Origin of the sequence: Pseudomonas sp. GD04015 (assembly GCF_029837675.1) — a bacterium.
GTDB lineage: Bacteria > Pseudomonadota > Gammaproteobacteria > Pseudomonadales > Pseudomonadaceae > Aquipseudomonas > Aquipseudomonas paralcaligenes.
On record NZ_JAOEEE010000008.1, the window covers coordinates 166,202 to 210,407 of the forward strand.

Below are 44,206 nucleotides of genomic sequence, written 5' to 3' on the forward strand. Positions count from 1 at the left end.
CGGGACAGGTCGATCTGGGTCCGGCTGAGGGTCGCCTGGCCGGCGGCCACATCGGCCCGGCTGGCGGCGATCAGGCTGCCCTGCTGGTCCAGCCGGCTCTGCGCCTGGGCCAGTTCGGCCTCGCGGGTGGCCAGGGCGGCGCGGGCGCGCTCCAGCTCCAGGCGGAAGTCGGCGGCCTCCAGGGTGAGCAGCAGCTGGCCCTTTTCCACCTGCTGGTTGTCGGTCACCAGCACCTTCTCGATACGGGCGCCCAACTGGCTGGAGACCCGGGTGATCTCGCCCTGGACGTAGGCGTTGTCGGTGCTCTCGTGGAAGCGTCCGACCAGCAGCCAGTGCCCGAACAGCCCCAGGGCTATCAGCACGAGCACGATGGCGAAGATGGATAGGCGGCGTTGCAACTGGGCAGGCATGGCAGGGGCTCGAACAGCGGGCGAAAAATGTAAGCGAATTTAACAATGTTGCCGCCAAAGCTGTAGCCGGTAGAATTCGCAAACTTTGTTGCGCCTGAGGAACAGTCATGGGGCTCGATGACGCGTTGATCTTCACACGGGTGGTGGAGTGCCACAGCTTCACCCAGGCCGCGCAGAGCCTGAGCATGCAGAAGTCCACGGTCAGCCGGCGCATCGCCCTGCTGGAGGAGAGACTCGGCGTGCGCCTGCTCAACCGGACGACGCGCAAACTGCGCCTGACCGAGGTCGGCCAGGCCTACTACGAGCGCTGCCGGCAGATCATGCTGGACTTCGCCGAGGCCGAGCAGGCGGTGATGCAGCTGCAGCAGGCGCCCTCGGGGCTGCTGCGCATCACCGCGCCCATCGAGTTCGGCCAGTTCTTCCTCGGCAGCGTGCTGGGCCACTTCATGCGCCAGTACCCGCAGATCAGCGCGGAGGTGGAGCTGACCTCGCGGGACGTGGACCCGCTGGAGGAGGGCATCGACATCGCCATCCAGGTCGGCCAGCCGCGCGATTCCACCCTGATCGCCCGCAAACTGTTCGAGAGCCGCCGTTGCCTGTGCGCCAGCCCCGAGTACCTGGCCCAGCACGGGGCGCCGCGTACCATCCACGAACTGGCCGGCCACCGGGCGATCCTCCTGCCCCAGGATTCGCCGCGCTACTGGCCGTTGCTCGGTGAGCAGGTGCCGTGCCAGCGCGTGCTGTCGTGCAACAACATCACCCTGGCGCGCGAAGCGGCGCTGGCCGGCGCCGGCGTCGCCGGGCTGCCGGTGATGATCTCCGAGGAGGCGCTGGGCAACGGCCGTCTGGTGGAGCTGTTGCCGGATGCGCGCCTGCCGGTGGGGGAGCTGTATGCCGTCTACCCGTCCCGGCGCTTCCAGGCGATGAAGGTCAAGACCTTCCTCGACTTCCTCATGTCCAGCCTGCGCCAGACCGCGCTGCTGGAGCCGGCAGTGGCCGGCCTGATAACATCGCGCCCTTAGCCAACCCTTCTGTTCCCGAGACTTGTCATGACCAAAGTCCGCACCCGCATTGCGCCGTCGCCGACCGGCGACCCGCACGTCGGTACTGCCTACATCGCCCTGTTCAACCTGTGTTTCGCCCGCCAGCACGGCGGCGAATTCATCCTGCGTATCGAGGACACCGACCAGCTGCGCTCGACCCGCGAGTCCGAGCAGCAGATCTTCGACGCCCTGCGCTGGCTGGGCATCGAATGGAACGAGGGGCCGGACGTCGGCGGTCCGCACGGCCCGTACCGGCAGAGCGAGCGCGGCGCGATCTACAAGAAGTACTCGGACGAACTGGTCGCCAAGGGCCACGCGTTCCCGTGCTTCTGCTCTGCCGAGCGCCTGGACCAGGTGCGCGCCGAGCAGATGGCGAAGAAGGAAACCCCGCGCTACGACGGCCACTGCATGCATCTCGCCCCCGAGGACGCGCAGAAGCGCATCGCCGCCGGCGAGTCCCACGTGGTGCGCATGAAGGTGCCGAGCGAGGGCGTGTGCGTGGTGCCGGACATGCTCCGCGGCGACGTGGAAATCCCGTGGGATCGCATGGACATGCAGGTGCTGATGAAGGCCGACGGCCTGCCCACCTACTTCTTGGCCAACGTAGTCGACGACCACCTGATGGAGATCAGCCACGTCCTGCGCGGCGAGGAGTGGCTGCCGTCGGCGCCCAAGCTGATCAAGCTGTACGAGTACTTCGGCTGGGAGCAGCCCAAGCTCTGCTACATGCCGCTGCTGCGCAATCCGGACAAATCCAAGCTGTCCAAGCGCAAGAACCCCACCTGCATCACCTTCTACGAGCGCATGGGCTTCATGCCCGAGGCGCTGCTCAACTACCTGGGCCGCATGGGCTGGTCGATGCCGGACGAGCGCGAGAAGTTCTCCCTGGTCGAGATGATCGAGCACTTCGACCTGTCGCGGGTCTCCCTGGGCGGGCCGATCTTCGATATCGAGAAGCTGTCCTGGCTCAACGGCCAGTGGCTGCGCGAGTTGCCGGTGGAACAGTTCGCCCAGCGTGTGCAGGAGTGGGCCTTCAATACCCAGTATCTGATGCAGATCGCGCCCCATGTGCAGCAGCGGGTCGAGACCTTCAGCGATATCGCGCCGCTCTCCAGCTTCTTCTTCAGCGGCGGCGTGCAGCTGGACCCCGCGCTGCTGGTGCACAAGAAGCTGTCGCCGGACCAGGTACGCCAGGCCCTGCAGCTGGTGCTGTGGGAGCTGGAAGCGCTGCGCCAGTGGGACAAGGAGAAGATCACCGCCTGCATCCAGTTCGTCTGTGAGGGCCTCGGTCTCAAGCTGCGCGACCTGATGCCGCTGATCTTCCCGGCCATCACCGGCAAGGCCAGTTCGGTTTCGGTGTTGGACGCGATGGAAATCCTCGGTGCCGACCTGTCGCGCTTCCGCCTGCGCCAGGCCATCGAACTGCTCGGCGGCGTCAGCAACGGCGAGACCAAGGAGTGGAAGAAGCTGCTGGAGGGTTTCCGCGGCTGAGCGGGGAGGGCGCCGGTCATCGCCTCGCGAAGGCGTGACTTGGCCAGCCTCTCGGGGTAAGTGATTGTTCTGCCTCCAGAATTTTTTCGGGTCCGACAAAAAATTGTGTTGACAGGCAAATACCTCACCCCTAATATGCGCCCCGTCCAAGCGACGGGGCTATAGCTCAGCTGGGAGAGCGCTTGCATGGCATGCAAGAGGTCGACGGTTCGATCCCGTCTAGCTCCACCAAATTGCCACCGAACGAATTCCAGCGCGTTCGAGTGAATGAAGGTTTCGTCCCCTTCGTCTAGTGGCCTAGGACACCGCCCTTTCACGGCGGTAACAGGGGTTCGAGTCCCCTAGGGGACGCCACTTCACGCAGTGCTCGCACTGCACGTCGAGAGACGCAAAATCCGGGGCTATAGCTCAGCTGGGAGAGCGCTTGCATGGCATGCAAGAGGTCGACGGTTCGATCCCGTCTAGCTCCACCAAACACTGACAGGGCCAGCCGCGTGCTGGCCTTGTTCTTCGAAGGTTCTGTCCCCTTCGTCTAGTGGCCTAGGACACCGCCCTTTCACGGCGGTAACAGGGGTTCGAGTCCCCTAGGGGACGCCACTTTCTTTCCGCGTTTTGCGGACTTCAAGGGTCATTCTTCGGAATGGCCCTTTTGTTTTTCTGCGGTCTGCTTCCGTAGCCCGGATGCAATCCGGGAGGGCGATCCCGAATCCATCCGGGCCGCTTCCACGCGGAACACGAGGCGCTGCCGGTTGTTCTAAACCGCTACACTCCCTCTCCATTGTTCTCGGCGGGCCGGAGTTGTGCTCCGGTCCGGCTCGGCGCCGTCATAGCTGCCTATGCCGTTTGGTGTCGGAATCTCGATGAGGGGGAAATGACATGAGCCTGACGATGGAAGCGGTGCTGCAACGGGCGCGCCCGGTGTTGCCGGTGCTGGTGATCGAGGATTGCGAGCTGGCGGTGGACATGGCCCGCGCGCTGCACGCCGGCGGCGTCAGCGTGCTCGAGGTGACCCTGCGCACGCCTCGCGCCCTGGATGCCCTGTCGGCGATTCGCAAGGCCCTGCCGGAGCTGCTGGTCGGCGCCGGCACGGTGATCCACGCCGAGCAGTTCCAGGAGGCCCGCGATGCCGGCGCCCAGTTCGCCGTCAGTCCCGGTTGCACCGAGCGCCTGGCCGCCGCCGCGGAGGATTCCGGGTTGCCCTACCTGCCGGCGGTGATGACGCCGTCCGAGGTGCTGCTGGCGCTGGAGTACGGCTATCGTTCGCTCAAGCTGTTCCCGGCCAACGGCGCGACCAGCGTGAAGATGCTCAAGAGCTTCAAGGGGCCCTTCACCGGCATCCGCTTCTGCCCGACCGGGGGCATCACCGCGGACAACCTGCTGAGCTTCCTGCGCCTGCCCAACGTCGCCTGCGTCGGCGGCACCTGGATCGCGCCGGACAACCTGATCCGCGCCCGTGCCTGGGACCAGATCACCCAGCTGGCCAGCGAAGCCCGCGCGCTCGCCGCCAGCCTGGAGGTCAAGCAGTGAGCTGGGACCTGCCGCAACCCTTCGTCATCGATCTGCAAGTGGTCGCCGAGGACATCGACGGCCTGGGCCACGCCAACAACGCGGTCTACGTCAGCTGGCTGGAGCGCTGCGCCTGGCGGCATTCCCAGAGCCTTGGGCTGGACCTGGCCGAGTACCGTCGCCTGGATCGCGCCATGGCGGTGGTGCGCCACGAGGTCGACTACCTGGCCAGCGCCTACGAAGGCGAGGAATTGCAGATGGCCACCTGGATCGTCGAGTCGGACCACAAGCTGAAGATGAGCCGCCACTTCCAGCTGTGGCGTCCGGCCGACGCCTGCACCCTGCTGCGGGCGCGCACCACCTTCGTCTGCATCGAGCTGTCCACGGGCAAGCCCCGGCGCATGCCGCCGGAGTTCATCGAGGGCTACGGCCAGGCCTTGCTGGAGTCCTGACCTTCGTCCAGCAGCGGAGCGAGGAACACCTGGTCCGGCTCCACCTTCACCGCGAACTGCCTGGCCTCGCCCGGAAGCAGCAGCACCGACTGCTCCGTCTCCGGCCCCTGCCCGCCGCAATAGCCGGCGGAAGAGATGGCCACCGCCAGGCTGAGCTGGCCGCTGGGCAGGTCGAGGCTGGTGCGGTCGCCCGGCCCCAATGTCGCCACGATCTCCCGGTTCACGTAAAGCTCCACGTCGCAGGCGTTCGGCGCGTCCTTGTCGCGGCTGACGATCAGGCGTCCCGGCGCGTCCGGCGCCGGGGCAGGTGGTTGGTGCTGTACGCCGAAGGGCAGGGTGTCGGCTGCCTGGGCGAGGCCGCCGACCAGGCAGATGGCGAGTAGCGAGCGACGCAGCATGAGGGTTCTCCCTTTCGTCTCCAGGAGTGTTGACCATCTTGCGCCGCGGGAGTGTCCCCTTAAACTGTGCGCCCCGTTTCCCCGGACCGTTCCATGCAAATCGCCCTGGCCCCCATGGAGGGACTGGTCGACGAGATCCTGCGCGATGTGCTGACCCGTGTCGGCAGCATCGACTGGTGCGTCACCGAATTCATCCGCGTCAGCGACCGGCTGCTGTCTGAGTCTGCCTACCACAAGCTCGCCCCCGAGTTGGCGGACGGTGCGCGCACCCGCGCCGGCACGCCGATGCGTGTGCAACTGCTCGGTTCCGACCCGGCCTGCCTGGCGGACAATGCGGCCTTCGCCTGCACCCTGGGCGCGCCAGTGATCGACCTCAACTTCGGCTGCCCGGCCAAGACGGTGAACAAGTCGCGCGGCGGCGCGGTGCTGCTCAAGGAGCCGGAACTGCTGCACGCCATCGTCCGCGAAGTGCGCCGCGCGGTGCCGGCAGAGGTCCCGGTGACCGCCAAGATGCGCCTGGGCTTCGACAGCCCGGACGGCGCCCTGGACTGCGCCCGCGCCCTGGCCGAGGGCGGTGCCGCTCAGTTGGTGGTGCATGCGCGGACCAAGGTCGACGGCTACAAGCCGCCGGCCCACTGGGAGTGGGTGGCGCGGGTGCAGGAGGCGGTCGCCGTGCCGGTGTACGCCAACGGCGAGATATGGACGGTCGGCGACTGGCGGCGCTGTCGCGAGGTCAGTGGCGCCGAGGACATCATGCTCGGCCGTGGCCTGGTCTCGCGGCCCGACCTGGCCCGGCAGATCGCCGCCGCCCGCGCTGGCGCCGAGGTGCTGCCCATGACTTGGGACGAGCTGCTGCCGCTGCTCCGCGACTTCTGGCGACAGGCCCGGCGCAAGCTGGCGCCGCGCTACGCGCCGGGGCGCCTCAAGCAGTGGCTGGCCATGCTCACCCGCAGCTACCCGGAGGCGGTGGTGCTGTTCGCCGAGGTGCGCCGGGAGAACGACTGCGAACGCATCGATTGCCTGCTGGGCGCGTCACGGGCAGCGCTGGCAGAAAGCGTCTAGCGGCCGGCGGAGAGTCGTTTTCGGTGCGTGCGTCGCACCTGTCTGTGGGGTGGCTGGAAATAATCGTCATTCCCGCGTAGGCGGGAACCCAGACACTCCGCAGCACCTGGGCTCCCGCCTGCGCGGGAGTGACGGTGAGGGTTTTCAGCGTTTACTTAGCCTGGCCGGGCCGGATATTCGGCCTCGGCGCCGGGCTTCACCGGACGCTGGTGATCGGCATGATCCGGTTCATCGCGAATGTCTCCCCTTGAAATCGAAACCAGGGCTCCCATCTATGGGTTGCGGGATGCCGAAGTCGGGTCTCGCGGTGAAACACTTGCTGATTATTCAGGAGACGCAACATGAGCAACGTACTTTCCCTGGCCCCCCTGTTCCGCCAGTCCGTCGGTTTCGACCGTTTCAACGACCTGTTCGAATCGGCGCTGCGCAGCAGCGAGAGCGGCAGTTCCTACCCTCCCTACAACGTCGAGAAGCATGGCGACGACCAGTACCGCATCGTGGTCGCGGCCGCCGGCTTCCGTGAGGAAGACCTCGAGCTGCAGGTCGAGCGTGGCGTGCTCACCGTCACCGGCGGTCGTCGCGAGCGCGAGCCGGGTGCGGGCGAAGTCACCTTCCTGCACCAGGGCATCGCCCAGCGCGGCTTCAAGCTGTCCTTCCGCCTGGCCGACCATATCGAGGTCAGGGCCGCTGCACTGGCCCACGGTCTGCTGAACATCGACCTGGTGCGCATCGTGCCGGAAGAGGCCAAGCCCAAGCGCATCCCCATCGGCGGCGAGAAGCCGGCGCTGGAAGGCTGATGGCACGGTAGTGGAGGAAGAGAAGGGCACCTGCGGGTGCCCTTCTTCGTTTCAGGCGCGGCGGCTGGTCATCAGCAGTTGGTGGAACTCCTGCAGGGGCACCGGCCGGCTGAACAGGTAGCCCTGGTACTGGTGGCAGCCCTGTTGCAGGAGGAAGTCCAGCTGCTCCTGCTGTTCCACGCCCTCGGCGATCACCTCGAGGTTGAGGCTCCTGGCCATGGCGACGATGGCGCGCACGATCTCCGCGTCGTTGGGGTCGCTGGTGGCGTCGCGGACGAACGACTGGTCGATCTTCAGTACGTCCACCGGCAGCCGCTTGAGGTAGGTCAGCGAGCTGTAGCCCGTGCCGAAGTCGTCCATGGCGAAGCTCAGGCCGAGCTTCTTCAGGCGGCGCATCTTGGCGATGGTGTCGTCCAGGTTGTGGATGACGATGCCTTCGGTGATTTCCAGCTTGAGCATGCTGGCCGGCAGTTGGCTCTGCGCCAGGCAGCGTTCCACCCGTTCGACGAAATCGTTCTGGCGGAATTGCCGCGGGCTGATGTTGACGCACAGCTGGAAGGCGTCGCGGCCGACCAGGCCGTCGCGCATCATGCGGGCACTGGCGTGGCAGGCCTCGCTCAGCACCCAGGCGCCGACTTCGAGGATCAGGCCGCTCTCTTCCAGGACCTGGATGAACTGCGCCGGCGACTGCGGGCCGAGGGTCGGGTGGCTCCAGCGCAGCAGCGCCTCGCTGCCGATCACGCTGCCGTCGCGAGCATCCACCTGGGGCTGGAAGTACAGCTCGAACTCACCACGGGCCAGGGCCAGACGCAGGTCGCTTTCCAGGCGCAGGCGCTCGCTGGCGGCTTCCTGCATGGAGCGACGGAAGACCTGGATGGTGTTGCGCCCGGAATCCTTGGCCCGGTACAGGGCGATGTCCGCGCGCTTGAGCAGGTCGGTAGGGTTGTCGCCGTGGGCCGGCACCAGGGCGATGCCGATGCTGGGCGTGACCTGCAGGCGATGGCCGTCCAGCAGCATCGGCTCGGCCAGCAGGCCGCGCAGTTTCTCCGCCACCTGGCGAACCTGGCGATTGACCTCGGTGCGGCTGCCCTCCAGGCCGGAGATCAGCACCACGAATTCGTCGCCGCCCAGGCGGGCCACGGTGTCCTCCAGGCGCACGCTGGCCTCCAGGCGTGCGGTGACCATCTTCAGCACCGCATCGCCTACCGGGTGGCCGAGCGAGTCGTTGATGTGCTTGAAGTGGTCCAGGTCGAGGAACAGCAGGGCGCCGTGCAGGTTGTGGCGCTTGAGCAGGGCGATCTGCTGGGTCAGGCGGTCCATCAGCAGAGCGCGGTTGGGCAGGTTGGTCAGCGGGTCGTGGTAGGCCAGATGGCGCACCTGGGCCTGGGCTTCCTTGAGCTCGCTGATGTCGCGGGCGTTGAGCAGCAGGCAGGGGGTGTCGTTGAGCTCGATGGGCTCCACCGATACCTCCACCAGGCGGATGCTGCCGTCGCGGTGCTGGCCGTGCATTTCCAGGTGGTAGGCGCGGCCTTCGCTGCGGACCAGTTCGACCATGCGCTCGCGCTCTTCCGGGTAGGTCCAGACGTTCAGTTCGAGGGAGTTGCGGCCTATGACCTCTTCCGGGCGGTAGCCGGTGAGCCGGCAGAAGCCTTCGTTGACCTCGATGTAGCGGCCGCTGTCGAGCTCGCTGATGGTGATGGCGTCGGGGCTGGAGTGGAACGCCTTGGCGAACTTCTCCTGGCTGGCCTTGAGCGCCGCCTCGGCGGCCTGGCGCTCGGTGATGTCGCGGAAGGTGGTGGTGATGCACAGCTGGCGGTCGACGCGGATGAAGCGGCTGGAGACGACGCAGCTCAGCTCGCGGCCTTCCCTGGTGCGGAAGCGTGCGATTTCGTTGCTCAGGCTCTGGTCCTCGGCGAGCTTGGCGAACAGCTGGAGGCGCTGGCTCTCGTCGACCCAGAAGCCGAGGTCCGGCGCGCTGTGGCCGACGATTTCCTGGGGTTGCCAGCCGAAGGTCTGGCAGAAGCTCGGGTTGACCTCGATGAACATGCCGTCGCGGACCCGGGAGACGCAGATGGGCTCAGGGCTGGCCTGGAACAGGGTGACGAACTTCTCCTCGGAGGAGGCCAGGCGCTGCTCGCGCTGGACCCGCTCGGTGATGTCCATGAGGATGCCGGTCATGCGCAGCGGCTCGCCCTGGCTGTCGCGGTACAGCTTGGCGGTGCTTTCCAGGTAGCGCATCTCGCCGTTGCCCAGGCGGGTACGGTAGGTCACTTGGTACTGGCGCTGGACGCCCTCCACCGCGTCGCGGTAGGCCTTGCGCATGATGCTGCGGTCGGCCTCGGGCACGTGCTGGAAGAAGTGGGCGAACTCGCCGTGGTAGGGCTCGGGCGGCAGGCCATGGAGGCTGGCGGCACGCTCCGAGCCGTAGAGCATGTTGCTCGGGATGTGCCAGTCCCAGGTGCCCAGGTTGGCCGATTCCAGCGCGAGGGTCAGGCGTTCCTGGCTGTCGCGCAGGGCCTGTTCCTGCTCCTGCTGCTGGGTGATGTCGCGGATCACCCCGAACACCTGGGGATGGCCGTGTTCGTCGAGCTGCGGCCGGCCGCTGATCTCCAGCCAGCGCAGGCTGCCGTCCGGCCAGCGAATGCGGTGGCGCATGGCTTCCGGAATCGGCTTGCCCTCCAGTACCCGCTGGAACAGGCGCTGGACCATGACCCGGTCTTCCTCGGGGATCAGCTCGATGTAGTCGACCCGCTGCTCCAGCGGTTGCCTGGGGTCAAGGCCGAACAGGGCCTGGGCGCCGCGCGACCAACTGACCTTGCCGCTGCCGATGTCCCAGTACCAGGCGCCCAGGTGCGCGCCAGTGAGCGCGGCGAGTAGGCGTGGGGCATCCTGCCAGGTCTTTTCGAACTCGGCGGGGTCCATGGCCGGGATGTAAGGGAAGGGCGGCTGCTTGGGAGGTCTGGACATCGCGTTTCTCGTCCGGCGCTCGGCACGACACGGCCGCCTGGTGGGAAGAGGCGTGATAGAGGCGTGCAAGCGGCTTTTTCTTATCGTTATGCCCCCACGTTAGCCGCTGATCACGCCTCAAGGCAAGCGACGGCTTTCGTCGAGCAGGGCCATGAAGGCTTTGGCCGCGTTGGACAGGGTACGTTCCTTGTGCAGGATGTAACCGAGCCGCCGCTGCAACTGGATGCCCGGCAGGGGCAGGCGTACCACCTGGTCGTCGAGCATGGTGCGTGGCAGCACGCTCCAGGCCAGGCCGATGGAGACCATCATCTTGATCGTCTCCAGGTAGTTGGTGCTCATGCCGATGTTCGGCGTCAGGCCCTGGGCGGCGAACAGGTTGTTGACGATGTGGTGGGTGAAGGTGTTGCCGCCGGGGAACACCGCCGGGTGCGGCGCCACGTCGGCCAGGGTCACGGCGCCGTTGCGCGCCAGCGGGTGTTCGGGGGCGGCGACGAAGTCCAGTGGATCGTCCCACACCGGCACCGCGTGCACCGGCTCGCGGGTCTCCGGGGCCAGGGTGATCACCGCCAGCTCGGCGCGGCCGTGGAGGATTTCCTCGTAGGCCACCTCGGAATCGAGGAACTGGATGTCCAGCGCCACCTGCGGATAGGCGCGGGTGAAGGTGCGCAGCAGGGGCGGCAGGCGGTGCAGGCCGATGTGGTGGCTGGTGGCCAGGGTCAGGCGGCCGCTGATCTCACCGTTGAGGTTGGTCAAGGCGCGGCGGGTGTCGTCCAGTACGTTGAGTATCTGGTAGGCCCGTGGCAGCAGGGCGCGGCCGGCCTCGGTCAGGCTCACTTCGCGGCCCAGGCGGTCGAACAGGCGTACACCGAGCTGCTGCTCCAGGCCGGCGATGCGCTTGCTCACGGCTGGCTGGGTCAGGTGCAGGCGCTCGGCGGCCTCGGAAAAGCTGCCGGCCTCGGCGATGGCGATGAAGGCGCTCAGGTTGGCCAGGTCCATTTCGAATTCCAATTGGTTATGCAATGGATGAAAAATATGAATTTGAGTTATTCAAAGCAAATCCTTAGCATCTCCACATCGGTAGAAGGGCTATAGATCCTTCACCTCCCGCACCGCTGATGAGGACCCTTTCGATGGCCGGCAAGACGCTCTACGACAAGCTCTGGGACATGCACGAGGTGAAGCGCCGCGACGATGGCTCGTCGCTGATCTACATCGATCGTCACATTCTCCACGAAGTGACCTCGCCCCAGGCCTTCGAGGGGCTGCGCCTGGCCGGGCGCCAGCCGTGGCGCATCGATGCCAACATCGCCACCCCGGACCACAATGTGCCGACCACCCGCGCCGAGCGCCAGGGCGGTCTGGAAGCCATCGTCGACGAGGTGTCGCGCATCCAGGTGCAGACCCTCGACGAGAACTGCGACGACTTCGGCATCCTCGAATTCAAGATGAACGACGTGCGCCAGGGCATCGTCCACGTGGTCGGCCCGGAGCAGGGCGCCACCCTGCCGGGCATGACCGTGGTCTGCGGCGACTCGCACACCTCCACCCATGGCGCCTTCGGTGCGCTGGCCCACGGCATCGGTACTTCCGAGGTCGAGCATGTGCTCGCCACCCAGTGCCTGGTGGCCAAGAAGATGAAGAACATGCAGGTGCGCGTCGAGGGCAAGCTGCCGTTCGGCGTCACCGCCAAGGACATCGTCCTCGCCGTGATCGGCAAGATCGGCACCGCCGGCGGCAACGGCCATGCCCTGGAGTTCGCCGGCAGCGCGATCCGCGACCTGTCGCTGGAAGGCCGCATGACCATCTGCAACATGTCGATCGAGGCCGGTGCCCGCGTGGGCATGGTGGCGGTGGACGAGAAGACCATCGAGTACGTCAAGGGCCGTCCATTCTCGCCGCAGGGCGAGCAGTGGGAGCAGGCCGTGGCACAGTGGCGCGAGCTGGTGTCGGATGCCGATGCGCATTTCGATACCGTGGTCGAGCTGCGGGCCGAGGACATCAAGCCGCAGGTCAGCTGGGGCACCTCGCCGGAGATGGTCCTGGCCGTCGACCAGAACGTGCCGGACCCGGCCGTCGAGGCCGATCCGGTCAAGCGCGACTCCATCGTCCGTGCTCTCAGGTACATGGGCCTGCAGGCCAACCAGCCGATCACCGATATCCAGCTGGACCGCGTATTCATCGGCTCCTGCACCAACTCGCGGATCGAGGACCTGCGCGCCGCCGCCGAAGTGGCCAAGGGCCGCAAGGTCGCTGCCACCGTCAAGCAGGCGATGGTCGTGCCGGGCTCCGGCCTGGTCAAGGCGCAGGCCGAACAGGAAGGTCTGGACAAGATCTTCATCGAGGCCGGCTTCGAATGGCGTGAGCCGGGCTGCTCCATGTGCCTGGCGATGAACCCGGACAAGCTGGGCAGCGGCGAGCATTGCGCCTCGACCTCCAACCGCAACTTCGAGGGTCGCCAGGGCGCCGGTGGGCGTACCCACCTGGTCAGCCCGGCCATGGCCGCGGCTGCGGCGGTGACCGGTCGCTTCGTCGACGTGCGCGAACTGATCCAGGCCTGAGGAGTTAGAGAGATGAAAGCCTTCACCCAACACACCGGCCTGGTCTGCCCGCTCGATCGTGCCAACGTCGACACCGATCAGATCATTCCCAAGCAGTTCCTCAAGTCGATCAAGCGCAGCGGCTTCGGCCCCAACCTGTTCGACGAGTGGCGCTACCTGGACGTGGGGCAGCCCAACCAGGACAACTCCAAGCGCCCGGTGAACCAGGACTTCGTCCTGAACTTCCCGCGCTACCAGGGCGCCAGCGTGCTGCTGGCCCGCGAGAACTTCGGCTGCGGCTCCTCCCGCGAGCACGCGCCCTGGGCGCTGGAAGAGTACGGCTTCCGTACCATCATCGCGCCGAGCTACGCCGACATCTTCTTCAACAACAGCTTCAAGAACGGCCTGCTGCCGATCATCCTGACCGACGCGGAAGTCGATGAGCTGTTCCAGCAGGCCGAGGCCACCGAGGGCTACCAGCTGACCGTCGACTTGGCGGCGCAGACCGTGACCCGTCCGGACGGCAAGCAGTACGGCTTCGAGGTCGACGCCTTCCGCAAGCACTGCCTGCTCAACGGCCTGGACGACATCGGCCTGACCCTGCAGGACCAGGAAGCGATCAAGGCCTTCGAAGGCAAACACCAGCAGAGCAGCCCGTGGCTGTTCGGCGCGATCAAATAAACGCAGCTGTAAGCCGCAAGCTTCAAGCCGCAAGCTAGGAGCGGCTTTTACTTGTGGCTTGCAGCTTGAAGCTTGTAGCTATTTCCGAAGGAAATCTTATGAAACAGATTCTGGTTCTCCCCGGCGACGGCATCGGCCCGGAAATCATGGCCGAGGCGGTCAAGGTCCTGAACCTGGCCAATGACAAGTACAGCCTGGGCTTCGAGCTGTCCTTCGACGATCTGGGCGGCGCCGCCGTGGACAAGTACGGCGTGCCGCTGGCCGACGAGACCCTGGATCGCGCCCGCGCCGCCGATGCGGTGCTGCTCGGTGCCGTCGGCGGACCGAAGTGGGACAAGATCGACCCGGCCATCCGCCCCGAGCGCGGCCTGCTGAAGATCCGCTCGCAGCTCGGCCTGTTCGGCAACCTGCGTCCGGCCATCCTCTACCCGCAGCTGGCCGAGGCTTCCAGCCTCAAGCCGGAAGTGGTCGCCGGTCTGGACATCCTCATCGTCCGCGAGCTGACCGGTGGCATCTACTTCGGCCAGCCGCGCGAGAGCAAGGTGCTGGATAACGGCGAGCGCATGGCCTACGACACCCTGCCGTACAGCGAGAGCGAGATCCGCCGCATCGCCAAGGTCGGCTTCGACATGGCCCGCGTGCGCGGCAAGAAGCTGTGCTCGGTGGACAAGGCCAACGTGCTGGCCTCCAGCCAGCTGTGGCGCGCCGTGGTCGAGGAAGTGGCCAAGGACTACCCGGACGTCGAGCTGTCGCACATGTACGTCGACAACGCCGCCATGCAGCTGGTGCGCGCGCCCAAACAGTTCGACGTGATCGTCACCGACAACATGTTCGGCGACATCCTGTCGGACGAGGCTTCCATGCTCACCGGCTCCATCGGCATGCTGCCGTCCGCTTCGCTGGACGCCAACAACAAGGGCATGTACGAGCCGTGCCACGGCTCCGCGCCGGACATCGCCGGCCAGGGCATCGCCAACCCGCTGGCGACCATCCTCTCGGTGTCGATGATGCTGCGCTACAGCTTCGGCCAGGCCGCGGCGGCCGACGCCATCGAGCTGGCCGTGAGCAAGGTGCTGGACCAGGGTCTGCGCACCGGCGACATCTGGTCCGAGGGCAAGACCCGGGTCGGTACCGCCGCCATGGGCGACGCGGTAGTCGAAGCGCTGCGTAATCTGTAATCTGTCGGGCCCGCTGCGAGCAGCGGCCCCACTTCTTCATAGGGTGTAGTCGTTATGAAACGCGTAGGTCTGATCGGTTGGCGCGGTATGGTTGGTTCCGTGCTCATGCAGCGCATGCTGGAAGAGCGCGACTTCGACCTGATCGAGCCGGTGTTCTTCACCACCTCCAATGTCGGCGGCCAGGGGCCGGCGATTGGCAAGGACGTCGCCCCGCTGAAGGATGCCTACAGCATCGACGAGCTGAAGACCCTCGACGTGATCCTGACCTGTCAGGGCGGCGACTACACCAGCGAAGTCTTCCCCAAGCTGCGCGAAGCCGGCTGGAACGGCTACTGGATCGACGCGGCCTCCAGCCTGCGCATGGCCGACGACTCGGTGATCGTGCTCGACCCGGTCAACCGCCGGGTGATCGACCAGTCGCTGGACGCCGGCACCAAGAACTACATCGGCGGCAACTGCACCGTCAGCCTGATGCTGATGGCCCTGGGCGGCCTGTACGAAGCCGGCCTGGTCGAGTGGATGAGCGCCATGACCTACCAGGCGGCCTCCGGCGCCGGCGCGCAGAACATGCGCGAGCTGATCAGGCAGATGGGCGCGATCAATGCCTCCGTGGCCGATGACCTGGCCGACCCGGCCAGCGCCATCCTTGACATCGACCGCAAGGTCGCCGAGACCATGCGCGGCGAGGCCTTCCCGGTGGACAACTTCGGCGTGCCGCTGGCTGGCAGCCTGATCCCCTACATCGACAAGGAGCTGCCCAACGGCCAGAGCCGCGAAGAGTGGAAGGGCCAGGCGGAGACCAACAAGATCCTCGGTCGCTTCAAGAACCCGATCCCGGTGGACGGCCTGTGCGTGCGCATCGGCGCCATGCGCTGCCACAGCCAGGCGCTGACCATCAAGCTGAACAAGGATGTGCCGATGGGCGACATCGAAGGCCTGATCAGCCAGCACAACCCCTGGGTCAAGCTGGTGCCGAACACCCGCGAAGCCAGCATCCGCGACCTCGGCCCGACCGCCGTCACCGGCACCCTGAGCGTTCCGGTCGGTCGTCTGCGCAAGCTCAACATGGGCTCGCAGTACCTCGGCGCCTTCACCGTCGGCGACCAACTGCTGTGGGGAGCGGCCGAGCCGCTGCGCCGCATGCTGCGCATCCTGCTGGAGCGCTGATAGTCGCCGTGGCGCAAAGGGCCGGTCATAGACCGGCCCTTTTCGTTTGTCCGGCGGGCCGGGTAGAGTGCCGTTCCGCTTTTCTGTTCAAGGCTTTCCGATGTCCAAGACCTTCGATATCGCCGTCATCGGCGCCACCGGCACCGTTGGCGAAACCCTGGTGCAACTGCTGGAGGAGCGCGGGTTTCCGGTCTCCACTCTGCATCTGCTGGCCGGCAACGCCTCGGCCGGACAGGCCATGGCGTTCCGCGGCAAGAACCTGCGGGTGCGGGAACTGACCGACTTCGATTTCGCCCAGGTACAGCTGGCGTTCTTCGCGGCAGGCGAGGAAGTCGCCCGGCAATACGGTGCCAGGGCGCATGCCGCCGGCTGTTCCGTGATCGACCTGAGTGGTGGCCTGGAGCAGGCGCTGCCCGTGGTGCCGGAAGCCAATGCCGAGGCGCTGGCCGGCGCGAACGCTCCTTATCTGTTGGCCAGCCCGGCGCCGGCCGCGACCGCCCTGGCCGCGGTGCTGGCGCCATTGCGCTCCGCGCTCGGCCTGCGCAGGATCACCCTGACGGCGGCCCTGGCGGTTTCCGGCCTGGGGCGCGCCGGGGTCAGCGAGCTGGCCAGGCAGACCACCGAGTTGCTCAACATGCGCCCCCTGGAGCCTCAGCTGTTCGATCGCCAGATCGCCTTCAACCTGCTGGCCCGGATCGGCGAGGAGGAGGGCGGTCATGCGCATCTGGAGCGGCGGATCGCGGCGGAGCTGAAACAGGTGCTGGCCGTCGATGGCCTGAAGGTATCCGTCACCTGCTGCGTCGCCCCGGTCTTCTTCGGCGACAGCCTGGCGGTGTACGTGCAGACGGACGAACCGGTGGACCTGGCGGCGGTGGCGCAGCGGCTGGAGCGACAGCCGGGCATCGAATTGGTGGAGAGTGGCGACTATCCGACCGTCGTGGGAGATGCGGTGGGGCAGGATGAACTGTATGTTGGTCGCCTGCGCGCCGGCCTCGACGATCCCGCGGAGCTCAATTTGTGGATTGCGTCAGATAATGTGCGAAAAGGCTCGGCGCTCAATGCTGTGCAAATTGGCGAGTTGTTGATAAAACACTATCTGTAAAAGATACTTAGCCCCAAATTTGAAGAATTATTCTAGCTTGGCAATACTGTTTTGGTAGTTTCGCTGGCGGGGAACCGGCTCAGGCGGGTGCAGGCAGCGGGCTTCAGAATCGTCTCGTTTGACGAGAAAAAAAGATAAAACAAGGGATTACGCTATGGTTCGGGTTCGCAAACTGGTGCTGGCAATCGCAGCTGCTTCCGCGCTGACCTCGGGTACGGCACATGCGCTGGGGCTAGGGGAGATCGACCTGCAGTCCTCGCTGAGCCAGCCACTGGTGGCGGAGATCGAGCTGCTGGAGGTGCGTGATCTGTCTCAGGCGGAGGTGAAACCCAGCCTCGCATCGCCGGATGAATTCAACAAGGCGGGCGTCGAGCGTCAGTATTTCCTGACCGACCTCAAATTCACGCCGATCATCAAGCCCAACGGCAGGAGCGTGATTCGCATCACCTCGACCAAGCCGGTGCGCGAGCCCTACGTCAACTTCCTGGTCGAAGTGCTGTGGCCCAATGGCCGCCTGCTGCGCGAATACACCCTGCTGCTCGACCCGCCGATGTACTCGCCTTCGCCGGTGCTGACCGCGCCGCGCCTGCCGGTGGCGGCTGCCCCCGCACCGCGTCCGCAGGCCGCCGCGCCCGTGCCGCGCCCCGTGACCCCTTCCGCCAGTGCCCCGGCTCGTCCGGCCGCTCCTCCGGCCCCTGCCGCGGCTGCCGCTCCGGTGCCGGCTGCAGCCCCCGCCGCCCGGATCGACGGTGACCAGTACAAGACCACCTCCAACGATACCCTCTGGGAAATCGCCCAGCGCAGCCGCCAGGGCGGCTCGGTGCACCAGGCCATGCTGGCCATCCAGGACCTGAACCCGGATGCGTTCCTCGGCGGCAACATCAACCGCCTGAAGAGCGGCCAGGTGCTGCGCCTGCCGACCGATGCCCAGGTCAAGAGCCGCAGCCAGTCGGAAGCCCTGGCCCAGGTCTCCGAGCAGAACAATGCCTGGCGCGAAGGGCGCAGCGTCGCAGCCAGCGGTGCTCGCCAGCTGGATGCCACCAAGCGCGATACCGCCGGTGCCGCTCCGGCCAAGGCCGATGCGAAGGACAATCTGAAACTGGTGGCCGCCGACGGCGGCAAGTCCACCGCGGGCAGCGACGCCGGAACCGGCAACAGCAAGGCGCTCAGCGACCAGCTGGCCGTTACCAAGGAAAGCCTGGACTCCAGCCGTCGCGAGAGCGAAGAACTGAAGGGGCGCCTGTCCGATCTGCAGAGCCAGTTGGACAAGGCCCAGCGCCTGATCGAACTCAAGGATAGCCAGCTGGCCAAGCTGCAGGCCGATCTGGCACAGCAGAACAATGCCGCCGCGACGCCGGCACAGCCCGTCGCTCCCGCCGTCCCGGCCCAGCCGGCGGCCGAGGCTCCGGCAGCACCGGTCGCGCCGGTCGTCGAGCCCAAACCTGCGGAAGTCCCTCCGGCCGAAGTCAAGCCGGCGGAGCCCGCACCCGCACCTGCGGATGCGAACCCGGCCGAGAAACCGGCGAGCCCGGACTTCAACTACGAGGAATCGGCCCCAAAGCCCACGCCGGCTGAGCCGGCTGCCCAGGCGCCTGCCACCCAGCCGGCCGCTCCGGCGGTTGCACCTCAGCCGGCTCCGCCCGCCAAGCCTGCCCAGGCGCCGAAGCCTGCCGCGCCGGTGGCTCAGACGCCCGCGCCGCAAAGCATGCTCGACGAAGTGCTGGGCAACCCCATGCTGCTCGGCGCCATCGGTGGCGGTGCGCTGCTGGTGCTGCTGCTGGGTCTGATGATGCTCTCCCGTCGCAACGCGATGAAGGAAGCGGAACTGCAGAACAGCCTCGCGCCGCAGGACGATAGCCCCACCTTCGCCAACGAAATGGACCTGCCGGACGACAGCTTCGCCGGTCTGGACGATACCGCCAGCGACGCCGCGTTGCGCGATCAGGCCGAAGAGCGCGTTGCGCCGCAGACCGCCGATGCACTGGGCGAGGCGGACATCTATATCGCCTACGGCAAGTTCAGTCAGGCCGCCGAGCTGCTGCACAACGCCATCAACGACGAGCCGCATCGCAGCGACCTGCGCCTGAAACTCATGGAAGTCTACGCCGAGCTGGGCGACCGTGAAGGCTTTGCCCGCCAGGAGCAGGAGCTGCGCGAGATCGGCGGCTCCGCCGGTGCCATCGATCAGCTGAAGGCCCGCTACCCGGCCATGGCGCTGGCCGCTGCCGCGGCTGCAGGTGGCGTCGCCGCTGCCGACGCGCTGGATGACTTCAGCCTGGACGATCTGACCCTGGACGAGCCAGCTGCCAAGCCTGCCGCCGCGGATGACTCCTTCGACCTGAGCCTGGACGACCTCGATGTCGCTCTCGACGAGCCGGCCGCTCCTGCTGCTCCGCTCGCCGAAACCGGCTTCGACGACCTGGAGCTGGATTCCAGCTTCGGCCTCGATGCGCCGTCCGCCCCGGCAAGCTCCACTGCCGGCAGCGACATGGACTTCGATCTCGACTTGGGTGGCGACAGCGCGAGCACCAGCGACAGCCTCTCGCTCGACGACGATCTGGCCGACTTCAGCCTGGATCTGGAGGCCGAAAGCAAGCCGTCCGTGGCCGCCGCCGAGGACGACTTCATGCTGAGCCTGGACGACGAGCCGCTGGTTTCCGAGGCGCCGGGTGCGGCGACCGATCTGGACATGCCGGCCGACTTCGACCTGTCGCTGGCCGACGAGGCGCCGGTCGCCCCGGCCGAAGACAGCTTCGCCGCGCAACTGGACGAAGTGTCCGCCGAACTGGACGACCTGAGCAGCGACCTCTCCGCCGATCTGCCGGCCGCCCAGCCGGACGCCTCCTCTACCGCAGCAGGGCTGGATGTGGACGACGATTTCGACTTCCTCTCGGGCACCGACGAAACCGCCACCAAACTGGACCTGGCGCGGGCCTACATCGACATGGGCGACAGTGAAGGCGCCCGCGACATCCTCGACGAAGTGATCGCCGAGGGCAGCGACGGCCAGCAGCAGGAAGCGCGCGAGCTGATCGCCAAACTGAGCTGATCCATGTCCGAAGCAACATCCTCAGGGGCGGCCGAAATGGCCGCCCCTGGCGTTTTCAGAATCGCCCTTGGCGTGGAATACAAGGGCACCCGCTACCGTGGCTGGCAGCGCCAGGATAATGGCGTGCCGACGGTGCAGGAGTCGCTGGAAAAGGCGCTATCCCAGGTTGCAGACGAGCCGATCGGCCTGATGTGCGCTGGGCGTACCGATGCCGGTGTGCATGCCAGCGGCCAGGTGGCCCATTTCGACACACGCGCCGAGCGTCCGCTCAAGGCCTGGGTGATGGGCGCCAACGCCAATCTGCCTGCCGATATCAGCGTGACCTGGGCCAGGGTCATGCCGGCGCATTTTCATTCCCGCTTCAAGGCCTGTGCCCGGCGCTACCGCTACGTGATCTACAACGACCATATCCGCCCAGCGCATATGGCCCAGGAGGTCACCTGGAATCACCGCCCGCTGGAGGTGGCGCGGATGCGCGAGGCGGCGCGTCTGCTGGCCGGCACCCATGACTTCACCTCGTTCCGCGCGGTGCAGTGCCAGGCCAAGTCGCCGGTGAAGACGGTGCATCACCTCGAAGTGATCGAGCATGGCCGCTTCATCGTCATCGACGTGCGCGCCAATGCCTTCCTCCATCACATGGTGCGCAATTTCGCCGGGGTGCTGATGACCATTGGCGCGGGCGAGCGCGATCCATCCTGGGTGAACGACATACTGGCGGCGCGGGACCGTCGCGCCGGCGGGATCACGGCCCATCCCTATGGCCTCTATCTGGTGCAGGTCGAATATCCCGAGGAGTTCGAGCTGCCGCAGCGCTACCTGGGGCCGCATTTCCTTTCCGCATTGCCGCAAGACTTCGGCTGAAACTGCCCCGAGGCTTTGTTACCATCCAAGTCCGTTTTTCAGAAGGTGCCAGCAGGTTGACAGCCATTCGCGTCAAAATCTGTGGAATCACCCGGGTCGAGGATGCCCTGGTCGCCGCCGCGGCCGGCGCCGATGCCATCGGGCTGGTTTTCTATGCCAGGAGCCCCCGAGCGGTCGACGTCGAGCAGGCGCGGGCGATCATCGCCGCGCTGCCGCCTTTCGTGACCACGGTCGGCCTGTTCGTCGATATGGAGCGCGCCGAACTCGAAAGGCTCCTCGCCAGCGTGCCGCTCGACCTGCTGCAATTCCATGGCGACGAGTCGCCCGAACAATGCGAAGGGTTCAACCGTCCCTATATCAAGGCCCTGCGGGTGAAGGCGGGCGACGACATCGCGGCCCGGGTGGAACGCTATCCGGGCGCCAGCGGCATATTGCTGGACACTTATGTGGAGGGTGTGCCGGGCGGAACCGGCGCCGTCTTCGACTGGTCTCTGGTGCCGCAGACGCTGAGCAAGCCGGTGATCCTCGCCGGCGGACTCCATTCCGATAACGTCGCCTCGGCGGTGGCCCGGGTGCGTCCCTATGCGGTGGATGTCAGCGGTGGAGTGGAAGCGAGCAAGGGCATCAAGGATGCGGAAAGGATCGGCGCGTTCATTCGCGCGGCGCGCGGCGGTTGATGTGACGACGGCCGGATGCCTGCCGTCCATAAGCCATTGTGCCCCTGCCGGAGGCTGGCGACAGCCGCCGACGGCCTGAATCAGACTCGCCCGGGCCGCCGAAGGCCCTGCAACAGTTACGGAGAGCAAGCATGAGCAACTGGTTGAGAGACAAGCTGATCCCTTCGATCATGCGTTCCGAGGTCAAGAAGAGCTCGGTGCCCGAAGGGCTCTGGCACAAGTGTCCGTCCTGCGATGCCGTGCTCTATCGCCCCGAGCTGGAAAAGACCCTCGACGTTTGCCCCAAGTGCAACCACCACATGCGCATCAATGCCCGCGCCCGCCTGGACCTGTTCCTCGACGAGGACGGCCGCGAGGAGCTGGGTGCCGAGCTGGAGCCGGTGGACCGCCTGAAATTCCGCGACAGCAAGAAGTACAAGGACCGTCTCGCCGGCGCGCAGAAGGAAACCGGCGAGAAGGACGCGCTCATCTCCATGAGCGGCAAGCTGCAGGGCATGCCCGTGGTGGCCTGTGCCTTCGAGTTCAGCTTCATGGGCGGCTCCATGGGCGCCATCGTCGGCGAGCGTTTCGTGCGTGCCGCCAACGTCGCCCTGGAGCAGCGTTGTCCGCTGGTGTGCTTCGCCGCCTCGGGTGGTGCGCGCATGCAGGAGGCGCTGATCTCCCTGATGCAGATGGCCAAGACCAGCGCCGTGCTGGCGCGCCTGCGCGAGGAGGGGATTCCTTTCATCTCGGTGCTGACCGACCCGGTCTACGGCGGTGTTTCCGCCAGCCTGGCCATGCTCGGTGACGTGATCGTCGCCGAGCCGCGTGCGCTGATCGGTTTCGCCGGCCCGCGGGTGATCGAGCAGACCGTGCGCGAGAAACTGCCGGAAGGCTTCCAGCGCAGCGAATTCCTGCTGGAACATGGCGCCATCGACATGATCATCCACCGCAACGAGCTGCGTCCGCGCCTGGCGCGCCTGCTGGCGCAGCTGCAGCACCTGCCGACCCCGTCTTCGATCCCGGTCGCGGCTCCGGTCTCGGCCAGCGCATGAGTCGATCCCTCGCCGACTGGCTGAGCTACCTGGAGCAACTGCACCCCAGCGCCATCGACATGGGGCTGGAGCGCTCGCACGAGGTGGCTCGCCGGCTTGGCCTGGGCAAACCGGCGCCGCTGGTGATCACGGTCACCGGTACCAACGGCAAGGGGTCCACCTGCGCCTTCGTGGCTTCCCTGCTGCGCGAGCAGGGGCTCAGGGTCGGTGTCTACAGCTCCCCCCATCTGCTGCGCTACAACGAGCGCGTCCAGCTCGAAGGCCGTGATGCCTCCGACGAGGAGCTGTGCGAGGCGTTCGCCGCGGTCGAAGCCGGGCGTGGCGAGATTTCCCTGACCTATTTCGAGATGGGCACCCTGGCGGCCTTCTGGCTGTTCGAGCGCGCCGCGCTGGATGCGGTGGTGCTGGAGGTCGGCCTGGGCGGTCGGCTGGACGCGGTCAACCTGGTCGATGCCGACCTGGCGCTGGTCACCAGCATCGGCCTCGATCATGCCGACTGGCTCGGCGATACCCGCGAATCGGTGGCCTTCGAGAAGGCTGGCATCCTGCGCCAGGACAAGCCCGCCCTGTGCGGCGATCTCGACCCGCCGCTGCCGCTGCTGCAGAAGGTCGCCGAGCTGGATTGCCCGCTGTTCCTGCGTGGGCGCGACTACGACCTGGCCGTGCGTGGCGATGGCTGGGACTGGCGAGGGCTCACGGCGACCGGCCAGGTGCTGGAGCTGCATGGCCTGCCGCTGCTCGACCTGCCCATGGAGAACGCGGCCCTGGCCCTGCAGGCCTATGCGGCGCTCGGCCTGGCCTGGCAGCCGGAGCGTCTGGCCGCGGTGTTGCAGCGTACCCGGGTGACCGGTCGCCTGGATGTGCGGCGGCTGAACTGGCAGGGCAAGGCGCTGACGCTGCTGCTGGACGTCGGACACAATCCCCACGCCGCCGAGTACCTGGCGTCGCGGCTGGCGGCACGCCCGCTGCAAGGGCAGCGTCTCGCGGTGTTCGGCCTGCTGACCGACAAGGATCTGGGCGGCGTGCTGGCGCCGCTGCAGCTGGAAGTGCAGGACTGGGCGGTGGCGCCGCTGGACAGCCCGCGTTCGCGTCCGGCTGGCGAACTCGAGGCGGCGCTGCGCAACCTGGGCGCGGAGGTGCATGCCTGCGCCTGCGTGGCAGAGGCTTTGCTGGTACAGTGTGGCCGGGCGAACGAGGGTGACGAGATCCTCGTGTTCGGATCTTTCTATTGCGTGGCCGAGGCCCTGGAGTGGCTCGGCCAACAGGCGGAGGCAAGCGATGGCAGTGCTGGATAAGGGGCTCAAGCAGCGTATCGTCGGCGCACTGGTGCTGGTGGCTCTTGCGGTGATCTTCCTGCCCATGCTGTTTTCCCGTGAAGACGAGATGCGCCAGGTCACGGTGAACGCGCCGGCGATGCCGGAAAGACCGGCCATGCCCGAGGTGGCGATGGACCCGGTGGTGGTGCCTGAGCCGGTGCCTGAGGACGAGGTGCCGCCGGTGGAGCCGGTGCCGCAGTCGCCCAGCGAGCCGATCACCGCGCTGCCGAGCCAGCCCGTCGCCGAGCCCAAGCCCCAGCCTCAGGCCCAACCGCAGCAGCCCGCGGCCACCCCGGCGCCGGCGCAAGCCCAGGCTCCGGCGGCGCAGAAACCGGCCAGCGGCCTGGATGCCAGCAACCTGCCGGTCAGCTGGTCGGTGCAGCTGGCCAGCCTGTCCAGCCGCGCCGGTGCCGAGAAGCTGCAGCAGACCCTGCGCAGCGGCGGCTACAACGCCTATATCCGCACCTTCGACGGGATGAACCGGGTGTTCGTCGGCCCCGTCATCGAGCGCGCCGAGGCCGATCGCCTGCGCGACCAGCTCAACCGCCAGCAGAATCTCAAGGGTTTCGTGGTGCGCTTCCAGCCGGAAAAAGGCTGACCGGCGCCATCGCGGCATGCCGGCCCGGCTTACCGGGCCGGGCTCGCTCTGCTAGAATTCGCCGCCTTTCCCGTCTGTAGGCAGCAACGTGGCATTCACTTGGGTCGATTGGGCGATCATCGCCGTCATCGCCATTTCCAGTTTGATCAGCCTGCGCCGCGGCTTCTTCAAGGAAGCCCTGTCACTGCTGACCTGGATCGTCGCCGGCGTGGTCGCCTGGATGTTCGGCGGCGCCCTGTCGCAGCACCTGACGGATTTCGTCGAGACGCCGTCGATGCGCGTCATCGCGGCCTGCGCCATTCTCTTCGTGCTGACCCTGCTGGTCGGCGCGCTGATCAATTTCCTCATCGGTGAGCTGATCCGGGTGACCGGCCTGTCGGGCACCGATCGTTTTCTCGGCATGGTCTTCGGCGCGGCGCGCGGGGCCCTGCTGGTAGTGGTACTGGTGGGGCTGGCAAGCCTGGCGCCGGTGCAACAGGATCAGTGGTGGCAGCAGTCGACCCTGCTGCCGCATTTTCTGATGGTGGCGGACTGGTCGAAGAACCTCATCCTGAGCCTGACCAGTCAGTGGCTCGTCAGCGGCATCACGGATACGCCCGAGCTGCCGTTCAAGGAGGCGTTCTCGCAGCCTAAACTGCCTGAGAGCCTGTAGTTTTCCGATTCACAACACAGAGGTTGCGTCACATGTGCGGCATCGTCGGTATCGTCGGTAAGTCCAACGTCAATCAGTCCCTGTACGACGCGCTTACCGTGCTCCAGCATCGCGGCCAGGACGCTGCCGGCATCGTCACCAGCCACGACGGACGACTGTTCCTGCGCAAGGACAACGGCCTGGTGCGCGATGTCTTCCAGCAGCGCCACATGCAGCGCCTGGTGGGCAACGTCGGCATCGGCCACGTGCGCTATCCCACCGCCGGCAGCTCCAGTTCCGCCGAGGCGCAGCCGTTCTACGTCAACTCGCCCTACGGCATCACTCTGGCGCACAACGGCAACCTGACCAACGTCGAGCAGCTGTCGCGCGAGATCTACGAATCCGACCTGCGCCACGTGAACACCAATTCCGACTCGGAAGTGCTGCTCAACGTGTTCGCCCACGAGCTGGCGGTGCGCGGCAAGCTGCAACCCACCGAGGAAGACGTGTTCGCCGCCGTCGCCGGCGTGCATGCCCGCTGCCGTGGCGGCTACGCGGTGGTGGCGATGATCACCGGCTACGGCGTGGTCGGCTTCCGCGACCCGCACGCGATCCGCCCGATCGTGTTCGGCCAGCGCCACACCGACGAGGGCGTGGAATACATGATCGCCTCCGAGAGCGTGGCCCTCGACGTGCTCGGCTTTAGCCTGATCCGCGACCTCGCCCCGGGCGAGGCGGTGTACATCACCGAGGACGGCAAGCTGCACACCCGTCAGTGCGCGGAGAACCCGCAGTACTCGCCGTGCATCTTCGAGCACGTCTATCTGGCCCGCCCTGACTCGCTGATGGACGGCGTGTCGGTGTACAAGGCGCGCCTGCGCATGGGCGAGAAGCTGGCCGAGAAGATCCAGCGCGAGCGCCCGGGCCACGACATCGACGTGGTCATCCCGATCCCGGACACCAGCCGTACCTCCGCCCTGGAGCTGGCCAACCACCTGGGCGTGAAGTTCCGCGAGGGCTTCGTCAAGAACCGCTACATTGGCCGCACCTTCATCATGCCGGGCCAGGCGGCGCGCAAGAAGTCGGTGCGCCAGAAGCTCAATGCCATCGAACTGGAGTTCCGCGGCAAGAACGTGATGCTGGTGGACGACTCCATCGTCCGCGGCACCACCTGCAAGCAGATCATCCAGATGGCCCGCGAGGCCGGCGCCAAGAACGTCTACTTCTGCTCGGCGGCCCCGGCGGTGCGCTACCCGAACGTGTACGGCATCGACATGCCGAGCGCCCACGAGCTGATCGCCCATGGTCGCAGCACCGAGGAAGTGGCCGAGCTGATCGGCGCCGACTGGCTGATCTATCAGGACCTCGACGACCTGAAAGAGGCCGTCGGCGGCGGCAAGATCAAGATCGAGCATTTCGACTGTGCGGTGTTCGACGGCCAGTACGTTACCGGCGACGTCAACGAGCACTACCTGAACAAGATCGAGCAGGCGCGCAACGACGCGGCCAAGGCGGGCGGCCCGGCTGTCAGCGCCATCATCGATCTGCACAGCGACTGATGCCGGGGCGGCCCTTGGCCCGGAGGCGATCCGGGGGAGGGCGGCGCGGGATTCCCGGAGCGCATCCGGGCCACGTTTTTCATGAGGTAGCGATATGACGCAGGAATGGGATGCCGGTCGCCTGGACAGCGATCTCGTAGGCGTCGGCTTCGACACCCTGGCGGTGCGCGCCGGCCAGCACCGTTCGCCGGAGGGCGAGCACGGCGAGGCCATGTTCCTCACCTCCAGCTACGTGTTCCGCAGCGCCGCCGACGCCGCCGCGCGCTTCGCCGGAGAGGTGCCGGGCAACGTCTACTCGCGCTACACCAACCCCACCGTGCGTGCCTTCGAGGAGCGCATCGCCGCGCTGGAAGGCGCCGAGCAGGCGGTGGCCACCGCCTCGGGCATGGCCGCGATCCTGGCGATCGTGATGAGCCAGTGCAGCGCCGGCGACCACGTGCTGGTGTCGCGCAGCGTGTTCGGCTCGACCATCAGTCTGTTCGAGAAGTACCTGAAGCGCTTCGGCATCGAAGTGGACTATCCACCGCTGGCCGACCTGGCTGCGTGGGAAGTGGCGTTCAAGTCGAACACCAAGTTGCTGTTCGTCGAGTCGCCGTCCAACCCGCTGGCCGAACTGGTCGACATCGCCGCCCTGGCCGAGATCGCCCATGCCCGCAAGGCGCTGCTGGTGGTAGACAACTGCTTCTGCACGCCGGCACTGCAGCAGCCGCTGAAGCTAGGCGCGGACATCGTCATGCACTCGGCGACCAAGTACATCGACGGCCAGGGCCGCGGCCTGGGCGGTGTGGTGGTCGGGCGCAAGGCCGAGATGGAGGCGGTCGTGGGCTTCCTGCGCACGGCCGGCCCGACCCTCAGCCCGTTCAATGCCTGGATGTTCCTCAAGGGCCTGGAGACCCTGCGCGTGCGTATGCAGGCCCAAAGCGCCAGTGCCCTGGAACTGGCCCGCTGGCTGGAGACCCAGCCGGGCATCGAGCGGGTCTACTACGCCGGCCTGCCGAGCCATCCGCAGCACGAGCTGGCCAAACGTCAGCAGAGTGCCTTCGGCGCGGTGGTGAGCTTCGAGGTCAAGGGCGGCAAGGAAGCGGCGTGGCGTTTCATCGACGCCACCCGGGTGATCTCGATCACCACCAACCTGGGCGACACCAAGACCACCATCGCCCATCCGGCGACCACCTCCCACGGTCGCCTGTCGCCGCAGGAGCGGGCCAATGCCGGCATCCGCGACAACCTGATCCGCGTCGCCGTGGGCCTGGAAGACGTGGCGGACCTCAAGGCCGATCTGGCTCGCGGACTGGCCGCGCTGTGATCGCCTGCTCAAGTACCTGGGCGCGAGTCCGGGCCTTGTTTCTGCCCGGCGGAAGCCTGTTTCAGGCGCCCTGTACGTAGATACCGCCCTCGTGATTGGCCGCAATGGCAATCTTGCCGGGGACTATGCAGACGAAACCTTCGAACAGCACGTCGTAGTTCCACCGGCCATCGGGAAACACATCCCTGAGCGGCATGGCGGCAAGCCCGGGGTTGCGGCTATGGCCGCAGCGCAGGACCAGAACGCGGGTATCCAGGTGATGGGACAGCGGCGGTCTGTTCAGCAGGGTGGCGATGGGTTCGTTCGGATAGGCATCGCAAGAGCGGCTCAGCGGCCAGCCGTCCAGGGGCGAGAGCTTGTTCCACCGGGCCGGCGGAAGGCTGAAGAGATAGGACCACCTTTGCGCCTTGCCCGGGGCGATGGCCGCGAACATGGCTTCGATGGCGGCGCTGTCTTCGCTGCTGGGCTGCATCCCGCGGGCTCTGCCGTCAATCGTCGTCGCGCAGGTCGATGGCGCCGGCCCCCGGCTTGTCGAACAGGCGCTCGGCGTCGCCCGGCAGCAGGTTCCTGCCGCCGTCGTTGCCGTCCAGCACGCTGATGTCGCGGTACTTCTTGCCCGACAGGCTGGCCATGCCCGCACGGTCGCGGATCACGGTCGGGCGCAGGAACACCATCAGGTTGCGCTTGATGTGGGTGTCCTTGGTCGAGCGGAACAGGCGGCCGAGCAGGGGGATGTCGCCCAGCAGCGGCACCTTGGAGTCGGTGCTGGTGACGTCGTCCTGGATCAGCCCGCCGAGCACGATGACCTGGCCATCGTCGGCGAGGATCACGCTCTTGATCGAGCGCTTGTTGGTCACCAGATCCACCGCCTGGGCGTTGACGCCGGTGCTGGGGGCGATGGAGGAGATTTCCTGTTCCACTTCCAGGCGCAGGGTGGCGCCGTCGTTGATGTGCGGGGTGACCTTGAGGGTCACGCCGATGTCCTTGCGGTCGATGGTGGTGAAGGGGTTGTTCGCCCCGGAGGCGTCGGTGGTGTAGGAGCCGGTCTGGAACGGCACGTTCTGGCCCACCAGGATTTCCGCCTGCTGGTTGTCCAGGGTCAGCAGGCTCGGGGTCGACAGCAGGTTGCTCTTGCTGTTGGAAGAGAGGGCGGTGATCAGCGCGCCGAAGCTGTCCGTGCCGATGCCGATGATGGCGCCGTCCGGCAGGCTGAGGTTGTCGGGAATCTCGTTGTCCTGCATGGCGCGCAGCACCGTGCCCACGGAGAGGCCGGTATTGCCGAAGCTGACCCCGCCCGCGCCGCCGGTCTTGCCGCGGGCGTCGACCGCCCACTGCACGCCGAGGGCGTCGCTGATGTCGCCGGAAATCTCGACGATGGCCGCCTCGACCATCACCTGGGCGCGCGGCACGTCGAGGTTGCGCACGATGTCTTCCAGGGTCGCCACCGTGTCCGGGTCGGCCAGCAGGACCAGGGCGTTGAGGCTCTCGTCGGCGCGGATCAGGATGTTCTGCGGCTTGCTCTTGGTGGTGTCCGCGCCACCTTCCTGGTTCTTCAGGCCTTCGGAGATGTCGCCCAGGGTCTCGGCCAGGCTCTTGGCATCGCTGTGGCGCAGGCGGATCACCCGTGCGTTGGCCGAGCGGGTGCTGGGGATGTCCAGCGAGCGGGCGAGGTTGGCCAGGCGCTGGCGGGCAGCGGGCGGGCCGAGCAGGATCAGGCGGTTGGTGCGGGCGTCGGCGATGACCCGGGTGCCCGAGCCGTCCTTGCGTTCGTTGCGCATCACGCTGTTGTTCAGCACTTCGGCGGCGTCCAGCACCCAGGCGTGCTGCAGGTTGATCACGTTGTAGTCGCCGCCGCCCTGGGCGTCGAGCTGGTTGATCAGCTCGCGGATGCGCTCGATGTTGGCGCGCCGGTCGCTGATGATCAGCGCGTTGGAGGCGGCCACGGCGGCCAGGTGGCCGTTCTGCGGCACCAGCGGGCGGATCAGCGGGATCAGCTCGTTGACAGAGGTGTGCTGCACCTGGATCAGCTCGGTGAGCACGTCGTCCGGCGCACGGCGGCCGCTGTTGGCGCCGCTGCGGGCCTCGGTGATCGGCACGATGCGCGCTTGCTCGCCCTGGGTCAGCACGCTGAAGCCGTGGGTGCTCATCACCGAGAGGAACAGCTGGTAGACCTCTTCCAGGCCCAGCGGAGTCTTGGAGATGACCGAGACCTGGCCCTTGACCCGCGGGTCGACGACGAAGGTCTCGCCGGAGATTTCCGCCACCTGGTCGATGAAGTCGCGGATGTCGGCGTCCTTCATGTTGATGGTCCAGGTTTCCGCACCCTGGGTGGCGGCCGCCGGCTCGGCCGCGAAGGCCGGCGGCAACGCGGTGCCGAAGCAGCCCGCGGTCAGCAGAAGGACGAGGGGCAGGTGCTTCCGCGACAGGAATTTGGAGTCGATCATGGGTTCTATTCGGCTTCCGGGGTTTCGGGTTGCGGCACTTCTTCGCCGCCTTCCATGCGTTGTTGAAGTTGCTGGATGCGTTGCTGCAGGGCCTGGACGTCCTCGTCCTGCAACTGCTCCAGCTGTTGGGCGGTGGGTTCCTGCGGCGCGTACGGCGAGGGCGCGGCGGAGTAGGGCGTCAGCGAGGGCGAGCGCACGGCGGGGAAGCGCAGGCTTTCCTCGCTGCCGCCGCGGTCGAGCACCACACGGTCCTGATGCACCGCCTGCAGCCGGGTGCTGGCGTTGACCTCGTCGCCCACCGCGATGCGCTTGGGCTTGTCGCCGGCCACCTGGATCACGGCGGCCGAGCGCTTGGGGTCCGGGTTGACGAAGCTGGCCAGCAGGGTCATCTGCTGCTTGGTGGGTGGCGCGTGCTGGTCGCCGGCCTGCCGCGCGGGCACGCCGAACAGGTTCTGCAGCCGCTGGCTGGACACCTGCCGCGGCTGGTCGGCAACGGAGGGGGCCGGCGTGCCGGCGGGTGCCTCGCTGCGCAGCAGGCGCAGGTAGTCGACGCTCTGTTTGCTCAGGCTCAGGGTGATGAGCAGCACGACGAGCAGGCAGGTGAGAGTCACCCCATGGCGCTGCAGCCAGGCGGGAGGGCGAATGCTGGTAGCGCTCAAGACATGAATCCCCCGGTCTTCTTCTTATTCCGGCGTGCAAGCTCTGAGCGGCTCGCATCGCATCGGCCCGTACTCTGCGGGCGCCGCCAACCATACCGCAAGTCTTCCATGCGTGGCGCGCCTGTCTGATCCATCTGCACGCCGCTTGTCGTTACCGTGCGTCGTGTCGCAGTCGGAAGCGTGAAACGTTTCGAAACTTCCTCGGAACGAGTCGCTATCATCGGCCTCCACATGCTTCCCGTTCAACAATAAAAATAAGCCTGACGGATCGCTGCAATGGATGATCGCAAGACGACTACCCCGGCAGTCGCGGGTTTTGCCCGTGAAGAACTGCTGGAACTGCTCAACCACTGCGAGCAGTTTCCGCTGACCGTGCTGCTCGCGCCCGCCGGTTCCGGCAAGTCGACGCTGCTGGCCCAGTGGCAGGCGGGCAGGCTCACGCGCAGTGTGGTGCATTTTCCACTGCAGGCGCGTGACAACGAGCCGGTGCGCTTCTTCCGTCACCTCGCCGAGGGCATCCGCGCCCGGGTGGAGGACTTCGACGTATCCTGGTTCAACCCCTTCGCCGCCGAGATGTACCAGGCGCCGGAAGTGGTGGGCGAGTACCTGGCGGATGCACTGAACCGCATCGACGGCGGCCTCTATATCGTCCTGGATGACTTCCAGTTCATCGGCCAGCCGACCATCCTCGAGGTGCTGTCGGCCATGCTCGAACGGCTGACGGCTACCACCCGGGTGATCCTCTCCAGCCGCAACCACCCCGGTTTCTCGCTCAGCCGCCTGAAGCTGGAGAACAAGCTGCTGTGCATCGACCAGCACGACATGCGCCTGTCGCCGGTGCAGATCCAGCAGCTCAACGCCCACCTGGGCGGGCCCGACCTCAGCCCGGCCTACGTCGACAGCCTGATGGCGATGACCGAGGGCTGGATGGCCGGAGTGAAGGTGGCCCTGCTGGCCTATGCGCGCTTCGGCACCGTGGCGCTGGAGCGCTTCAACGGCAGCCAGCCGGAGATCGTCGACTACTTCGGCCACGTGGTGCTCAAGCGCCTGTCGCCGCAGATGCACGACTTCCTGCTCAGCTGCGCGATCTTCGAGCGTTTCGACGGCGAACTCTGCGACAAGGTCTTCGAGCGCACCGGCTCGGCGCTGCTGTTGGAGGAGCTGGCCGCCCGCGAGCTGTTCCTGCTGCCGGTCGACCAGTATCCCGGCTACTACCGCTACCACGCGCTGCTGCACGACTTCCTGGCCAAGCGCCTGGCGATGTACCAGCCGCAGCAGGTGGCCGTGCTGCACCGCCGCGCGGCGCTGCACTTCAGCCAGCGCGGCGATCTGGAGCAAGCCCTGCAGCACGCCCAGCGCAGCGACGACCGGGCACTGTTCCGCAACCTGCTGGAGGAGGCCTGCGAACAGTGGGTGCACAGTGGCCACTTCGCCGAGGTGCTGAAGTGGCTGGAGCCGCTCAGCGAGGCCGGCCTGCGCGACCAGCCACGCCTGCTGGTACCGATGATCCTATCGCTGACCCTGTCGCGGCGCTTCCACCAGGCGCGCTACTGCCTGGATGAACTGGCGCTGCCCCAGGGCGACCGGCCGGGTCTGGACGCGCCGACCCGGCAGTTGCTCGCGCTCAACCTCGAACTGTTCCAGTACGACCTGGCCTTCGACCCCGGCGAGCGCTGGTCGGAGCTGCTGGCGCCGGGCATCGCCTCGGACATCCGCGCCCTGGCCCTGACCATCCTCGCCTACCACCACCTGATGCACGGGCGCCTGGAGCAGTCGATCCAGATGGCGCTGGAGTCCAAGGCGCTGCTGGCGCGCACCGGCCAGCTGTTCCTGGAGAGCTACGCCGACCTGATCATCGCCCTGTGCAACCGCAACGCCGGGCGCGCCACCAGCGCGCGCAAGGACGTCTGTCACGACTACCAGCGCACCGAGCGCTCGTCGCCGGCCTGGCTCAACCGGGCCACCGCCATGGTGGTGGCGCTGTACGAGCAGAATCAGCTGGCGGCGGCCCAGCAGTTGTGCGAGGACCTGATGGCGATGGTCACCTCGTCGTCGGCCACCGAGACCATCGCCACCGTGCACATCACCCTGTCGCGGCTGCTCTACCGGCGCCAGTCCCAGGGCCGCGCGGGGCGCCTGCTCGAACAGCTGTCGCGGATACTCCAGCTGGGCAACTACGAGCGCTTCGCCAGCCAGGCGGCGCAGGAAAGCATGCGCCAGGCCTACCTGGACGGCCGCCCGGCGGCGCTGGACGCGCTGGCCCAGCGGCTGGGCATCGAGGAGCGGCTGGCGGCCGGCGAGTGGGAGCGGGTGCGGCCGTACGACGAGTGCTGGGAGCGCTACGGCCTGGCCGCCGTCTACTGGCTGGTGATGCGCGGCGCCCAGCCGCGCGCCTGCCGCATCCTCAAGGTGCTGGCGCAATCGCTGCAGCAGAGCGAGATGAAGGCGCGGGCGCTGGTGGTGGAGGCCAATCTGCTGGTGCTGAGCGCGCCGCAGCAGAGCCCGGAACAGCAGATCAAGGCGCTGCTGGCGCTGGTCGAGCGCTTCGGCATCGTCAACATCAATCGCTCGGTGTTCGACGAGGCGCCGGGCTTCGCCGAGGCGGTGTTCGGCCTGCTGCGCTCCGGCCAGCTTCAGGTGCCGGAGGCCTACAGCGAGGCCTATGCCGAGTTTCTCCTGGCCGAGAGCCAGGCGCCCTCGGCGGCGCTGCCGGACCTGGTGAGCCTGCTCACCGACAAGGAGGCGGAGATCTTCGCCTGCCTGCTCAAGGGCCTGTCCAACACCGAGATCAGCGCCAGCACCGGCATCGCCCTGTCCACCACCAAGTGGCACCTGAAGAACATCTACTCGAAGCTCAACCTCTCCGGCCGCACCGAGGCCATCCTCGCCATGCAGCAGCGCGGCGCCTGACCGGGTACCTGAGCAGATACCCGACCTGGCACCGACCGACGGTAGCTCCCTTTTCCCCTTTCCCCTCCCACAGGAGGGGGGAGGGCGAGCGGCGAATCCCTAATCTCCCGCCAGCCGGAAACGCCGGCTTCCAACCGTAATTAGTACAAGAATAATCGGGAGATACGCCATGTCCGTCTGGGTCACGTGGCCGAGCTTGGTCAAGTTCGGTACCTTGGGCATCTATGCAGGTCTGATCACCCTCGCGCTGGAGCGCGATGCGCTGTTCAAGAACAACCTGTTCGATGTCGACAACCTGCCTGCCGCCAACGCCACCATCACCTGCGATGCGCGCAGCCAGGTGGCCCGCACCGAGGATGGCACCTGCAACATCCTCTCCAACCCCGCCGAGGGCTCGGTCTACCGTCGCTTCGGCCGCAACGTCAATCCGAACGTCACCCACGGCGAGACCGAGGCCGACACCCTGCTCAGCCCCAACCCGCGCGAAGTCAGTAACGTGCTGATGTCCCGCGGCGAGTTCAAGCCGGCGCCCAGCCTCAACTTCATCGCCGCCTCGTGGATCCAGTTCATGGTCCATGACTGGGTGGAGCACGGCCCCAACGCCGAGGCCAACCCGATCCAGATCCCGCTGCCGGCCGGCGACGTGCTCGGCTCCGGCACCATGTCCGTGCGCCGCACCCAGGCCGACCCGACCCGCACCGCGGCGGAAGCCGGCAAGCCGGCCGCCTACCGCAACCACAACACCCACTGGTGGGACGGCTCGCAGCTGTACGGCAGCGACAAGGCCACCAACGACAAGGTGCGCGCCTTCGTCGACGGCAAGCTGAAGATCAACGCCGACGGCACCCTGCCGACCGAGCTGATCAGCGGCAAGCCGATCACCGGCTTCAACGAGAACTGGTGGGTCGGCCTGAGCATGCTGCACCAGCTGTTCACCAAGGAGCACAACGCCGTCGCGGCCATGCTCAAGCAGAAGTACCCGGACAAGGACGACCAGTGGCTGTACGACCGCGCGCGTCTGGTCACCTCGGCGCTGATGGCCAAGATCCATACCGTGGAGTGGACCCCGGCGGTGATCGCCAACCCGGTCACCGAGCGCGCCATGTACGCCAACTGGTGGGGCCTGCTGGGCTCCGGACCGAACCGCGACAAGTACCAGGACGAGGCGCGCATGCTGCAGGCCGACCTGGCCAGCTCCAACTCCTTCGTCCTGCGCATCCTCGGTATCGACGGCAGCGGGGCTGGTAGCTCGGCAATCGACCACGCCCTGGCCGGTATCGTCGGCTCTACCAACCCCAACAACTACGGCGTGCCTTACACGCTGACCGAGGAGTTCGTCGCGGTGTACCGCATGCACCCGCTGATGCGTGACAAGGTCGACGTCTATGACATCGGCTCCAACGTCATCTCGCGCTCGGTGCAGCTGCAGAACACTCGTGACCGCGACGCCGAGAACCTGCTGAACGGCGAGCACCCGGAGCGTATGTGGTATTCCTTCGGTATCACCAACCCGGGTTCGCTGACCCTCAATAACTACCCGAACTTCCTGCGCAATCTCTCGATTCCGCTGGTCGGCAACATCGACCTGGCAACCATCGACGTATTGCGTGATCGCGAGCGTGGCGTGCCGCGCTACAACGAATTCCGTCGCGAGATCGGCCTCAACCCGATCACCAAGTTCGAGGACCTGACCAAGGACCCGGCCACCCTGGCCAACCTCAAGCGCGTGTACGGCAACGACATCGAGAAGATCGACACCCTGGTCGGCATGCTGGCCGAGACCGTGCGTCCGGACGGCTTCGCCTTCGGCGAGACGGCCTTCCAGATCTTCATCATGAACGCCTCGCGCCGCCTGATGACCGACCGCTTCTACACCAAGGACTACCGCCCGGAGATCTACACCCCCGAAGGCCTGGCCTGGGTCGAGAACACCACCATGGTCGACGTGATCCGCCGTCACAACCCGCAGCTGGAAAGCAGCCTGGTGGGCGTGCAGAACGCGTTCAAACCCTGGGGCCTGAACATCCCGGCCGACTACGAGACCTGGCCGGCCAAGGCCAAGCAGGACAATCTGTGGGTCAACGGCGCCATGCGTACCCAGTACGCCGAAGGCCAGCTGCCGGCCATCCCGCCGGTCAACGTCGGCGGCCTGATCAGCTCGGTGCTGTGGAAGAAGGTGCAGACCAAGTCCGACGTGGCGCCGGCCGGCTACGAGAAGGCCATGCACCCCAACGGCGTGATGGCCAAGGTGAAGTTCACCGCCGTGGCCGGGCATCCCTACACCGGCCTGTTCCAGGGCGCGGAGAACGGCCTGCTGCGCCTGTCGGTGGCCGGTGATCCAGCGAAGAACGGCTTCCAGCCGGGCCTGGCGTGGAAGGCCTTCGTCGACGGCAAGCCGTCGCAGAACGTGTCGGCGCTCTACACCCTCAGCGGTCAGGGCAGCAACCACAACTTCTTCGCCAACGAGCTTTCCCAGTTCGTCCTGCCGGAGACCAACGACACCCTGGGCACCACGCTGCTGTTCTCGCTGGTCAGCCTGAAGCCGACCCTGCTGCGGGTCGACGACATGGCCGAAGTGACCCAGACCGGCCAGGCGGTATCCTCGGTCAAGTCGCCGACGCAGATCTACTTCGTGCCGAAGCCAGAACTGCGCAACGTGTTCTCCACCTCGGCCCACGATTTCCGCAACGATCTCGTGACCCTGGCCTCCGGCACCAAGCTGTACGACGTCTACGCGACCTCGATGGAGATCAAGACCTCGATCCTGCCGTCCACCAACCGCAGCTACGCCCAGCAGCGTCGCAACAGCGCGGTGAAGATCGGCGAGATGGAGCTGACCTCGCCCTTCATCGCCTCGTCCTTCGGTGACAACGGTGTGTTCTTCAAGCACCAGCGCAGCGAAGACAAGTAAGCTCCACCGCTAGACGAGAACCCCGGCAACCGCCGGGGTTCTTCGTTTGTGGCCCGCTAAATCCGCCTCCGGTGTAGGGTGCGCCGTGCGCACCGGCAAGCCCCTGTATGGCCGGCACACGCTACCTCGGCCATCGCCATGAATTTCTCCACATTGCGGATTCCGACCCTCGGCCATAACAATTCCCCGCTAACGTGGTCGCTTCATTGTCCGGGCGTGCGAAATCTGCACTGCAGATTCCCTTGAAATCCGTTAACTTGGCGCCTCGGACGTGCCGTCAGAACGACAACAAGAACAACAGCGAAATGGATTTTCTGTTCCAGGAACGTGCCCGCAGATGTCTACCGATACCCATGCCGCTCTAGCGGCCCCGGCAGAACCGGCCCTGCGCCCGCTGCCATTCGCCTTCGCCAAGCGCCACGGCGTGCTGCTGCGCGAGCCATTCGGCCTCGCCCAACTGCAGGTGCGTCGCGGCGCCAGTCTGACCGCTGTGCAGGAAGCCCAGCGCTTCGCCGGCCGGGTGCTGCCGCTGCAGTGGCTGGAACCCGAGGCCTTCGAGCAGGAGCTGAGCCTGGCCTACCAGCGCGATTCCTCCGAGGTGCGGCAGATGGCCGAGGGCCTCGGCGCCGAACTGGACCTGGCCAGCCTGGCCGAACTCACCCCCGAATCCGGCGACCTGCTGGAGCAGGAGGATGACGCGCCGATCATCCGCCTGATCAACGCCATTCTCAGCGAGGCGATCAAGGCCGGCGCCTCCGACATCCACCTGGAAACCTTCGAGAAACGCCTGGTCGTGCGCTTCCGCGTCGACGGCATCCTGCGCGAAGTGATCGAGCCGCGCCGCGAACTGGCTGCGCTGCTGGTGTCGCGGGTCAAGGTCATGGCGCGCCTGGACATCGCCGAGAAGCGCGTGCCGCAGGACGGGCGCATCTCGCTCAAGGTCGGCGGCCGCGAAGTCGATATCCGCGTCTCGACCCTGCCGTCGGCCAACGGCGAGCGGGTGGTGCTGCGCCTGCTGGACAAACAGGCCGGGCGCCTGTCGCTGCAGCACCTGGGCATGAGCGAGCGCGACCGCCGCCTGCTCGACGACAACCTGCGCAAGCCCCACGGCATCATCCTGGTCACCGGGCCGACCGGCTCGGGCAAGACCACCACCCTGTACGCTGGGCTGGTCACCCTCAACGACCGCTCGCGCAACATCCTCACGGTGGAAGACCCCATCGAGTACTACCTGGAAGGCATCGGCCAGACCCAGGTCAACCCGCGCGTGGACATGACCTTCGCCCGCGGCCTGCGCGCCATCCTGCGCCAGGACCCGGACGTGGTGATGGTCGGTGAGATCCGCGACCAGGAGACCGCCGACATCGCGGTACAGGCCTCGCTGACCGGCCACCTGGTGCTGTCGACCCTGCACACCAACAGCGCCGTGGGCGCGGTCACCCGCCTGGTGGACATGGGCGTCGAACCCTTCCTGCTGTCCTCGTCGCTGCTCGGCGTACTGGCCCAGCGCCTGGTGCGGGTGCTTTGCCCCCACTGCCGCGAGGCACGCCCGGCCGACGACGCGGAATGCGGTCTGCTCGGCCTCGACCCGCGGGAGCGGCCGCTGATCCACCACGCCAAGGGTTGCCCGGAGTGCCACCAGCAGGGCTACCGCGGCCGGACCGGCATCTACGAGCTGGTGATCTTCGACGACAAGATGCGCACCCTGGTGCACAACGGCGTCGGCGAGCAGGAGCTGCTGCGTCACGCCCGCAGCCTGGGCCCGAGCATCCGCGACGATGGCCGGCGCAAGGTGCTGGAAGGGGTAACCACCCTGGAAGAAGTACTGCGGGTCACTAGGGAAGACTGATGGCCGCCTTCGAATACATCGCCCTGGACCCCCGGGGCCGCCAGCAGAAAGGCGTACTGGAGGCCGACAGCGCGCGCCAGGTGCGCCAGCTGCTGCGCGAGAAACAGCTGGCGCCGCTGCAGGTCGAGCCGGTGCACCGCAAGGAGCAGGCCGAGGGCGGTGGTGGCTTCAGCCTACGCCGTGGCCTGTCGGCCCGCGACCTGGCCCTGGTCACTCGCCAGCTGGCGACCCTGATCAGCGCCGCGCTGCCCATCGAGGAGGCGCTGCGCGCCGCCGCCGCCCAGTCGCGCCAGCCGCGCATCCAGTCGATGCTGCTGGCGGTGCGCGCCAAGGTGCTGGAAGGCCACAGCCTGGCCAGGGCCCTGGCGACCTATCCGGCGGCCTTTCCCGAGCTATACCGGGCCACGGTCGCGGCCGGCGAGCACGCCGGGCACCTGGGGCCGGTGCTGGAACAGCTGGCGGACTACACCGAGCAGCGCCAGCAGTCGCGGCAGAAGATCCAGATGGCGCTGCTCTACCCGGTGATCCTGATGCTCGCCTCGCTGGGCATCGTCGGCTTCCTGCTCGGCTACGTGGTGCCCGACGTGGTGCGGGTCTTCGTCAACTCCGGGCAGACCCTGCCGGCGCTTACCCGTGGGCTGATCTTCCTCAGCGAACTGGTCAAGACCTGGGGCGCCGTGGCCGTGGTGCTGGCGGTGCTGGCGGTGGTCGCCTTCCGCCGCGCGCTGCGCAACGAGGACCTGCGCCGGCGCTGGCACGCCTTCCTGCTGCGCCTGCCCCTGGTCGGCGGCCTGATCTCGGCCACCGAGACGGCGCGCTTCGCCTCGACCCTGGCCATCCTCGTGCGCAGCGGCGTGCCGCTGGTGGAGGCGCTGGCCATCGGCGCGGAAGTGGTGTCCAACCGCATCATCCGCGCCGACGTGGCCAACGCCACCCAGCGCGTGCGCGAGGGTGGCAGCCTGTCGCGGGCGCTGGAGGCCAGCCGGCAGTTCCCGCCGATGATGCTGCACATGATCGCCAGCGGCGAACGCTCCGGCGAGCTGGACCAGATGCTGTCGCGCACGGCGCGCAACCAGGAGAGCGACCTGTCGGCCACCATCGGCCTGCTGGTCGGGCTGTTCGAGCCGTTCATGCTGGTCTTCATGGGCGCGGTGGTGCTGGTGATCGTGCTGGCCATCCTCCTCCCGATCCTTTCTCTGAACCAACTGGTGGGTTGAAAACGATGCACAAGCAGAAGGGCTTCACGCTCATTGAAATCATGGTGGTGGTAGTCATCCTCGGCATCCTCGCCGCGCTGGTGGTGCCCCAGGTGATGGGCCGGCCGGACCAGGCCAAGGTGACCGCGGCGCAGAACGACATTCGCGCCATCGGCGCGGCGCTGGACATGTACAAGCTGGACAACCAGAACTATCCGAGCACCCAGCAGGGCCTGGAAGCGCTGGTGAAGAAGCCCACCGGCAACCCGCCGGCGAAGAACTGGAATGCCGAGGGCTACCTGAAGCGGCTGCCGATCGACCCCTGGGGCAACCCGTACCTGTACCTGTCGCCGGGATCGCGCGGCAAGATCGACCTGTATTCCCTGGGCGCCGACGGCCAGGAAGGCGGCGACGGCGCCAATACCGACATCGGCAACTGGGACCTCTGATCGGCGATGCGGCGGGCGCGGGGCTTCACCCTCATAGAGCTGCTGGTGGTGCTGGTGCTGCTCGGCGTGCTGACCGGCCTGGCCGTGCTCGGCAACGGGCTGGCCAGCAGCCCCGCCCGCAAGCTGAACGACGAGGCCGAGCGCCTGAACAGCCTGCTCCGGGTGCTGATCGACGAGGCGGTGCTGGACAATCGCGAATACGGCGTGCGCTTCGAGACCCGCAGCTACCAGGTGCTGCGTTACGACCCGCTGAGATCGCGCTGGGAACCGGTTGGCGACAAGGTGCACGAACTGCCGGAATGGGTCGAGCTGCGCATCGAGGTGGACAACCAGAGCGTCGGCCTGCCGTCGCCCAAGGGCGACAAGGACAAGGCCGCGCCCAAGACGCCCCAGTTGCTGATCCTCTCCAGCGGCGAGCTGACGCCCTTCACCCTGCGCCTGGCCGGCGGCAGCGGGCGTGACGCACCGGTGCTGCTGCTGGTCAGCGATGGCTTCGCCGAACCGGAACTGAAGCCGGAGATCGCCGGGAAGCGCTCCGGATGAGGCGCGCGCGTGGCTTCACCCTGCTGGAAGTGCTGGTCGCCCTGGCGATCTTCGCCGTGGTCGCCGCCAGCGTGCTCAGTGCCAGCGCCCGCTCGCTGCAAACCGCGGCCCGGCTGGAGGACAAGACCTTCGCCAGCTGGCTGGCGGACAACCGCCTGCAGGACCTGCAACTGGCCGACAGCCCGCCCGCCGTGGGCCGCGAGCAGGGCGAGGAGAGCTACGCCGGGCGCCGCTGGCTGTGGCAGACCGAGGTGCAGTCCACCAGCGAACCGGACATGCTGCGGGTCACGGTGCGCGTGGCGCTACGCCCCGAGCGCGGGCTGCGCGGCAAGGTCGAGGACAACGCCCTGGCCACCCTCAGCGGCTTCGTCGGAGTGGAACCATGAGGCAGCGCGGCTTCACCCTGCTGGAAGTGCTGATCGCCATCGCCATCTTCGCGGTGCTCGCCATGGCCACCTACCGCATGCTCGACAGCGTGCTGAAGACCGACACCGCCCAGCGCGAACAGGAGCGGCGCCTGCGCGAGCTGACCCGGGCCATGGGCGCGTTCGAGCGCGATGTGCTGCAGGTGCGTGCGCGGCCCGTGCGCGATCAGTTGGGTGACCTGCTGCCCTCGTTGCGTGGGCAGAGCGGCCGCGACACCCAGCTGGAGTTCACTCGCAGCGGCTGGCGCAATCCGCTCGGCCAGCCCCGGGCGACCCTGCAACGGGTGCGCTGGCAACTGCAGGGCGAGCGCTGGCAGCGCCTCTACTGGCCGGTGCTGGACCAGGCCCAGGATAGCCAGCCCCGAGTGCAGCAGGCGCTCGACGGGGTGAAGCGCTTCGAGCTGCGCTTCCTCGACCTGGAGGGGCGCTGGCTGCAGGACTGGCCGCCGGCCAACGCCAGCAGCGCCGACGAGGCGCTGACCCAGTTGCCCCGGGCCGTGGAACTGATCGTCGAGCACCGCTACTACGGCGAACTGCGCCGCCTCTGGCGCATGCCGGAAATGCCGCAGCAGGAACAGATTCTGCCGCCGGGCGGGGAGGAGGGCGGCGAAGGTGATCTGGTGCCGGACGAGACCCTGCCCCAGGAGCCGCCGTCATGAGTCGCCAGCGTGGGGTGGCGTTGATCACCGTGCTGCTGGTGGTGGCGCTGGTGACCGTGGTCTGCGCGGCGCTGGTGGTGCGCCAGCAGCTGGCCATCCGCAGCACCGGCAACCAGCTGGTGGTGCGCCAGGCGCAGTACTACGCCGAGGGCGGCGAGCTGCTGGCCAAGGCCATCCTGCGCCGGGACATGGTCACCGACCAGGTCGATCACCTGGCCGAGCCCTGGGCCAATCCCAAGCTGCGTTTCCCGCTGGACGAAGGCGGCGAACTGCGCCTGCGCATCGAGGATCTGTCCGGCCGCTTCAACCTCAACAGCCTGGCCGTCGGCGGCCAGGCCGGCGAGCAGGCGCTGCTGCGCTTCCGCCGCCTGCTGCAACTGCTGCAACTGACACCGGTCTACGCCGAGCGCCTGCAGGACTGGCTGGACGCCGACCAAGACGCCAGCGGCCAGGGCGGCGCCGAGGACGACCAGTACCTGCTGCTGCAGCCCGCCTACCGCACCGGCCCAGGGCGCATCGCCGACGTGTCCGAACTGCGCCTGCTGCTGGGCATGAGCGAGGCCGACTACCGGCGCCTGGCGCCCTTCGTCGGCGCCCTGCCGAGCCAGGTGGAGCTGAACGTGAACACCGCCAGCGCCCAGGTGCTGGCCTGCCTCGGCGAAGGCATCCCGCAGTCGGCGCTGAAGGCCGCCATCGAACGGCGCGGGAACACCGGCTACCGCGACCCGGGCGCCTTCGTCCAGCAGCTCGCCAGCTACGGCGTCAACCCCCAGGGGCTGACCACCGGCAGCCAGTATTTCCGGGTCACCACCGAAGTGCTGCTGGGCGACCGGCGCCAGGTGCTGGCCAGTTATCTGCAACGTGGTAATGATGGGCGCGTCCGCCTGATGGCGCGCGATCTGGGGCAGGAGGGCCTGGCGCCCACGCCCGTCGAGGAGTCCGAGGAATGAGTCTGCTCACCCTGTTTCTTCCGCCTGGCGCCTGCGCCGGGCCGGCGGCCGACCTGCCGGTCTGGCGCGTCGATGGTGATATCGGCAGCCAGCTGCCGTTCGCCGAGGCGGTGCCGGCCGCCGCCCGGCCCTGGCGCCTGGTCCTGCCGGTGGAGGCGGTGACCGTCTGCGCCGTGCAACTGCCAACCACCAAGGCGCGCTGGCTGCAGAAGGCCCTGCCGTTCGCGGTGGAGGAACTGCTGGCCGACGACGTGGAGTATTTCCATCTGGCGGTGGGCGACCAGTTGGCCGATGGTCGCCATCGGGTCCACGCGGTGCGCCGCGACTGGCTGGCCGGCTGGCTGGCGCTGTGCGGCGACAATCCGCCCCAGCGCATCGAGGTGGATGCCGACCTGCTGACGGAAGAGGGCAGCCAGCTGTTCTGCCTGGGGGACCGCTGGCTGCTGGGCGGCAGCGGCGAGGCGCGCCTGGCCCTGCGTGGCGAGGATTGGCCGCAGCTGGCCGGGCTCTGCCCGTCGCCGCGGGTCGCCCATGTGGCGGCCGGCCAGCCGGCGCCTGCGGACATCGACCAGTGCCACGAGCACGCTCAGCCGCTGGTCTGGCTGGCCGGGCACGTGGCCGCCTGCAACCTGGCCCAGGGCGCGTTCGCCCGGCGCGAGCCTTCCGGACAATGGCAGCGCTGGCGTCCGCTGGCGGCGCTGCTGGGTCTGTGGCTGGTGCTGCAATGGGGCTTCAACCTGGCTCAGGGCTGGCATCTGCAGCGCGAGGGCGAGCGCTATGCCGAGGCCAGCCGGGAGCTGTACCGCGAACTGTTCCCGGGTGACAGCAAGCTGATCAACCTGCGCGCCCAGTTCGACCAGCACCTGGCCGAGTCGGAGGGCGGTGGCCAGCAACAGCTGCTGCAACTGCTCGACCAGGCGGCCTCGGCCATTGGCGAGGAGGGCGCGCGGGTGCAGGTGCAGCAACTGGACTTCAACGCCCAGCGCGGCAACCTGGCGCTCAACCTGCAGGCCAGCGACTTCGCCACGCTGGAAAGCCTGCGCACGCGCCTGCAGCAGTCCGGGCTGGCGGTGGACATGGGCTCGGCGAGCCGGGAAGGCAACGGCGTCAGCGCACGCCTGGTGATCGGAGGTAACGGATGACGGGTCTGGTTTCGCAATGGCAGGGGCGCATCGCGCGCAACCCGCTGGTCATCCGCTGGCAGTCGCTGCCGTCGCGCGACCGCATGGCCCTGGGCCTGCTCGCCGGCTTCCTGCTGCTGGTGCTGCTCTACCTGCTGCTCTGGCGCCCGGTCAGCCAGAACCTGGAGCAGGCGCGCAGCTTCCTGCAGCAGCAGCGGGCGCTGCATGCCTACCTGCAGGCGAACGCGCCGCAGGTCCGCGCCGCGCA

38 protein-coding genes and 4 tRNA genes (1 of these 42 only partly in view) are annotated in these 44,206 nt (G+C 67.3%); 35 read left to right on the forward strand and 7 right to left on the reverse strand.

Annotated elements, in window-relative coordinates:
• Positions 1 to 410, reverse strand: the 5' end (the start) of a protein-coding gene (locus tag N7640_RS09820; protein WP_220813326.1) for an HlyD family secretion protein. The gene continues 640 nt to the left of window position 1, outside the view; the window shows 410 of its 1,050 coding nt (coding positions 1-410); the start codon lies at positions 408 to 410; the stop codon falls past the left edge of the window.
• 107 nt (positions 411 to 517) lie between these two features.
• Between N7640_RS09820 and N7640_RS09825 the strand changes: the two genes are divergently transcribed.
• From N7640_RS09825 to N7640_RS09860, 8 genes are all read left to right on the forward strand, one after another.
• A complete protein-coding gene (locus tag N7640_RS09825) occupies positions 518 to 1,432 on the forward strand; it encodes a LysR family transcriptional regulator (RefSeq protein WP_279902203.1) in 915 nt (304 codons plus the stop codon).
• Positions 1,433 to 1,459: 27 nt separating this feature from the next.
• The gene (gltX, locus tag N7640_RS09830; protein WP_279902202.1) at positions 1,460 to 2,944 is read left to right on the forward strand and encodes a glutamate--tRNA ligase; all 1,485 of its coding nucleotides are present in this window, start codon (positions 1,460 to 1,462) and stop codon (positions 2,942 to 2,944) included.
• A 155-nt stretch (positions 2,945 to 3,099) separates the two neighbouring features.
• Positions 3,100 to 3,175, forward strand: a tRNA-Ala gene (locus tag N7640_RS09835).
• Between the two features lie 47 nt (positions 3,176 to 3,222).
• Positions 3,223 to 3,298, forward strand: a tRNA-Glu gene (locus N7640_RS09840).
• A gap of 43 nt (positions 3,299 to 3,341) precedes the next feature.
• Positions 3,342 to 3,417, forward strand: a tRNA-Ala gene (locus N7640_RS09845).
• Between the two features lie 48 nt (positions 3,418 to 3,465).
• A tRNA-Glu gene (locus N7640_RS09850) sits at positions 3,466 to 3,541 on the forward strand.
• A gap of 279 nt (positions 3,542 to 3,820) precedes the next feature.
• Positions 3,821 to 4,471 carry a bifunctional 4-hydroxy-2-oxoglutarate aldolase/2-dehydro-3-deoxy-phosphogluconate aldolase gene (locus tag N7640_RS09855; protein ID WP_220813323.1) on the forward strand — a complete coding sequence of 217 codons (651 nt, stop codon included), beginning with the start codon at positions 3,821 to 3,823 and terminating at the stop codon, positions 4,469 to 4,471.
• Positions 4,468 to 4,902, forward strand: a complete 435-nt coding sequence (locus N7640_RS09860) for a thioesterase family protein (protein WP_220813322.1) — start codon at positions 4,468 to 4,470, stop codon at positions 4,900 to 4,902. Before N7640_RS09855 ends, N7640_RS09860 begins: the two co-directional genes overlap by 4 nt.
• On the opposite strand, the gene N7640_RS09865 is transcribed toward N7640_RS09860, so the two are convergent.
• On the reverse strand, positions 4,875 to 5,300 hold the full coding sequence (locus tag N7640_RS09865; protein WP_279902201.1) for a hypothetical protein: 426 nt from the start codon (positions 5,298 to 5,300) through the stop codon (positions 4,875 to 4,877). The genes N7640_RS09860 and N7640_RS09865 overlap by 28 nt on opposite strands.
• Before the next feature lie 93 nt (positions 5,301 to 5,393).
• On the opposite strand from N7640_RS09865, the gene N7640_RS09870 reads away from it, so the two are divergent.
• Complete coding sequence (locus N7640_RS09870; RefSeq protein WP_279902200.1) at positions 5,394 to 6,362, forward strand: tRNA-dihydrouridine synthase; 969 nt, start codon at positions 5,394 to 5,396, stop codon at positions 6,360 to 6,362.
• Positions 6,363 to 6,703: 341 nt separating this feature from the next.
• A complete protein-coding gene (locus tag N7640_RS09875) occupies positions 6,704 to 7,159 on the forward strand; it encodes an Hsp20 family protein (RefSeq protein ID WP_220813319.1) in 456 nt (151 codons plus the stop codon).
• A 51-nt stretch (positions 7,160 to 7,210) separates the two neighbouring features.
• Here the strand turns inward: N7640_RS09875 and N7640_RS09880 are convergent, their stop codons facing one another.
• On the reverse strand, positions 7,211 to 10,126 hold the full coding sequence (locus tag N7640_RS09880) for a bifunctional diguanylate cyclase/phosphodiesterase (RefSeq protein WP_279902199.1): 2,916 nt from the start codon (positions 10,124 to 10,126) through the stop codon (positions 7,211 to 7,213).
• A 117-nt stretch (positions 10,127 to 10,243) separates the two neighbouring features.
• Positions 10,244 to 11,122 (reverse strand): LysR family transcriptional regulator, encoded by an 879-nt coding sequence (locus tag N7640_RS09885; RefSeq protein WP_220813317.1) that lies wholly within the window; start codon positions 11,120 to 11,122, stop codon positions 10,244 to 10,246.
• Between the two features lie 134 nt (positions 11,123 to 11,256).
• On the opposite strand from N7640_RS09885, the gene leuC reads away from it, so the two are divergent.
• The 14 genes from leuC to N7640_RS09955 all read left to right on the forward strand — a co-directional run bounded on the left by leuC (position 11,257) and on the right by N7640_RS09955 (position 27,822).
• On the forward strand, positions 11,257 to 12,684 hold the full coding sequence (leuC, locus tag N7640_RS09890; RefSeq protein WP_279902198.1) for a 3-isopropylmalate dehydratase large subunit: 1,428 nt from the start codon (positions 11,257 to 11,259) through the stop codon (positions 12,682 to 12,684).
• A 12-nt stretch (positions 12,685 to 12,696) separates the two neighbouring features.
• A complete protein-coding gene (gene leuD, locus N7640_RS09895; RefSeq protein ID WP_279902197.1) occupies positions 12,697 to 13,344 on the forward strand; it encodes a 3-isopropylmalate dehydratase small subunit in 648 nt (215 codons plus the stop codon).
• A 98-nt stretch (positions 13,345 to 13,442) separates the two neighbouring features.
• Positions 13,443 to 14,522, forward strand: coding sequence for a 3-isopropylmalate dehydrogenase (leuB, locus tag N7640_RS09900; protein WP_279902196.1), 1,080 nt, complete (start codon positions 13,443 to 13,445; stop codon positions 14,520 to 14,522).
• A 54-nt stretch (positions 14,523 to 14,576) separates the two neighbouring features.
• Entirely contained in the window at positions 14,577 to 15,689 is a 1,113-nt protein-coding gene (gene asd / locus N7640_RS09905; protein WP_279902195.1) for an aspartate-semialdehyde dehydrogenase, read from the forward strand.
• Positions 15,690 to 15,789: 100 nt separating this feature from the next.
• The gene (locus tag N7640_RS09910) at positions 15,790 to 16,791 is read left to right on the forward strand and encodes an aspartate-semialdehyde dehydrogenase (protein ID WP_279902194.1); all 1,002 of its coding nucleotides are present in this window, start codon (positions 15,790 to 15,792) and stop codon (positions 16,789 to 16,791) included.
• A gap of 154 nt (positions 16,792 to 16,945) precedes the next feature.
• Positions 16,946 to 19,840 carry a FimV/HubP family polar landmark protein gene (locus N7640_RS09915; RefSeq protein ID WP_279902193.1) on the forward strand — a complete coding sequence of 965 codons (2,895 nt, stop codon included), beginning with the start codon at positions 16,946 to 16,948 and terminating at the stop codon, positions 19,838 to 19,840.
• Positions 19,841 to 19,843: 3 nt separating this feature from the next.
• Positions 19,844 to 20,701 carry a tRNA pseudouridine(38-40) synthase TruA gene (gene truA / locus N7640_RS09920; protein ID WP_279902192.1) on the forward strand — a complete coding sequence of 286 codons (858 nt, stop codon included), beginning with the start codon at positions 19,844 to 19,846 and terminating at the stop codon, positions 20,699 to 20,701.
• Between the two features lie 56 nt (positions 20,702 to 20,757).
• Complete coding sequence (locus N7640_RS09925) at positions 20,758 to 21,378, forward strand: phosphoribosylanthranilate isomerase (RefSeq protein ID WP_279902191.1); 621 nt, start codon at positions 20,758 to 20,760, stop codon at positions 21,376 to 21,378.
• 131 nt (positions 21,379 to 21,509) lie between these two features.
• The gene (gene accD, locus N7640_RS09930; RefSeq protein WP_279902190.1) at positions 21,510 to 22,412 is read left to right on the forward strand and encodes an acetyl-CoA carboxylase, carboxyltransferase subunit beta; all 903 of its coding nucleotides are present in this window, start codon (positions 21,510 to 21,512) and stop codon (positions 22,410 to 22,412) included.
• Complete coding sequence (folC, locus tag N7640_RS09935; protein WP_279902189.1) at positions 22,409 to 23,707, forward strand: bifunctional tetrahydrofolate synthase/dihydrofolate synthase; 1,299 nt, start codon at positions 22,409 to 22,411, stop codon at positions 23,705 to 23,707. Before accD ends, folC begins: the two co-directional genes overlap by 4 nt.
• Entirely contained in the window at positions 23,691 to 24,326 is a 636-nt protein-coding gene (locus N7640_RS09940; protein ID WP_220813306.1) for an SPOR domain-containing protein, read from the forward strand. Before folC ends, N7640_RS09940 begins: the two co-directional genes overlap by 17 nt.
• Positions 24,327 to 24,414: 88 nt before the next feature.
• The gene (locus tag N7640_RS09945) at positions 24,415 to 24,978 is read left to right on the forward strand and encodes a CvpA family protein (protein WP_279902188.1); all 564 of its coding nucleotides are present in this window, start codon (positions 24,415 to 24,417) and stop codon (positions 24,976 to 24,978) included.
• A gap of 32 nt (positions 24,979 to 25,010) precedes the next feature.
• On the forward strand, positions 25,011 to 26,516 hold the full coding sequence (gene purF, locus N7640_RS09950; RefSeq protein WP_279902187.1) for an amidophosphoribosyltransferase: 1,506 nt from the start codon (positions 25,011 to 25,013) through the stop codon (positions 26,514 to 26,516).
• A 94-nt stretch (positions 26,517 to 26,610) separates the two neighbouring features.
• Complete coding sequence (locus N7640_RS09955; protein WP_279902186.1) at positions 26,611 to 27,822, forward strand: O-succinylhomoserine sulfhydrylase; 1,212 nt, start codon at positions 26,611 to 26,613, stop codon at positions 27,820 to 27,822.
• A gap of 61 nt (positions 27,823 to 27,883) precedes the next feature.
• On the opposite strand, the gene N7640_RS09960 is transcribed toward N7640_RS09955, so the two are convergent.
• From N7640_RS09960 to N7640_RS09970, 3 genes are read right to left on the reverse strand one after another with little or no spacing between them, the layout of a single operon-like run.
• Entirely contained in the window at positions 27,884 to 28,294 is a 411-nt protein-coding gene (locus N7640_RS09960; protein ID WP_279902185.1) for a hypothetical protein, read from the reverse strand.
• Positions 28,295 to 28,310: 16 nt separating this feature from the next.
• Positions 28,311 to 30,266, reverse strand: a complete 1,956-nt coding sequence (gene gspD / locus N7640_RS09965) for a type II secretion system secretin GspD (protein WP_279902184.1) — start codon at positions 30,264 to 30,266, stop codon at positions 28,311 to 28,313.
• Between the two features lie 5 nt (positions 30,267 to 30,271).
• On the reverse strand, positions 30,272 to 30,925 hold the full coding sequence (locus tag N7640_RS09970) for a type II secretion system protein N (RefSeq protein WP_279902183.1): 654 nt from the start codon (positions 30,923 to 30,925) through the stop codon (positions 30,272 to 30,274).
• A gap of 276 nt (positions 30,926 to 31,201) precedes the next feature.
• Here N7640_RS09970 and N7640_RS09975 point away from each other — a divergent pair, with 276 nt between their 5' ends.
• The 11 genes from N7640_RS09975 to gspM all read left to right on the forward strand — a co-directional run.
• A complete protein-coding gene (locus N7640_RS09975; protein ID WP_279902182.1) occupies positions 31,202 to 33,835 on the forward strand; it encodes a LuxR C-terminal-related transcriptional regulator in 2,634 nt (877 codons plus the stop codon).
• A 169-nt stretch (positions 33,836 to 34,004) separates the two neighbouring features.
• Positions 34,005 to 36,746, forward strand: coding sequence for a peroxidase family protein (locus N7640_RS09980; RefSeq protein ID WP_279902181.1), 2,742 nt, complete (start codon positions 34,005 to 34,007; stop codon positions 36,744 to 36,746).
• A 337-nt stretch (positions 36,747 to 37,083) separates the two neighbouring features.
• On the forward strand, positions 37,084 to 38,595 hold the full coding sequence (gene gspE / locus N7640_RS09985) for a type II secretion system ATPase GspE (RefSeq protein WP_279902180.1): 1,512 nt from the start codon (positions 37,084 to 37,086) through the stop codon (positions 38,593 to 38,595).
• Entirely contained in the window at positions 38,595 to 39,812 is a 1,218-nt protein-coding gene (gene xcpS / locus N7640_RS09990; RefSeq protein WP_279902179.1) for a GspF family T2SS innner membrane protein variant XcpS, read from the forward strand. Before gspE ends, xcpS begins: the two co-directional genes overlap by 1 nt.
• A 5-nt stretch (positions 39,813 to 39,817) precedes the next feature.
• Positions 39,818 to 40,240, forward strand: a complete 423-nt coding sequence (gene gspG, locus N7640_RS09995; protein WP_220813296.1) for a type II secretion system major pseudopilin GspG — start codon at positions 39,818 to 39,820, stop codon at positions 40,238 to 40,240.
• A 6-nt stretch (positions 40,241 to 40,246) separates the two neighbouring features.
• Positions 40,247 to 40,783 carry a type II secretion system minor pseudopilin GspH gene (gene gspH / locus N7640_RS10000; protein ID WP_279902178.1) on the forward strand — a complete coding sequence of 179 codons (537 nt, stop codon included), beginning with the start codon at positions 40,247 to 40,249 and terminating at the stop codon, positions 40,781 to 40,783.
• On the forward strand, positions 40,780 to 41,169 hold the full coding sequence (gspI, locus tag N7640_RS10005) for a type II secretion system minor pseudopilin GspI (protein WP_279902177.1): 390 nt from the start codon (positions 40,780 to 40,782) through the stop codon (positions 41,167 to 41,169). Before gspH ends, gspI begins: the two co-directional genes overlap by 4 nt.
• Positions 41,166 to 41,867 carry a type II secretion system minor pseudopilin GspJ gene (gspJ, locus tag N7640_RS10010; RefSeq protein WP_220813293.1) on the forward strand — a complete coding sequence of 234 codons (702 nt, stop codon included), beginning with the start codon at positions 41,166 to 41,168 and terminating at the stop codon, positions 41,865 to 41,867. Before gspI ends, gspJ begins: the two co-directional genes overlap by 4 nt.
• The gene (gene gspK / locus N7640_RS10015) at positions 41,864 to 42,817 is read left to right on the forward strand and encodes a type II secretion system minor pseudopilin GspK (protein WP_279902176.1); all 954 of its coding nucleotides are present in this window, start codon (positions 41,864 to 41,866) and stop codon (positions 42,815 to 42,817) included. The genes gspJ and gspK overlap by 4 nt, the downstream gene beginning before the upstream one ends.
• Entirely contained in the window at positions 42,814 to 43,959 is a 1,146-nt protein-coding gene (gspL, locus tag N7640_RS10020; protein WP_279902175.1) for a type II secretion system protein GspL, read from the forward strand. Before gspK ends, gspL begins: the two co-directional genes overlap by 4 nt.
• Positions 43,956 to 44,206, forward strand: a 251-nt coding sequence (gene gspM / locus N7640_RS10025) for a type II secretion system protein GspM (protein ID WP_279906192.1), incomplete at its 3' end; no start/stop codon positions are given. The genes gspL and gspM, both read left to right, overlap by 4 nt.

Bases quoted from the DNA above. Each gene is read 5' to 3' on its own strand.
- N7640_RS09825 (WP_279902203.1), top strand. From the start codon at position 518: ATGGGGCTCGATGACGCGTTGATCTTCACACGGGTGGTGGAGTGCCAC.
- gltX (WP_279902202.1), top strand. From the start codon at position 1,460: ATGACCAAAGTCCGCACCCGCATTGCGCCGTCGCCGACCGGCGACCCG.
- N7640_RS09855 (WP_220813323.1), top strand. From the start codon at position 3,821: ATGAGCCTGACGATGGAAGCGGTGCTGCAACGGGCGCGCCCGGTGTTG.
- N7640_RS09865 (WP_279902201.1), bottom strand. From the start codon at position 5,300: ATGCTGCGTCGCTCGCTACTCGCCATCTGCCTGGTCGGCGGCCTCGCC.
- N7640_RS09870 (WP_279902200.1), top strand. From the start codon at position 5,394: ATGCAAATCGCCCTGGCCCCCATGGAGGGACTGGTCGACGAGATCCTG.
- N7640_RS09875 (WP_220813319.1), top strand. From the start codon at position 6,704: ATGAGCAACGTACTTTCCCTGGCCCCCCTGTTCCGCCAGTCCGTCGGT.
- N7640_RS09880 (WP_279902199.1), bottom strand. From the start codon at position 10,126: ATGTCCAGACCTCCCAAGCAGCCGCCCTTCCCTTACATCCCGGCCATG.
- N7640_RS09885 (WP_220813317.1), bottom strand. From the start codon at position 11,122: ATGGACCTGGCCAACCTGAGCGCCTTCATCGCCATCGCCGAGGCCGGC.
- leuC (WP_279902198.1), top strand. From the start codon at position 11,257: ATGGCCGGCAAGACGCTCTACGACAAGCTCTGGGACATGCACGAGGTG.
- leuD (WP_279902197.1), top strand. From the start codon at position 12,697: ATGAAAGCCTTCACCCAACACACCGGCCTGGTCTGCCCGCTCGATCGT.
- leuB (WP_279902196.1), top strand. From the start codon at position 13,443: ATGAAACAGATTCTGGTTCTCCCCGGCGACGGCATCGGCCCGGAAATC.
- asd (WP_279902195.1), top strand. From the start codon at position 14,577: ATGAAACGCGTAGGTCTGATCGGTTGGCGCGGTATGGTTGGTTCCGTG.
- N7640_RS09910 (WP_279902194.1), top strand. From the start codon at position 15,790: ATGTCCAAGACCTTCGATATCGCCGTCATCGGCGCCACCGGCACCGTT.
- N7640_RS09915 (WP_279902193.1), top strand. From the start codon at position 16,946: ATGGTTCGGGTTCGCAAACTGGTGCTGGCAATCGCAGCTGCTTCCGCG.
- truA (WP_279902192.1), top strand. From the start codon at position 19,844: ATGTCCGAAGCAACATCCTCAGGGGCGGCCGAAATGGCCGCCCCTGGC.
- accD (WP_279902190.1), top strand. From the start codon at position 21,510: ATGAGCAACTGGTTGAGAGACAAGCTGATCCCTTCGATCATGCGTTCC.
- folC (WP_279902189.1), top strand. From the start codon at position 22,409: ATGAGTCGATCCCTCGCCGACTGGCTGAGCTACCTGGAGCAACTGCAC.
- N7640_RS09940 (WP_220813306.1), top strand. From the start codon at position 23,691: ATGGCAGTGCTGGATAAGGGGCTCAAGCAGCGTATCGTCGGCGCACTG.
- purF (WP_279902187.1), top strand. From the start codon at position 25,011: ATGTGCGGCATCGTCGGTATCGTCGGTAAGTCCAACGTCAATCAGTCC.
- N7640_RS09955 (WP_279902186.1), top strand. From the start codon at position 26,611: ATGACGCAGGAATGGGATGCCGGTCGCCTGGACAGCGATCTCGTAGGC.
- N7640_RS09960 (WP_279902185.1), bottom strand. From the start codon at position 28,294: ATGCAGCCCAGCAGCGAAGACAGCGCCGCCATCGAAGCCATGTTCGCG.
- gspD (WP_279902184.1), bottom strand. From the start codon at position 30,266: ATGATCGACTCCAAATTCCTGTCGCGGAAGCACCTGCCCCTCGTCCTT.
- N7640_RS09975 (WP_279902182.1), top strand. From the start codon at position 31,202: ATGGATGATCGCAAGACGACTACCCCGGCAGTCGCGGGTTTTGCCCGT.
- N7640_RS09980 (WP_279902181.1), top strand. From the start codon at position 34,005: ATGTCCGTCTGGGTCACGTGGCCGAGCTTGGTCAAGTTCGGTACCTTG.
- gspE (WP_279902180.1), top strand. From the start codon at position 37,084: ATGTCTACCGATACCCATGCCGCTCTAGCGGCCCCGGCAGAACCGGCC.
- xcpS (WP_279902179.1), top strand. From the start codon at position 38,595: ATGGCCGCCTTCGAATACATCGCCCTGGACCCCCGGGGCCGCCAGCAG.
- gspG (WP_220813296.1), top strand. From the start codon at position 39,818: ATGCACAAGCAGAAGGGCTTCACGCTCATTGAAATCATGGTGGTGGTA.
- gspH (WP_279902178.1), top strand. From the start codon at position 40,247: ATGCGGCGGGCGCGGGGCTTCACCCTCATAGAGCTGCTGGTGGTGCTG.
- gspI (WP_279902177.1), top strand. From the start codon at position 40,780: ATGAGGCGCGCGCGTGGCTTCACCCTGCTGGAAGTGCTGGTCGCCCTG.
- gspJ (WP_220813293.1), top strand. From the start codon at position 41,166: ATGAGGCAGCGCGGCTTCACCCTGCTGGAAGTGCTGATCGCCATCGCC.
- gspK (WP_279902176.1), top strand. From the start codon at position 41,864: ATGAGTCGCCAGCGTGGGGTGGCGTTGATCACCGTGCTGCTGGTGGTG.
- gspL (WP_279902175.1), top strand. From the start codon at position 42,814: ATGAGTCTGCTCACCCTGTTTCTTCCGCCTGGCGCCTGCGCCGGGCCG.